This is a genomic window from Nostoc sp. JL33, from assembly GCF_017114985.1.
In the GTDB taxonomy this organism is placed as follows: Bacteria; Cyanobacteriota; Cyanobacteriia; order Cyanobacteriales; family Nostocaceae; genus Nostoc.
Window position 1 is genome coordinate 76,736 of record NZ_JABXKP010000038.1, and the last position, 57,671, is coordinate 134,406.

General features: G+C 43.0%; 51 protein-coding genes, 3 tRNA genes and 1 pseudogene (1 of these 55 cut by a window edge). 30 read left to right on the plus strand and 25 right to left on the minus strand.

Going from position 1 to position 57,671, the window contains the following annotated elements; genetic code table 11:
• Nucleotides 1-135 precede the first annotated feature (135 nt).
• Both HWQ23_RS09250 and HWQ23_RS09255 read right to left on the minus strand, forming a co-directional pair.
• The gene (locus tag HWQ23_RS09250) at nt 136-465 is read right to left on the minus strand and encodes a XisI protein (protein ID WP_292826770.1); all 330 of its coding nucleotides are present in this window, start codon (nt 463-465) and stop codon (nt 136-138) included.
• Nucleotides 453-869, minus strand: coding sequence for a XisH family protein (locus HWQ23_RS09255; RefSeq protein WP_292826773.1), 417 nt, complete (start codon nt 867-869; stop codon nt 453-455). The genes HWQ23_RS09250 and HWQ23_RS09255 overlap by 13 nt, the downstream gene beginning before the upstream one ends.
• 312 nt (nt 870-1,181) lie before the next feature.
• Between HWQ23_RS09255 and HWQ23_RS09260 the strand changes: the two genes are divergently transcribed.
• Both HWQ23_RS09260 and HWQ23_RS09265 read left to right on the plus strand, forming a co-directional pair.
• Entirely contained in the window at nt 1,182-1,811 is a 630-nt protein-coding gene (locus HWQ23_RS09260; protein ID WP_292826776.1) for an SDR family oxidoreductase, read from the plus strand.
• A gap of 72 nt (nt 1,812-1,883) precedes the next feature.
• The gene (locus tag HWQ23_RS09265; RefSeq protein WP_292826779.1) at nt 1,884-2,618 is read left to right on the plus strand and encodes a 2-phosphosulfolactate phosphatase; all 735 of its coding nucleotides are present in this window, start codon (nt 1,884-1,886) and stop codon (nt 2,616-2,618) included.
• Between the two features lie 111 nt (nt 2,619-2,729).
• Here the strand turns inward: HWQ23_RS09265 and HWQ23_RS09270 are convergent, their stop codons facing one another.
• Nucleotides 2,730-3,260 (minus strand): hypothetical protein, encoded by a 531-nt coding sequence (locus HWQ23_RS09270; RefSeq protein WP_292826782.1) that lies wholly within the window; start codon nt 3,258-3,260, stop codon nt 2,730-2,732.
• Between the two features lie 718 nt (nt 3,261-3,978).
• Between HWQ23_RS09270 and HWQ23_RS09275 the strand changes: the two are divergent.
• From HWQ23_RS09275 to HWQ23_RS09305, 7 genes and pseudogenes are all read left to right on the plus strand, one after another.
• Nucleotides 3,979-7,284 (plus strand): annotated as a pseudogene (locus tag HWQ23_RS09275) (phycobilisome rod-core linker polypeptide); the annotation flags it as partial.
• Nucleotides 7,285-7,809: 525 nt separating this feature from the next.
• Nucleotides 7,810-8,295, plus strand: a complete 486-nt coding sequence (gene apcA / locus HWQ23_RS09280) for an allophycocyanin subunit alpha (RefSeq protein WP_292826785.1) — start codon at nt 7,810-7,812, stop codon at nt 8,293-8,295.
• A gap of 66 nt (nt 8,296-8,361) precedes the next feature.
• Nucleotides 8,362-8,850: an allophycocyanin subunit beta gene (apcB, locus tag HWQ23_RS09285; RefSeq protein WP_292801661.1), complete on the plus strand. Its 489-nt coding sequence runs from the start codon at nt 8,362-8,364 to the stop codon at nt 8,848-8,850.
• 223 nt (nt 8,851-9,073) lie between these two features.
• The gene (locus tag HWQ23_RS09290) at nt 9,074-9,280 is read left to right on the plus strand and encodes a phycobilisome linker polypeptide (RefSeq protein WP_292826788.1); all 207 of its coding nucleotides are present in this window, start codon (nt 9,074-9,076) and stop codon (nt 9,278-9,280) included.
• A 447-nt stretch (nt 9,281-9,727) separates the two neighbouring features.
• A complete protein-coding gene (locus tag HWQ23_RS09295) occupies nt 9,728-9,925 on the plus strand; it encodes a hypothetical protein (protein ID WP_292826791.1) in 198 nt (65 codons plus the stop codon).
• Nucleotides 9,926-10,253: 328 nt separating this feature from the next.
• Nucleotides 10,254-10,805: a heme NO-binding domain-containing protein gene (locus HWQ23_RS09300; RefSeq protein WP_292826794.1), complete on the plus strand. Its 552-nt coding sequence runs from the start codon at nt 10,254-10,256 to the stop codon at nt 10,803-10,805.
• Between the two features lie 10 nt (nt 10,806-10,815).
• Nucleotides 10,816-12,261, plus strand: a complete 1,446-nt coding sequence (locus tag HWQ23_RS09305; protein WP_292826797.1) for a sensor histidine kinase — start codon at nt 10,816-10,818, stop codon at nt 12,259-12,261.
• 251 nt (nt 12,262-12,512) lie between these two features.
• Here HWQ23_RS09305 and HWQ23_RS09310 read toward each other — a convergent pair whose 3' ends face one another.
• Complete coding sequence (locus HWQ23_RS09310) at nt 12,513-12,701, minus strand: hypothetical protein (RefSeq protein ID WP_292826800.1); 189 nt, start codon at nt 12,699-12,701, stop codon at nt 12,513-12,515.
• Nucleotides 12,702-12,855: 154 nt separating this feature from the next.
• Here HWQ23_RS09310 and HWQ23_RS09315 point away from each other — a divergent pair, with 154 nt between their 5' ends.
• Nucleotides 12,856-14,058 (plus strand): FtsW/RodA/SpoVE family cell cycle protein, encoded by a 1,203-nt coding sequence (locus tag HWQ23_RS09315; protein ID WP_292826803.1) that lies wholly within the window; start codon nt 12,856-12,858, stop codon nt 14,056-14,058.
• A 35-nt stretch (nt 14,059-14,093) separates the two neighbouring features.
• Nucleotides 14,094-14,939, plus strand: coding sequence for a class I SAM-dependent methyltransferase (locus tag HWQ23_RS09320; protein WP_292826806.1), 846 nt, complete (start codon nt 14,094-14,096; stop codon nt 14,937-14,939).
• Between the two features lie 591 nt (nt 14,940-15,530).
• On the opposite strand, the gene HWQ23_RS09325 is transcribed toward HWQ23_RS09320, so the two are convergent.
• Entirely contained in the window at nt 15,531-16,829 is a 1,299-nt protein-coding gene (locus HWQ23_RS09325) for a hypothetical protein (RefSeq protein WP_292826809.1), read from the minus strand.
• A 308-nt stretch (nt 16,830-17,137) separates the two neighbouring features.
• On the opposite strand from HWQ23_RS09325, the gene HWQ23_RS09330 reads away from it, so the two are divergent.
• Nucleotides 17,138-17,617: a hypothetical protein gene (locus HWQ23_RS09330; RefSeq protein ID WP_292826812.1), complete on the plus strand. Its 480-nt coding sequence runs from the start codon at nt 17,138-17,140 to the stop codon at nt 17,615-17,617.
• A gap of 199 nt (nt 17,618-17,816) precedes the next feature.
• Here HWQ23_RS09330 and HWQ23_RS09335 read toward each other — a convergent pair.
• The 10 genes from HWQ23_RS09335 to murA all read right to left on the minus strand — a co-directional run bounded on the left by HWQ23_RS09335 (nt 17,817) and on the right by murA (nt 27,773).
• Nucleotides 17,817-17,888 (minus strand) — tRNA-Gln (locus tag HWQ23_RS09335).
• A 290-nt stretch (nt 17,889-18,178) separates the two neighbouring features.
• Complete coding sequence (locus HWQ23_RS09340; protein ID WP_292826815.1) at nt 18,179-19,366, minus strand: glycosyltransferase family 4 protein; 1,188 nt, start codon at nt 19,364-19,366, stop codon at nt 18,179-18,181.
• A 261-nt stretch (nt 19,367-19,627) separates the two neighbouring features.
• Entirely contained in the window at nt 19,628-20,893 is a 1,266-nt protein-coding gene (locus HWQ23_RS09345; RefSeq protein ID WP_292826818.1) for a glycosyltransferase family 4 protein, read from the minus strand.
• Nucleotides 20,894-21,222: 329 nt separating this feature from the next.
• On the minus strand, nt 21,223-22,020 hold the full coding sequence (locus HWQ23_RS09350) for a WecB/TagA/CpsF family glycosyltransferase (RefSeq protein WP_292827130.1): 798 nt from the start codon (nt 22,018-22,020) through the stop codon (nt 21,223-21,225).
• Nucleotides 22,021-22,649: 629 nt separating this feature from the next.
• Complete coding sequence (locus HWQ23_RS09355) at nt 22,650-22,865, minus strand: hypothetical protein (protein ID WP_292826821.1); 216 nt, start codon at nt 22,863-22,865, stop codon at nt 22,650-22,652.
• A gap of 33 nt (nt 22,866-22,898) precedes the next feature.
• Nucleotides 22,899-22,982: transfer RNA gene (locus HWQ23_RS09360), tRNA-Leu, on the minus strand.
• A 110-nt stretch (nt 22,983-23,092) separates the two neighbouring features.
• Nucleotides 23,093-24,214, minus strand: a complete 1,122-nt coding sequence (locus tag HWQ23_RS09365; protein WP_292826824.1) for an alpha-hydroxy acid oxidase — start codon at nt 24,212-24,214, stop codon at nt 23,093-23,095.
• Nucleotides 24,215-24,321: 107 nt separating this feature from the next.
• Nucleotides 24,322-25,251 (minus strand): RpnC/YadD family protein, encoded by a 930-nt coding sequence (locus HWQ23_RS09370; RefSeq protein WP_292826826.1) that lies wholly within the window; start codon nt 25,249-25,251, stop codon nt 24,322-24,324.
• 95 nt (nt 25,252-25,346) lie between these two features.
• A complete protein-coding gene (locus HWQ23_RS09375; protein WP_292826828.1) occupies nt 25,347-26,225 on the minus strand; it encodes a M48 family metallopeptidase in 879 nt (292 codons plus the stop codon).
• A 180-nt stretch (nt 26,226-26,405) separates the two neighbouring features.
• Nucleotides 26,406-27,773, minus strand: a complete 1,368-nt coding sequence (gene murA, locus HWQ23_RS09380) for a UDP-N-acetylglucosamine 1-carboxyvinyltransferase (RefSeq protein WP_292827132.1) — start codon at nt 27,771-27,773, stop codon at nt 26,406-26,408.
• A 407-nt stretch (nt 27,774-28,180) separates the two neighbouring features.
• Here murA and HWQ23_RS09385 point away from each other — a divergent pair.
• Both HWQ23_RS09385 and HWQ23_RS09390 read left to right on the plus strand, forming a co-directional pair.
• Nucleotides 28,181-28,261 (plus strand) — tRNA-Leu (locus HWQ23_RS09385).
• Nucleotides 28,262-28,336: 75 nt separating this feature from the next.
• Complete coding sequence (locus HWQ23_RS09390; protein WP_292826831.1) at nt 28,337-29,119, plus strand: TrmH family RNA methyltransferase; 783 nt, start codon at nt 28,337-28,339, stop codon at nt 29,117-29,119.
• A gap of 20 nt (nt 29,120-29,139) precedes the next feature.
• Here the strand turns inward: HWQ23_RS09390 and HWQ23_RS09395 are convergent, their stop codons facing one another.
• A complete protein-coding gene (locus HWQ23_RS09395) occupies nt 29,140-29,502 on the minus strand; it encodes a hypothetical protein (protein ID WP_365740870.1) in 363 nt (120 codons plus the stop codon).
• Nucleotides 29,503-29,750: 248 nt separating this feature from the next.
• Between HWQ23_RS09395 and HWQ23_RS09400 the strand changes: the two genes are divergently transcribed.
• Both HWQ23_RS09400 and HWQ23_RS09405 read left to right on the plus strand, forming a co-directional pair.
• Entirely contained in the window at nt 29,751-30,434 is a 684-nt protein-coding gene (locus HWQ23_RS09400) for a glutathione S-transferase family protein (protein WP_292826833.1), read from the plus strand.
• 82 nt (nt 30,435-30,516) lie between these two features.
• Nucleotides 30,517-31,368, plus strand: a complete 852-nt coding sequence (locus HWQ23_RS09405) for a CmcJ/NvfI family oxidoreductase (RefSeq protein ID WP_292826835.1) — start codon at nt 30,517-30,519, stop codon at nt 31,366-31,368.
• A gap of 129 nt (nt 31,369-31,497) precedes the next feature.
• Here the strand turns inward: HWQ23_RS09405 and HWQ23_RS09410 are convergent, their stop codons facing one another.
• Nucleotides 31,498-31,737, minus strand: coding sequence for a hypothetical protein (locus HWQ23_RS09410; RefSeq protein WP_292826837.1), 240 nt, complete (start codon nt 31,735-31,737; stop codon nt 31,498-31,500).
• A 645-nt stretch (nt 31,738-32,382) separates the two neighbouring features.
• On the opposite strand from HWQ23_RS09410, the gene HWQ23_RS09415 reads away from it, so the two are divergent.
• Nucleotides 32,383-32,697, plus strand: a complete 315-nt coding sequence (locus HWQ23_RS09415; protein WP_292826839.1) for an S-layer protein — start codon at nt 32,383-32,385, stop codon at nt 32,695-32,697.
• A 101-nt stretch (nt 32,698-32,798) separates the two neighbouring features.
• Here the strand turns inward: HWQ23_RS09415 and HWQ23_RS09420 are convergent, their stop codons facing one another.
• A complete protein-coding gene (locus HWQ23_RS09420; protein WP_292826842.1) occupies nt 32,799-33,377 on the minus strand; it encodes a Uma2 family endonuclease in 579 nt (192 codons plus the stop codon).
• Nucleotides 33,378-33,458: 81 nt separating this feature from the next.
• Nucleotides 33,459-34,592: a 3-dehydroquinate synthase gene (aroB, locus tag HWQ23_RS09425; protein WP_292826845.1), complete on the minus strand. Its 1,134-nt coding sequence runs from the start codon at nt 34,590-34,592 to the stop codon at nt 33,459-33,461.
• 230 nt (nt 34,593-34,822) lie between these two features.
• Here aroB and petL point away from each other — a divergent pair, with 230 nt between their 5' ends.
• Entirely contained in the window at nt 34,823-34,918 is a 96-nt protein-coding gene (petL, locus tag HWQ23_RS09430) for a cytochrome b6-f complex subunit PetL (protein WP_109007553.1), read from the plus strand.
• Nucleotides 34,919-34,999: 81 nt separating this feature from the next.
• On the opposite strand, the gene bioB is transcribed toward petL, so the two are convergent.
• Nucleotides 35,000-36,007: a biotin synthase BioB gene (bioB, locus tag HWQ23_RS09435; protein ID WP_292826852.1), complete on the minus strand. Its 1,008-nt coding sequence runs from the start codon at nt 36,005-36,007 to the stop codon at nt 35,000-35,002.
• Nucleotides 36,008-36,104: 97 nt separating this feature from the next.
• On the opposite strand from bioB, the gene HWQ23_RS09440 reads away from it, so the two are divergent.
• The 3 genes from HWQ23_RS09440 (at nt 36,105) to HWQ23_RS09450 (ending at nt 37,611) form a co-directional block, all read left to right on the plus strand.
• A complete protein-coding gene (locus tag HWQ23_RS09440) occupies nt 36,105-36,245 on the plus strand; it encodes a hypothetical protein (protein ID WP_292826855.1) in 141 nt (46 codons plus the stop codon).
• Between the two features lie 59 nt (nt 36,246-36,304).
• Nucleotides 36,305-36,880: a ribosomal protein S5-alanine N-acetyltransferase gene (gene rimJ, locus HWQ23_RS09445; protein WP_292826858.1), complete on the plus strand. Its 576-nt coding sequence runs from the start codon at nt 36,305-36,307 to the stop codon at nt 36,878-36,880.
• A 275-nt stretch (nt 36,881-37,155) separates the two neighbouring features.
• A complete protein-coding gene (locus HWQ23_RS09450) occupies nt 37,156-37,611 on the plus strand; it encodes a hypothetical protein (protein WP_292826861.1) in 456 nt (151 codons plus the stop codon).
• Nucleotides 37,612-37,635: 24 nt separating this feature from the next.
• On the opposite strand, the gene HWQ23_RS09455 is transcribed toward HWQ23_RS09450, so the two are convergent.
• Nucleotides 37,636-38,313 (minus strand): SMI1/KNR4 family protein, encoded by a 678-nt coding sequence (locus HWQ23_RS09455; RefSeq protein ID WP_292826864.1) that lies wholly within the window; start codon nt 38,311-38,313, stop codon nt 37,636-37,638.
• 122 nt (nt 38,314-38,435) lie between these two features.
• On the opposite strand from HWQ23_RS09455, the gene HWQ23_RS09460 reads away from it, so the two are divergent.
• Nucleotides 38,436-39,893, plus strand: a complete 1,458-nt coding sequence (locus tag HWQ23_RS09460) for a protein adenylyltransferase SelO (protein WP_292826867.1) — start codon at nt 38,436-38,438, stop codon at nt 39,891-39,893.
• Nucleotides 39,894-40,101: 208 nt separating this feature from the next.
• Here the strand turns inward: HWQ23_RS09460 and HWQ23_RS09465 are convergent, their stop codons facing one another.
• Nucleotides 40,102-41,826, minus strand: coding sequence for an ABC transporter ATP-binding protein (locus HWQ23_RS09465; RefSeq protein WP_292826870.1), 1,725 nt, complete (start codon nt 41,824-41,826; stop codon nt 40,102-40,104).
• A gap of 154 nt (nt 41,827-41,980) precedes the next feature.
• Here HWQ23_RS09465 and HWQ23_RS09470 point away from each other — a divergent pair, with 154 nt between their 5' ends.
• Nucleotides 41,981-42,217, plus strand: coding sequence for a type II toxin-antitoxin system Phd/YefM family antitoxin (locus tag HWQ23_RS09470; RefSeq protein WP_292826873.1), 237 nt, complete (start codon nt 41,981-41,983; stop codon nt 42,215-42,217).
• A gap of 112 nt (nt 42,218-42,329) precedes the next feature.
• Nucleotides 42,330-42,623, plus strand: a complete 294-nt coding sequence (locus HWQ23_RS09475; RefSeq protein ID WP_292827138.1) for a PIN domain-containing protein — start codon at nt 42,330-42,332, stop codon at nt 42,621-42,623.
• 155 nt (nt 42,624-42,778) lie between these two features.
• Here the strand turns inward: HWQ23_RS09475 and HWQ23_RS09480 are convergent, their stop codons facing one another.
• Both HWQ23_RS09480 and smc read right to left on the minus strand, forming a co-directional pair.
• Nucleotides 42,779-43,774, minus strand: coding sequence for a PRC-barrel domain-containing protein (locus tag HWQ23_RS09480; protein WP_292826876.1), 996 nt, complete (start codon nt 43,772-43,774; stop codon nt 42,779-42,781).
• Nucleotides 43,775-43,974: 200 nt separating this feature from the next.
• Entirely contained in the window at nt 43,975-47,589 is a 3,615-nt protein-coding gene (smc, locus tag HWQ23_RS09485; RefSeq protein ID WP_292826879.1) for a chromosome segregation protein SMC, read from the minus strand.
• 344 nt (nt 47,590-47,933) lie between these two features.
• Here smc and HWQ23_RS09490 point away from each other — a divergent pair, with 344 nt between their 5' ends.
• From HWQ23_RS09490 to HWQ23_RS09510, 5 genes are all read left to right on the plus strand, one after another.
• Complete coding sequence (locus tag HWQ23_RS09490; protein ID WP_292826882.1) at nt 47,934-48,293, plus strand: DUF433 domain-containing protein; 360 nt, start codon at nt 47,934-47,936, stop codon at nt 48,291-48,293.
• Complete coding sequence (locus HWQ23_RS09495) at nt 48,268-48,633, plus strand: DUF5615 family PIN-like protein (RefSeq protein WP_292826885.1); 366 nt, start codon at nt 48,268-48,270, stop codon at nt 48,631-48,633. Before HWQ23_RS09490 ends, HWQ23_RS09495 begins: the two co-directional genes overlap by 26 nt.
• Before the next feature lie 151 nt (nt 48,634-48,784).
• On the plus strand, nt 48,785-49,327 hold the full coding sequence (locus tag HWQ23_RS09500) for a restriction endonuclease subunit R (protein WP_365740884.1): 543 nt from the start codon (nt 48,785-48,787) through the stop codon (nt 49,325-49,327).
• Nucleotides 49,328-49,805: 478 nt separating this feature from the next.
• Nucleotides 49,806-51,524, plus strand: a complete 1,719-nt coding sequence (locus HWQ23_RS09505; protein ID WP_292826888.1) for a diflavin flavoprotein — start codon at nt 49,806-49,808, stop codon at nt 51,522-51,524.
• A 136-nt stretch (nt 51,525-51,660) separates the two neighbouring features.
• Nucleotides 51,661-53,373, plus strand: a complete 1,713-nt coding sequence (locus HWQ23_RS09510; RefSeq protein WP_292826891.1) for a diflavin flavoprotein — start codon at nt 51,661-51,663, stop codon at nt 53,371-53,373.
• A 136-nt stretch (nt 53,374-53,509) separates the two neighbouring features.
• Here the strand turns inward: HWQ23_RS09510 and HWQ23_RS09515 are convergent, their stop codons facing one another.
• Nucleotides 53,510-53,728, minus strand: a complete 219-nt coding sequence (locus HWQ23_RS09515) for a hypothetical protein (RefSeq protein WP_292826894.1) — start codon at nt 53,726-53,728, stop codon at nt 53,510-53,512.
• Nucleotides 53,729-54,089: 361 nt separating this feature from the next.
• On the opposite strand from HWQ23_RS09515, the gene HWQ23_RS09520 reads away from it, so the two are divergent.
• On the plus strand, nt 54,090-57,671 hold the 5' portion of the coding sequence (locus HWQ23_RS09520) for a GAF domain-containing protein (protein ID WP_292826896.1). Its footprint extends 396 nt past the window's final position; the window shows 3,582 of its 3,978 coding nt (coding positions 1-3,582); its start codon is at nt 54,090-54,092; the stop codon falls past the right edge of the window.

Here is a 57,671-nt window from a genome sequence, read left to right on the forward strand (position 1 = left end):
TAGGTATTGTAGAGTTTGGCAACAGCAGCACTAACAGTTTGGGAATCGGACATGATCAGGAATAACGCAGCACTCTTGAGTTTAGCGGATAGTGGATGATTAGGGCAAAGATTAGTATTGCTTATTTCCTGCTACTTATCCAACAGCAAAGTCAGTAAATTGGCGTTTATAAGGAGCGTAAAATCCTAATACAATATCTTCTTTAAGTACCCCAGCCGCGATTAATTCGTTAGCGATGCCGATTTCTGTACCATCTCTTTGTATCCAAATCTTTGTGTCTTTGATATCAACATGAATGATGACTCCATAAATTCTCCGTTGTTCTTTCCAGCCAATATTTAAGACTTGATAATGATGGCGTTCTGCATCAAACAATAATTGAACCTCTGTGCCATTAGCCACGTCGTTAGCGGAATGGTTACTTAAAATATCTTGAATGATTTGAGAGTAATTTATTCCTTCCATAAAACAATGTCCTGACTTAACGAATTAAATATTAAAAGTTTAATTTGATATTCTTTTAAAGAATCTTGAATAAATTGACGGGAGAAAAAGTCTTGGTATGTATCTTGGCTAATAGCTAGATATAAAAGGCGTTCTGGCTCTTCTTTTTTTAATGCTAGCCGATAATTCAGGGTTTGACCTAAAGCGAGATGAAATTCAGTTACTTCCGACGCACCTATAAAAGATTTAACTTCTACGGCTATTTTTTGACCTTGTTTTTGTGCGGCTAATAATCTTTCTGCTCCTAAATCCACAAAAAATTCAATGTCATCAACTTTCAGATGCAGTGGATCATGGGTAATGATCCAACCATCTTTTTCTAAAGCAGTGCGGACAGATTGATGAAATATATCTTTAGATGGCATAGGGAAATGGATAGGTATTGTAGAGTTTGGCAACAGCAGCACTAACAGTTTGGGAATCGGACATGATAAGTAAATCTTGGGGCAATTCTGAGTTTATCGAATCTCGGATGCTAATAAGCAATAAGGAGTAAAATTCAAGCCAATAGAATTAATAGCGTTGTATTACAGATGGTAGATTACGGTTTGTCGGGTAAAGTTGCCCTATTAACTGGTGTAAGCCGACACATGGGAATTGGTGCAGCGATCACTCATTGACTTGCTGCATCTGGAGCAAATATCTTTACGACTTATTATCGACCATACGATAAGCTGATGCCTTGGAGTAGCAATTTTCATGAGGCAGAAGAAATCATTGAGTCACTAAAATTACAAAGAGTCAAAGCCGCAGGGGTTGAGGTTAACTTGGCTGAGTCAGAAATGCCCAAAAAACTTTTTGACCACATTGAGGGCAGTCTGGGACAAGTGGATATTCTAATTAACAATGCCGCTCACGATCAACAAGCAGATATATACTCTTTATCATCCGAATTACTTGATACTCATTACACCGTAAATATTCGAGGTACTACATTGTTGTGTGGCGAATTTGCTAATCGCCATGATGGACGGACAGGAGGACGAATTATCAATCTTACCTCTGGTCAAAGTCTGGCTCCTATGCCCAAAAACTTACCATACGCTATTAGCAAAGGAGCAATAGAAGCGCTGACTCTAAATCTCAGTGCTAGCCTAGCAAGTAAAAATATTACTGTAAATGCCGTAGATCCTGGGGCAACAGATACAGGCTGGATGAGTAATGAAATCCGCTCAAAAATTGAGGAAAAAGCACCGTTTGGTCGTTTAGGTACACCAGCAGATGCCGCACGTATCATATTATTTCTCGCCTCATTGCAAGGACAGTGGATTACAGGGCAAATTATTCGTTCTAGAGGTGGACAGTAACTTCATTTCGCCGTTTTCTATAAGAATGCGATAATCCTCCCATGTCTTTGTTTTAACTCTGTCTTTATTTGTATGATTTACAACCAATCAGAGTTTAATTTACGCTGTGAGTGGGGGCCACAAGGAGTTGCTGAACTTGCTCCCATCAGTGATGTAGTTGTGATAGTTGACGTTCTCTCTTTTTCTACTTGTGTAGAAATTGCCACCAACAACGGCGCGATAATTTTTCCTTACGCATATAAAGATGAATCTGTCATAGATTATGCCAAATCAGTGCGAGCAGAGTTGGCAAGTCATAGACAACATTGGACTACAACAGGATATTCCCTTTCGCCAAAATCGGTAGTTCAGATTCCGGCTGGAACTAGATTAGTTTTACCGTCACCTAATGGTTCTTTTCTGACTTTACATACAGGGAATACACCAACTTTGGCTGGTTGCTTGCGAAACTGCCAAGCTGTGGCGCAGTTTGTTCAAAAGTATGGTGATAAAATCGCTGTGATTCCTGCCGGTGAGAGGTGGAAAGAAGATGGTAGCCTACGTCCTGCATTTGAAGATTTAATTGGTGCTGGGGCAATTCTGAGTTATTTAGATGGCAGTTTATCACCAGAAGCTGAAGTGGCTGTGGCAACATTTCAGGCTTTCCAGGAGGATTTACTGGGGTACTTGAAAAAATGCAGTTCTGGTAAAGAGTTGATTGAAAAAGGTTTTCAGTCAGATGTTGAACTGGCCGCCGCCTACAACGTTAGTGATTGCGTGCCTTTGTTTACTGATAATGCTTATATAAATTACAGGCTACAGGCTTAAGAGACTTCCAAATAAAAAATATCCCAAAACTGACACAAAAATCCTCTCTATTTCTCCTCTCTCTGTGTTCTCTGCGTCTCTGCGGTTAGTTTATTTCTTGGAAATCCCTAATTAAACGTCGCATTGATTGGTTTGACAGTATTTGGCATTATTTATAAACTCTTGCAACTTATGCAAGGGAATTATCTGCAATGATGACCCACCCTGTACCTCAGCAGCGATGTAAGCAAACTTTTGCCCGCGATAAAACTGGTCACGTCCAACTTTAGTGATATATCGGGACTTCTGGAAGTCATTGGCAATATTAAAATTATAAATATTTTGTAATAATTTCACTGCTTTGGCATTTTTTGTGGTGAATTTGAGGCTTGAGTCACCACTAACGGTTATTCCTTCTTTAGCCACTGTCCCATTTTGAGATGTGACATCAGCATAAAAGTATAATTTTCCCTTTGTACCCTCGTAGCCGTGGGCTTCGCTGTTGTATCTCAGAGTTGGTAGTTGAGGTCTGGTCTTTGCCCACTTAACAACGGTGTTGATGTTTTGCTCTGGAAGCGCATTTGCCGGAGTCACAGCTAAAATAATTGCGATCGCAGACAGGGTAGCATTGAATAAATAGTTAAATTTAAAACTTTTGTACATAGTATTTTTACTGGATGAAAATACTGATATTTAGAGATTAAACCGCCACAAATTAAGAATTACTTCCAGCGCGGTGTCAGTTGGAAGTATAAATTTATCAGTAGCAAAAACAACTTAACATCGACTAATGGCTACTGTCCAGTGACTAGGAAGCAGGGAAGTCGAGGAGAAATTAAACAAGTCGTTCAAAGAAGTACAGTTTTATAACGGGGATTTAGCGCTGCATTGCGGGGACAGTGGTCTCCCCCGCCGCAGGATGCGCGATCAGAAGCGCTGTAGAGGAGCAACGCAAGCAAGACAGACCCCGTCCACATACTTGCTTTTTTATTGAACCAGGGAACTTAAACCCACCAAATTTGTTAAATTTATCAAGAGCAAACGCTTTGAGAGCAACTGGATGACGGTATGGAGAAAAAAAGAAATCGGTAGACAGTTCTCAAATGACTACTTGGTTACAAAACTTATATTTTCTCTCAGGCAAACCGGGGTATGCACTTCTAAGATTGGATACATTCAAGATAGAGGTTCTACACACTTCTTAATAAACCAGCCTTGAGAACGCAAAACGTTCTAATCTAAAAGCTAACTGGGTTAATTTACTGGCAGTTTTGCAGGCAGTACTCTCAAAGTCATAAAGCATAGACACACCGATGTGTCAAGCCTCAAAGCTACCCAGATTTAACATATTAACGATTATGATGGGAGTTTTAGAAATCCGATGAGTGTTAAGGCGAGTGGTGGAAGCTCAGTTGCGCGTCCGCAACTATATCAAACCCTAACTGTAGCCACAATTACCCAAGCAGACCAGCAAGACCGCTTTTTGGGAAATGGTGAACTAAATGAACTAGCAAGCTATTTTGCATCTGGTGCAAAGCGTCTAGAAATTTCTCAGACGCTGACGGATAATGCCGAGATTATCGTATCTCGCGCTGCCAACCGGATTTTTGTCGGTGGTTCGCCAATGGCTTTTTTAGAAAAGCCCAGAGAAATAGAAATAGTACCTGTTAGTGCTGGTGCTAATGTTCAGCAAGGGATGCAACTGGGAACTGTAACCTACGTTGAAAGTCGTGGTGGGTTCCTAGAAAATTTACGCTCAATCTTTAACTCATCCCCCAGCGGCCCGACACCTCCGGGTTTCAGACCAATTAACATTGCTCGTTACGGCCCGAGCAACATGGCCAAGAGCTTGCGGGATTTATCCTGGTTCTTGCGCTACGCTACTTATGCGATCGTTGCTGGCGACCCCAACATCATAGCGGTGAATACACGGGGTTTGCGGGAAATAATTGAAAATGCCTGCTCTGGTGAAGCAACGCTAGTAGCTTTGCAGGAAATCAAAGCCGGGTCACTTTCCTTTTTCCGCAACGATGCTGAGGCTACAGAAATTGTGTCTCAGTATATGGATGTTTTGTTAACCGAATTCAAAGCAGCCACACCTTCAAATAAAGTGCGCCAACGCCCCTCTGGCGACCAGCAAGGGTTGCAACTGCCGCAAATTTACTTTAATGCCGCAGAACGACGTCCCAAGTATGTGATGAAGACTGGGTTGTCAGCTAGCGAAAAAAATGAGGTCATCAAAGCTGCATATCGGCAAATCTTTGAGCGTGACATTACCCGTGCTTATAGCTTGTCCATATCTGATCTGGAATCCAAGGTGAAGAATGGCGACATCTCCATGAAGGAGTTTGTCCGTCGTCTAACTAAATCTCCCCTTTACCAAAAACAGTTTTACCAGCCTTTTATTAACAGCCGAGTCATCGAACTGGCTTTCCGTCACATTCTGGGACGGGGGCCAAGTAGCCGCGAAGAAGTACAAAAATACTTCTCGATTATTTCTAACGGTGGTCTAGCAGCCTTGGTAGATGCCTTAGTAGATTCTGCTGAATACGGCGACTATTTTGGCGAAGAAACAGTGCCCTACCTCCGGGGTCTGGGTCAAGAAGCACAAGAATGTCGCAACTGGGGGCCGCAGCAAGACCTGTTTAACTACAGTGCGCCTTTCCGCAAGATACCTCAGTTTCTTACCACATTTGCTGCTTACGATCAACCCCTACCAGACCAGCATCCTTACGGTTCTGGTAATGACCCCTTGGAAATTCAGTTTGGGGCGATTTTCCCGAAAGAAACTCGCAACCCTAGCACCAGTCCGGCTCCTTTTGGCAAGGATACCAAACGCATCTTGATTCACCAAGGAGCAGGGATTAATAACCAAAATAGTAATCCCAAGGCGCGGGGGGAAGCTCCTGGTACTCTTGGGCCCAAGGTGTTCAAGTTAGATCAACTGCCTGGTACTATTGGTAAAAAGGCAGCCAAAGGTTCTAGCGTCAGATTCTCTGAAAGCTCCACGCAAGCATTGATTAAAGCTGCTTACCTGCAAGTTTTCGGTCGTGATCTTTACGAAGGTCAGCGCCCGAAGGTATTGGAAATCAAGCTGGAAAACGGCGATATCTCTGTGCGGGAGTTTATCCGTGCTTTGGCTAAGTCGGATGTATTCCGCAATCTGTACTGGTCATCGCTGTATGTTTGTAAAGCGATCGAGTATATTCACCGCCGCTTGTTGGGTCGTCCGACCTATGGCCGTCAAGAAATCAACAAGTACTTTGACATCGCTGCCAAACAGGGCTTTTACGCGGTGGTTGATGCGATTATTAACAGCGTAGAATACAACGAAGCCTTTGGTGAAGATACAATTCCTTACGAACGGTATCTGACTCCTGGTGGTGTAGCAGGGCGACAATTGCGCGTTGGTAGCATTGGCGAAGATATCGGCATCAAAGTCCAGAAGGAAGTAACGCCGAGCTTTGTGACACTGGGTACAGTCACAGAAAAGCGGTCAGAACCAGATATTCAGTTCCGCATTAACCAAGGTGTCAGCAAGCAACGAGAACAAACCAAAATCTTCAAGCTGGTGTCCAATATCAGTGACAAAGTTGCAGTGCAAACTTTGATTAGTGCTGCATATCGTCAGATTTTTGAGCGGGATATTGCACCCTACATCGCCAAAAACGAATTTACAAAATGGGAAAGCAAGCTGGGGAATGGCGAAATCAGCGTCAAGGAATTTATTGAAGGTTTGGGTTACTCTAACCTCTACCTGAAAGAATTCTACACACCTTACCCCAACACCAAAGTGATTGAGTTGGGAACCAAACACTTCCTGGGACGTGCGCCACTAGACCAAGCAGAAATCCGCAAGTATAACCAGATTTTGGCTACTCAAGGGATTCGTGCCTTTATTGCTGCTTTGGTAAATAGTGTGGAATATAACGAGGTATTTGGTGAAGATACGGTGCCTTACCGTCGCTTCCCGACCCTACCTGCGGCAAACTTCCCGAATACGGAGAAGCTGTACAACCAGCTTACCAAGCAAAACGATGACGTAGTTGTGCCGAGCTTTAAACCAGTGCAACCGCGCGTAGGAGTTAGTAACGATACTCCGCTTTTGGTGCAGGCGATCGCAGATATAGCAGCGCAAGCAAATGGTCTAAACCAGAGCCAGCCCTCATTTGCTGAACTGGGCCGTTCCTACAACGATGGTAGCGGACAATCCGTGGAACTAGCTGTACGTAAACATGCACGCATTTATCGTCTAACGGAAAGCACCAACCAAGCCGAAAGACAACAGGCAATCAACGCTATTTACCGTCAAGTGTTGGATGTATTTAGCGGTGAAGTGCCTGATAATTTCCGCCGTACTGATCTAGACAACAAACTCCAGAATGGTGAAATTTCCGTCCGCGAGTTTGTGCGTGAACTAGCCAGTTCCGAAATCTATCGCCAGCGCTTCTTATCACCTTATCCTCATGCCAAGGTGGTTGAGTTCCTCTTCCGTCACCTGTTGGGGCGTACACCCGCAACTCAGGAAGAAATTCGCCACTATAACCAACTGCTAACCGATCGCGGTTTCTCATCTGCTGTAGAAGCAATAATCGAAAGTCCAGAATATAGCCGCTACTTCGGTGAAGATGTTGTGCCTTACAACCGCTTCCCCTCACTGATGGCAGGTAACAACCTCGGCAGTGTCGGGGTTGATTAGGGAGTAGGGAGTAGGGAATAGGGAACAGGTACAGATTATTTGCTGTTCCCTGTCCCCTGTGCCCCGATCAAGATGTTGTGCCTTACAACCGCTTCCCATCACTGATGGCAGGTAACAACCTCGGCAGTGTCGGGGTTGATTAGGGAGTAGGGAGTAGGGAATAGGGAACAGGTACAAATTATTTGCTGTTCCCTGTCCCCTGTGGCCTTCGTAACCTTTCGTAATACCGCTCTCAGTTTGCAGCTAAAACAGTAAATTCTGAAAAGCAATATTACAAAGTGTTAAGAACAGTCATAAATGCTCAACAGAATACCGGAAAATGTTTTGCGGAAGGTAATTGAGTTTAAAAGCTTGTCTACTTATGTTGACTCAGGCAAACTCGTAATTTATTAGCCGTAGCAGTTATGAAACTGTTGTGTCTAAAACGACGAGAAAATAAACTCAGTAACCCAAATTTAAAGTCGCACCAGTTTAATCAAATCCTGGTTTCATTCGTATTGGAGGAATCCATTAATGAGTATCGTCACGAAAGCTATCGTGAATGCTGATGCAGAAGCCCGCTATCTCAGCCCTGGTGAGTTAGATCGGATCAAATCCTTTGTTGCAAGTGGTGAGCGCCGTGTACGGATTGCTCAAGTTTTGTCAGAAAACCGGGAACGACTGGTTAAGCAAGCTGGCGATCAACTGTTCCAAAAGCGTCCTGATGTTGTGTCTCCTGGTGGGAACGCTTACGGTCAAGAATTGACTGCTACTTGTCTGCGTGACCTAGATTACTACCTCCGTCTCGTTACCTACGGTATCGTTTCTGGTGATGTTACACCTATTGAAGAAATTGGTGTTATCGGTGTCCGTGAAATGTACAAGTCCTTGGGAACTCCTATCGATGGTGTTGCTGAAGGTATTCGTGGGTTGAAGAATGTCTCTGCTACCTTGCTGTCTGGTGAAGACGCTGCGGAAGCAGGTAACTACTTCGACTACCTAGTTGGCGCCCTACTGTAGGGTGAAGCTGTTTACCTACAAAAAACAGAAGTATTGCAATACGGTTGGAAATAAGGAATTAACAACATGGCTCAAGACGCAATTACCGCTGTCATAAACTCCGCAGACGTTCAAGGTAAGTACCTAGACTCTTCTGCTTTAGAGAAGCTAAAAAGCTATTTCTCCACTGGCGAACTGCGGGTACGTGCTGCTAGCACCATCAGCGCCAACGCTGCTGCGATCGTCAAAGAAGCTGTAGCAAAATCTTTGCTATACTCTGACATCACCCGTCCCGGCGGCAACATGTATACTACCCGCCGTTATGCTGCTTGCATCCGTGACTTGGACTACTACCTCCGCTATGCTACCTACGCTATGTTAGCTGGCGATCCTTCCATTTTGGATGAGCGTGTACTAAATGGCTTGAAGGAAACCTACAACTCCTTAGGTGTTCCCGTTGGCGCTACCGTGCAAGCTATCCAAGCAATTAAACAAGTAACCGCTAGTTTGGTTGGTTCTGACGCTGGTAAGGAAATGGGTGTTTACTTAGACTATATCTCTTCTGGCTTAAGCTAAGAGCTAGTTTGCGCTTAAGAATTTAGGTGCGGCTTTATTAAGGTCTGGAAATCAACCGTGAGTGCTAGAACGTTATATTGCTTATCTTGGTAAATTATCAGTGATGAGTGTTGGTGGTCTAGTATTGATGTTTGATTTCCAGCCTTTGAATAATTAAAAGATTTGCACTCAAGATTTTGAGATAAAAAAAGTTTTCACAAAATATACAGGAGATTTTCAGAATATGTCCCGTTTGTTTAAAATTACTGCTCTAGTCCCCAGCCAAACCCGAGTTCGTACCCAACGCGAACTGCAAAATACTTACTTCACTAAGCTAGTTCCCTATGAGAACTGGTTCCGCGAACAGCAACGTATTCAAAAAGCAGGCGGCAAAATTATCAAGGTGGAACTAGCAACTGGTAAGCAAGGTGCTAATACTGGCTTGTCGTAATTCTGTAAATAGAATGTTATTTTAGGGAATTGGTAAGAGGTCGAAAAAGACCTCTTTTTTGTTGAGAATTGATAGTATAAGAAATCTGGTAATTAAGTATTTAATAAATAACACCGTGATTCCTCTCAGCCCAACTCTGACAGATGAGTTGGCTATGCATCCAACCGCATGGATTACGTTCTCCACACTCGTTGCAAATTCGGAAGTATTGCTCATTGCTTAGAAGTTCAGAGATTTTTGTATCAACCTCCTTGGATGGTGCATCAGCTTTAAGCCTCATAGCTAACTCCCAGATTGATGTAGGTGTGTATGAATTTTTCCAGGTTATTTTGCAGACAAGTACGTTTGTACTGCCCTTTTCTTGCTCGACTTTGATTAAGCTAAGGAATTGTTGGCGCTACTCCTTTACCCAAAAAATCCCTGATCTTTTTTGAAGTCCATATTGATGTGGATGATAGTCATGCAGCGAAGCTAGCAGCAGTGATTGAACCTCAGATTACCATGAATGAGGAAGATATCAAGATAAAGCTGGCTATTGCAGAAGCTATGGATGCCCGTCTCCAATTTTTTAACGGTATCCAGCGCCAAGTCTCTAAATATAGCTTCTATCCTGATTCATGGCTACCTTTTGATGAATCGCTGTAGTTAGTCTGTCAACCTTAAATTGATGGGTAAAGAAGTTCGTAGTAAGGACTAAAGTGCTTATTTTTTAAGCCCTAAAGTGCTTACTACAAACTTTTCATTATTAGCTGGGTAAAAGTAATAAGTGAAAATACGGTTGTAATAACGAGTATTTATAGCATTAAAATACAAACAGTTTTCCCTATTTTTTTCTGTTTTTAAAGCTGTAATAAAACATTTTAAGATTTGATTACAGAAAATTTTGTCATTTAAATAAGCCTTTTAAGAAATTAGTTGTCGAGCTTTGGGCAAATTCACAAAGCAAAATTAGGTGCAGCAAGAGGAGGCTTCTATGTACGGATTAGTGAATAAGGCGATTCAAGATATGGTGTGCAGTCGCTTTGGCGAAGATACTTGGAAAAAAATCAAGCACAAAGCAGAGGTGGATGTAGATGTATTCCTCAGTATGGAGGGCTATCCCGATGACATCACCCACAAGCTGGTAAAAGCTGCTAGTGCCATTCTCAGTTTACCTCCCTCACAGATTATGCAAGCTTTTGGAGAATTTTGGGTTCAGTACACAGCCCAAGAAGGCTATGGCGAAATGATGGATATGAGTGGAGATACACTACCTGATTTTTTAGAAAACCTTGATAATCTTCATGCTCGTGTGGGAGTTATCTTTCCTAAACTCCAACCCCCATCATTTGAGTGTACTGATATGGAGGAAAATTCTCTGAGCTTACATTATCGCTCTGATAGAGAAGGGTTAACGCCAATGATTATTGGACTAGTTAAAGGATTGGGAACCAAATTTGATACAGAAGTTGAGATTACCCAAACCCAGAGTCGAGATGAGGGTGCTGAACATGATGAATTTTTAGTGATTTATAAACCAAATTGAATGCAGTAGCATGGCTCCTCCTCACCTTACACTTTCGCCAGAGTTACTGGCGAAAGCTTTTCCCTTCCACTTTGCCTTTAACCGTAATCGGGAAATTGTACAAGCTGGTGATGTTTTCGGGCGCATTTGTCCTGAACCGCTAGTTGGTAAATTGATTGAGCAGCATTTCCAGATTAATCGTCCAAAAATTTTGGTCGATTTTGATGCTATTACTAAACAGTCCCGCGCTCTGTTCATATTAGAGTTTATCCACAATGGAATGCATCTCAAGGGTCAGATGATGTATCAACCAGAGCAGGAGGTAATATTTTTTTTAGGTTCTCCCTGGATTACAGATACAACTAGCCTGGCTCCTCTGGGTATCAAACTCAAAGACTTTGCAATTCACGACCCAATTGTTGATTTCCTGTTTCTACTGCAAGCTCAGAATACTGCTTTGGTTGATGCCAAAAAGTTAACAAGTGAACTGAAACAGCAAAGGGCACAACTACAGAGTGCGCTACAAATGAAGGAGAATTTAGCGGAAGCTGAAGCTCAGTCTAAAAAATTGGAAAAATCCCTCCGGGAGCTACAGCAAACTCAAGCCCAATTAGTCCAGGCTGAGAAAATGTCCAGTCTGGGACAGTTAGTTGCAGGAGTTGCTCACGAAATTAACAATCCTGTTAACTTTATTTACGGAAATTTGAAATATGCAAAGGATTATACGCAGTGTTTGCTGAACCTTGTGCATCTTTACCAGCAATTTTATACCAATCCTGTACCAAAAATTCAAGAATACATTAAGGAAATTGAGTTAGATTTTTTACTAGATGATTTGCCCAAAATCCTAAATTCGATGGAAGTAGGAGCCGAACGAATTTCTGAAATTGTCTTGTCCCTGCGGAATTTCTCTCGTCTTGATGAAGCGGAAAAGAAAAGAGTTGATATTCACCAGGGACTGGATAGTACTTTGCTGATTTTACAGAGTCGCTTCAAGAATAGTCTTGATCATCCTGGGATCAAAGTAGTGAAAAACTATGGAAATTTACCTTTAGTAGATTGCTACCCTGGCCAACTCAATCAAGTATTCATGAATATTATCAGTAATGCAATCGATGCGCTCGATGACTATGATAGTAAACGCCCGATCGCAGAAATTGACGCTAATCCTAATAAAATTACAATTACTACGGAAGTCATCGAAACCAAATGTGTTATCCGAATTGCTGATAATGGTTCAGGAATAACAGAAGCAGTTAAGGAACGACTATTTGATCCATTTTTCACAACTAAGCCTGTAGGTAAGGGTACAGGCTTAGGTTTATCAATTAGCTATCAGATTGTAGTTGAAAAACATGGGGGAACACTCAAATGTGTATCAGAACCTGGACAAGGGACTGAGTTCTGGATTGAAATTCCTCTATCTATGGAAAGGCAAGCAGTTAATTACGTCAAATCATTAAGTTTAATTAAATAAATAGCCTCAGAATCCGGCTTATTTTTTGAGCGATCGCTCTTAGCTCGACTTTATCCGACAAAAACTCTCGCTTTTTGGCAAATACTTTTTCCGCACCATAGATTATCGATGAAACTCAAAAAGTAAAACTACTGTCCCGCACATGTTTCAGCGTTAGATTTTGGGTTTGACAAAAATGGATAAAGTCGCTCTTAACTATCTCATTCAGGAATTACCAATACTTAATTTAAAGTAAGTCATTTATCCAAAAATTATAGTATAAAAAAAACACCTTGTAATTGCTGAGTAGCGATGCCAACTCTACCAGACGCACTGTTAGGTCGGTGGGCATAGCGATGCCAACTCTTCTCCCAAGGGGAGACGCTACGCGAAGGAGACGCTACGCGTAGCTTGCTTCCACGTTCGCGTAGCGTCCCGCAGGGAAGTGGTACGGCGGGCATGGCCAACGCAATTTGCCAGAAATGTTGAACTAGCGGTGTATTGGAGTTGACAACTTTAAGATTTATGGTTGTAAAGCCTACTTATAAGTTATAAGTTATGATTTATGAGTTTTATTTTTAACTCCTAATTCCTAACTTTTTACCTGTACTGATCGTGAATCTACGCCGTCTGATTCCAATTTTTGATATTTCCGTTTCCAACTGGGCATTAGAAGCGCGGTTATTGCGGTGGTTAACATTGATTTGGCTGTTCGCTGGGTTAATCATGCTATTTTCAGCATCCTATCCCGTCGCTGACGCCCGTCAACATGATGGGTTGTACTACTTTAAGCGTCAACTGCTTTGGGTGTTAGTTTCCTTAATCGGATTCAATATTATTGTTAATTTGCCGTTGCAGAAAATTTTGGGACTATCCCATTGGTTTTTGTTGCTGTTTTTGGGGTTAATTTTTGTCACACTGATCCCAGGATTGGGAAAAAAGGCTTTTGATGCAGCGCGTTGGATAGCGATCGGGCCAATTCCGATTCAACCTTCAGAATTAATTAAACCCTTTTTGGTGCTACAAAGTGCGCGGCTTTTTGGTCAGTGGGAACGAATCAGTTGGCGGGTTCGCTTGGCTTGGTTGGGTATTTTCGGTCTGGTACTTTTAGGAATTCTTGCTCAACCTAACTTGAGTACAACAGCACTTTGCGGTATGACTATTTGGCTAATTGCTTTAGCATCTGGCTTACCTTACAAGTACCTGGGAGGAACAGCAATTGGCGGAGTCATGTTGGCAATACTCAGTATTAGTATTAAAGAGTATCAGCGTAAGCGGGTGATGTCATTCCTCAATCCGTGGGCGGATGCTACAGGAGATGGCTACCAGTTGGTGCAAAGTTTACTAGCCGTGGGTTCTGGTAGAACTTGGGGTTCAGGATATGGGCTTTCTCAACAAAAGCTGTTTTATTTACCAATTCAGGATACCGATTTTATTTTTGCCGTGTTCGCTGAAGAGTTTGGCTTTGTTGGCAGTATGGTGTTGTTAGCACTTTTAGCTACATTCGCCACTCTTGGATTAATTGTGGCGCTGAAGGCTAAAAATACAGTACATCGATTAGTAGCGATCGGCGTGACGATTTTGATGGTAGGACAATCATTGCTCCACATCGGTGTTGCTACAGGTTCTTTACCGACTACTGGCTTACCTTTGCCCATGTTTAGTTATGGTGGTAATTCCATGATTGCCAGCTTAATCGCTGCTGGGTTGCTGATTCGGGTAGCACGCGAGAGTAGTGAAGCTGAGGTAGTACCGTTGCGGAAACCCTTGTTGGAAAATGGGCGCAGACGCCGGGGTTTTCAAAAAAATAGGAATTGAGCTAACAAAAGCTTTTTGCAGGAATTAAATAGATTATGAAAGACCTAAAACAAACAATAATCAGCTACTCCAGCAGAGACCTCGAACAGCGCAAAAATTGGTATTCTCCAGCAGCAGAAGCTTACAATAAGGCAAGACCCCACTATCCTAAAGATTTGATTGAGCAAGTTGTGGAAGTTGCTCAACTCTCCACTGACTCAAAAATTCTGGAAGTTGGATGTGGCCCTGGAACTGCAACGGTAGCGTTCGCTCCGTTGGGTTGCTCTATAATCTGCTTAGAACCAAACCCAGATTTTTTCCAGTTAGCTCAACAGAATTGTCAACCGTATTCCCATGTAGAGATTCACAACACATCTTTTGAAGAGTGGAAACTCAAGCCATTTGAATTTGATGCCGTCTTAGCAGCGAGTTCTTTTCATTGGATATCACCAGAAGTTGGATATCCAAAAGCAGCGAATGCCCTAAAAGAGAATGGCTACCTGATTTTGTTGTGGAATAAGGAACTTCAACCTAGCTACGAAGTGTATCAAAGCTTATCGCAAGTCTATCAACTACATACTCCATCTCTTGACCGATATGAAGGCCAAGAAACTCAAGAATATATCTTGAGACAATTAGGAAGTATGGCCATTGATTCGGGAAAATTCAAAGACTTGATATCTGGACAAGTTATATCAGAAGTAACTTATACTGTTGATGAATATTTAACACTTTTGAACACTTACTCGCCATACATAAAATTAGATCCACATAACAAAGAGTCTTTATTTTCGGGGTTGAGGCATCGCATAGAAGATGATTTTGGAGGCAGTCTTCAACTTTCATATATCTCTGCTTTTCACATCGGACAAAAAGTTATCTCAGAGGTAAGGGAGTCTTAAATGGGCTATTGCTAGGTGGGAGAGTAGGTGGAATTGGGTTAATGCTATCGCTGTCATTATTGGCAGTTACCTCAGATGAGATAGGAGTATCACCTGGACGAAAGGCTAGCATTAATAACACTTTTTTCCATGCTATTATTTATAATATTTTATTACTTTGGATGGCTAAGATTATGAAAAAATTAATATCTGCAAAAACATCACAATAGTTCTTTTGGTTTGATTATTCAAATGTATATATTCAATATTGTGTAATAAATTTGTCAATTTATAAAAGTCATTTTCAGTAAAGCTATATATTCAAAACCAAATTGATCAATTGAATATCTGGCACGATCTCAACGAAACTTGAGAAACCGCGTTTATGGGCGAAAAATCTGGGTGCATCCCAGTTTTTATTTTCCAACTAAGTCGAACGCTGCCTACCCCACAAGTATTAGTAATTTATTTGTTGGAAATCCCTTAATTAAAATTAGCGATCGCTATGGTGAGCGACCCTAAAGCACTTCTTCAAAACTCAAATGGGTGGGCAAGATGCCCGCCCATTTTTGTTACCTTCTGATTATTGTAAATTTTGGATAAGCCAATTGCTTATGACTGGTCTAACCGCCGTTGCCATTCAGCGTCAATTTGTGCAGAACGCTCAACTTCCTGGTCGAGTAAGTCAGTTTCGCTAGAATACACTAAATCTTCGTTGCCAATGACTTTTTCTGTTGCAAATTGTTGAGCATAGTCGATTTTTTGTTGCAAAGGTGCATCAGGACTTGCCAATAACCTTGCTCTGGAAATGCGATCGCGGTTGCGATCAACAATTTTGCGATTACGCCACCGAATCCAGAAATAACGCAATAACGGTATGCCTAAGAAACCTGCTCCGTAAGCCAATAGTAGCCAATAAATTCCTTGCACAAAACCGACAAAAGCTGCCAGATCACCTAATCGGGCGACAACTGTTCCATCTCTCAACAAACTTCCCAGTACTAAAGCACCAACAAAATTTAGTACACCCAACCCAGCACTCAGCATAATTTGCCCGGAACTTGCGCCACTAAAACGCCAGGGAAATTCCTCCAAGTGATCTGATATTGCATGACGGCGCTTTTTAACTGCACTCACCTGCAACTCTGGGAAGTAATAAACAATTTGCCCTTCTGGACTTACCTCCGGTTGCCCATTAAATCGCGTCAGAACGGGCAGCATATAATCTTCGTACTCTCTTGTATATCCCTCGCCAATGTCATCCAAATATGGAGCAATTTGTTCCGCTACCACTGCACCACGGTTACTCCGAATCACCGTAGCAATTTCTTGCCAGCGACGTTCTTCTAAGTTGGCGTTAGGATTACCATCGCCAAACAAAAACGAAAACACAGCTTCAAAGAAATTCAGATCGCTTTCTTGCCGCCTTTCACGTCGCCGTTCCTGGTAGTGGGCGTCATAATTTGGGCTAAGATACCAGAATAAATTTGGAAAATAGAAGAACCCCCCACCACCAAAATTACTACCCCGATTGTTGCCGTTACGGTCTGAATTGGTAGAGGTAATAATAATGTAGATGGTAACAGTTATCAGGACGATGGAAACTGTCAAGAAAATTCCAAAAGAAATGCGAATCAGGTAAAACAGAACACTCCAGACCTTTTTCCACCATTCCTGCAATCGTAACCGGAAGTATTTATTACGCAAAATTGCTCGAAAATTTGGTGGAAAAAGGTAAACTATATCACCGGAATCCGCTACCTGCAAATGTCCCCCAGCATCAGATGCCAGGGCTAACAAGCTTTGATTAGCTTCAGCGACATTCAATCCTGCCTGGGTTGCCACATCTCCAACGGTGACACGGTAACCCAGCTGTTCCACAGCTTGCATGATGGTGGGACTGGGAGCCATTGCTCTCCTCTCCTGTTGAAACTTATTCCCGTTTTCTTAAGTATAAAGTTTTATTTTGAGCGGCTTGCCAGGGGCAGAAATAACAATTCAAAATTCAAAATAGTTTCAGACTCTTATTTAAACCGCAACTGTAGCAAGATCCGCGCAAGGTAACTAAGCCAAGTCGGAGCCACTCAGCCTCCGAGCTACGTGTTGACGTTGCGGGTCTTAAAACCTTTAATCTACGATAAACCAACAAATAACCTGACACGCAACATGTTATAATTATTTGCTTCAGCTTGGTTAACCAGCAAATTTTCTGCTCAAATATGGTTCAGTACACTCTCGCTCAAAGCCCAGAAATTCTCCTTACTGTTTCTGGAAAAGATTCAGCCAAAGCCCGTGACAAAGCAATGGATCAGTTGATGGAACTGATGGATGCAGGTAAGCTACCCACGGAACTGGAAGAAGGATTTAGCCCTCAACAATTAATTGAGGTTAAAGAGTCAACTATTGATACTGCTAGCGGTGAGGATACGATCACACAAGCTGTCCAGGTTCTGAGTAACCTGGCCACGCTCAAGCTGAAAGTTCAAGAATCACGATCTGAAGCCTTGGAAATTCGCAAAGCAGTTGATGTTCTGTTCACGGACGATTCGGTGACAGAAGAGGAAATTACTCGACTCAAAGAAGGTTTTAAAGTTCTCAAAAATTTTGCTCAAGCTAATGTGCGTTACCAGGAAGCGCGATCTAAAGCAGAACAGGCTCGGCAGACTCTGGATCAAGCTCTCAAATCGCCTGACAAGTAACATTTACAAAATTAGATGCATTTAGACGCATCTTAAACAATTCGCAATTCGCAATTACGTTTTGTAACCGGGATTTTACATTAGGCGTTCAATTCGTGCTGCCGTCATTAGGCAGGGGAATTAAACCCTTAAACTTTGTTAAAAATGTAATTAATTAAATACTCTAAAAGACAGGCTGTTGTGCCTGTCTTTAGATTTACTGGGGCGCTAGGATTCGAACCCAGGAATGGCGAGACCAAAACCCGCTGCCTTACCACTTGGCGACGCCCCAACGACTTTACTCTAGTTAATATAACACTTAGTCCTGGGTTAATGTCAAGTAGTTTAATAGCTGATTTCAGATAATCGGTTTTTACAGCAGGACATTAATTGGTCAGAACCGTTGTACTTAGACTATTTCATCACTTTGGAGTGAACCCTTGAATCAACGTTTGGCTGTATCCTCGAACTCATGTTAATTTATCCGATAGTGATCAAACGTTAACGGACAAAATTGTGCGATCGCAATTCCTTTGGATCTAAAATCTGCTTTACTTGATGATCAACGCCTTCGGGGACACACTATTTATTTTTATTGATGACTTGTTGGTAAATTGTCATTAACTGCTGATAATTAGCTTCAGGAGCATACTTAGTCTCATAAACCTGGCGAGCATTTTTGCCCATAGTTCTCATAGCTTCAGGATGAGTGGTTGCCCATTCTATTTTGGCTGCTATATCCGTATGATTACCTGCTTCAAAATGTAACCCAGTTACTCCATCCTCGACAATTTCTACCATACTACCTAATTTGGACACCACTACGGGTAGACCGCAGGCAAAAGCTTCAGCGATAGTTAAGGGAAAACCCTCGTACCAAATGGAAGGAAATACTAAAAACCGTGCATTTTGCATTAGTGCCAACACTGTTGGCTTATCCTGAAAGCCTAAAAATTCGATGAAATTTTCGGAACGGGTATTTTTAATCTGTTGCTGTAACTTTTGGCGGCAAGGGCCATCACCGACAATTTTTAGTGGTGTGCATAACTTCTTTTGTACATAGGCATCAATTAAAACAGAAACTCCCTTTTCTTCAGACAATCTACCAACAAAAAGTAAGTAGTCACTATGTTCACCATTTTGGTTTCGAGAATCTGGAGCAAACACAAAATTAGGTTTGATGTACAACTTTTCTGCCGGCAGTCCAGCCTGTAACATTTTGTCTTTTTGAAATTGGGTAAAGACAATATAAGCATCTACCTGTTCTTGCCAAGTACCACGCAACCGATGCCAGCTGTTCATTGCCGCTATAACCGAGCTTTGTAGACGTGAGTCGCGGTAGCAGCCATGTACAACACTAGACCACGGCACTGTTTGTCCAAAGCAATCCACACAAACCTTTGCATTTCTAAAAGGCATTGCTTTGGGACAAGCAAGCCGATAGTTGTGAAGAGTTTGGACAATACTTAGCCCATACTCCCGACAAGCATCATATATGGAAGGAGAGAGTAGAGGAAAAAAGTTATGTACATGGACGACATCAGGGCGGAGTTGGGAAATTTTGATCCGAACTTGTTGTTTTCCTGAATATGAGTAAATTGCATTAATAGCAGTTGTAACTTTATCACAGGTATTTTTAATGTCACGATTACTGACTTCCAGTAAAGATACGTGATGATCATTCGCTTTCAGTAAGGATTGTTCAGCTTTTACTACTCCATCCTCACCGCCTGCAAGTCGATAACGGTTATGTATCAACAGCACTTTCATGCAGTTAACTCTCTGAATAGTGGAACGAAAGAACCAACTAGTAGATCATGCAAAGCAATTACACCCTGATTTACAGTAGTTTTACTGTTCTATAGCCAGTTATTCTACAATCCGTGACACTACAGCCAATTTTCGATGGAATTTAATTAGTTTTTTATGTATGCTACCACTTCTGAGGGAAGCTCCTACCAGTATCGTAAAGGAGCTATTGAGAAGATATATACTATGAGGTTATCACTAATCATCGCTAGAGCCATAGTTCTAACTCAATTTCAAGCAGGATTTATTCTGCGTTGAAATTTCTTCGTAGAGTTGAATCAACTGCTTCCCCTTACTTTCCCAACTGAAAGTCTCCCTCACCCTCTTCTGCCCGGCTTTACCCATTAATAATCTTTGCTCTGGGTTACTAGCTAAATACGTCATAGCCTTAGTAATATCACTTACTACTTGCTCAGGTGTATTCGCCTTAATTTTAAAACCAGTTTCCTCTGTAACCTGAACAGATGGCCCTCCTAAATCTAGGCAAATCACTGGTCGCCCTGCTGCCATTGCCTCTAAACACACAAATCCTCCAGATTCATGCAAGCTGGGATGAACTAACACATGGCAGTTCTGTATTTTACTCCATGTATGTTCGCGAGGTAGATTACCTAAAAACTTGACTTGTTTAGTAATATTCAGATATTGAGTTAATATTTCTAGCTGTTTGCGTTCAAATCCTTCTCCGACAATCCAATACTCAGCATTATGTAGATTTGCTTGGGCAAATGCTGCTAATCCCAAATGAAACCCTTTCCAGTGCAAAAGTCTACCTACGCTAATAAACCGAATTGTAGAATCGTCGAGAATTACGGAATCTGAAAGGTATGCTATTTCATCCTTAGATAAACCTAATGGAGAATAAATTTGGACATTTTTTGTGCCCACTTGGCGTAAGCGTTTAGCTGTATCTTCTGTGGTAGCGCGGGCTAAGACACTTTGTTTTGCAGTCAGGTGAACTAAGGGATCACACTCCCCTATCCAGCGAGCCAAATTTCGCAAAACCTCGTATATCTTCCCACGGAAACTAAAATCTTTCCAAAAACTTTTGGGAAATGATTCCCCGCCACCAACTGGCCCCCAAATGAAAGGAACTGGTAGCAGTGAAATTAAACTAGGGCTTGAATACCTCACATAAGTTACATGATGTAGGATATCAAAGTCAGTCTGCTTGTGAAGTGAGCGACTGATAAAATACGCCCAAATTTGCCAAAGGTAATAATGAACATAAACCCCCCATTTTTTTCCCATTCTCTGATGGCCCCAGTCTATGATCCAGCCTAGAGGATCTAAGTAAACAACGTGCAAGTTGGGCAGGGGGTTACGTGCTAGTTCAGCTTCAAGACCTTGACAGTGACAGTTCGATGTCAGTACCCAGATTTGGTGATACTTGCTTACCTCCCTAACAACATTCCAACCTACTCCTGGTTCAGAACCCTTTCCAGGTTCACAAGCATATGCACAAATGAGAATTTTTAATTGTTTCATGCCCGACATTTCCTTAATGCCGCTAATATAGTTCCAATTAATTTTGGAGTTATCTAACTAAGGTAGGGCATACCGGAAGTTAAAGCTTTTCTTTTTTACTAGAGGCTGCGCCAACGAGACTCTACGCGAAGGGGAAAGAACCACCTCTGGTTTAGATACTGCAAGTGGTCTAAGTTAAGTGGACTCGTTGAACCAAGAATCTCCGTGGCTTTTAGCTAGCAGAGTATCAAACAATGCAAGAATTGAAGAATTGAAGAATTGAAGAAAAGAAAAGAGCAATCAAGTCAGGGGCAAGTCATTTAATTTTAGATTTTGCCCTTTCCTTTTCCTTAATCCCCAGTCTCGTGAAGGAAGACCGCCGCAATCCGACTTGATGATAGTAGTTGCTTCGTAGCCAGCCAGATAAATAGGGGAATAGTCTTGGCATAGCGGCCGCAAAGTCGGCGCGGTTCTTGAATCCATCGATACAGCCATTCAAGCCCTAAGTCTCGAACTATCCGGGGTGCCCGCTTGTGAATTCCTGCATAAACTGGGAAAACTCCACCCAGTCCAATCATTACAGCTTGTATCTTACCCTTATGTTGAGCTATCCAATTTTCTTGCTTAGGACATCCCAGAGACACTAAGACGGCGCTAGCACCGCTAGAATTAATCTTTTGAATCAAAGCATCGTCTTCAGTTTCACTCAAGGGACGAAAAGGTAGAGGTTCCATCGCCGAAATCTTTATCTGCGGAAATTCCTGCTCTAACCTTTTTCGCATCCTAGAAAGAATTTCTGTTTGGGAACCTAGAAAGAAAATACTAAGATTTTGTGTTTGAGTTAGCTGACACAATGCTAGGAAAATATCCATCCCTGCCACACGGTCTTGGTAAAGCGCTCCCATTTTTCGCATCATCCATACCAGAGGCATACCATCAGGAGTAACTATATCTGCATTTCGTAATACGGTGGCAAACTCTGGATGCCAATGAGCTTCAATCAGCATGTGTACATTGGCTACATATACAGTTTTACTCTCACGCCTATTCGCCCACTTCACTATTGTTTGTACCTGGTCGTCAAAGCGCAAAGCAGTAATAGGAAAATCAAGCACTTTTTTAGTAGGTAGAAGCACTCTCGCCACAATCAATAACTCCTGTGTCCAATAAAAAAATCCATAGATTGCCTAGACCAATCCGAATATTGAAGAATTCGCATTGGATTACTCCTGACTTTTTGTAGGCTTGTGCCATCGTTGGAAGTTAACACATGGAGATGCAATTGTCTTGTTAGTATACTTTCGACTTAATCGGTAATAAGCTGAAAAACATCTAAATTGCATAACCTAATTAAACCTAACTCTTGTGGGGTGGGCATCTTGCCCGCCCTAATTATGCAAGTTAAATGTGGAACAGCTTACTATAATTATTAGCTGTTGTGTCCTAGCTTACCGTCTTAACCAAGGGATTTCAGACGCTGCTTGGCAAAATTCATACTTCCTTTATAATTAATTTTTGATTTGTTCATGCAAGCATTACAATTGCGATAAATTCCTATGGATATGTCTTGTACTGGGTAGTATTTACTACAAAACTAATTTGGCATCGAAGTAAAATATCAGACACTAAGCCTGCTGATTTTCATACGTAAGTATACGCTTAAGAGGTTTAATTTAAATTAGTATATTTTAAAGAATGGCTAATAATTTTATCTGATGAATTTCCAAATTTATTACAGATTTAATTTAGTCTATATATATTGAAAAATCCCTAAATTTTATTTTTTCTGAAATAAAAGCCCAAAAAACAAGGGGAAGATAAACTTATCTTCCCCGGCTTTATTGTTTTTGTTGTTGTCTAGTTTGTTGCTTTCCTTGAGTCTTTGGCGTAACATTTGCCTTTGCTTTTTCAATTGCCGCTTCCTCGCAGAACCGCCTCTACCTTTATCATTCCTGCCTTCTTTACGGGGAGATTCCCATCTTTTCAGGCGCATAGGTTTTTAACCTCTCTACTAATTGTTTGGTAGTGGGCAGGAGGAGAATCGAACTCCTATGACCGTAAGGCCGCCACATTTTGAGTGTGGTGCGTCTACCAATTCCGCCACCCGCCCTTATATCCAATCTTAACTATTATACTCTAATTGAGGGATTTTGTAACAAGTCTGAAAATTAATTCTCAAAGTTTTGCTGGAATAAATAATAGCTCTAATAATTCTAAGGCTTAAAGGCATGGCAGCGTCAATAAACTAGGGTCAATATCCTGTAGTTTTGCACAGCCGCTAAGTGCCATTCCCAGATTTAACTCATCTTGTAGCAGTGAGATGACATGAGATACACCGGGTTGCCCTGCTACTGCTAGTCCCCACAAAATGGGTCGTCCAATCAGTACCGCTTTTGCTCCTAATGCCAGAGCTTTGAGAATGTCTGTGCCCCTACGAATGCCTCCATCCAACAGTACTTCTAGTTTACCATCCACTGCTGCTACTATTTCAGCTAGGGCATCTAAAGAAGCGATCGCACCATCGAGTTGTCTGCCACCATGATTAGAAACAACAATTGCTTTGGCTCCATATTCTACAGCCCGAACGGCATCATCTCCCCGTAAAATGCCTTTGATGACTAAAGGTAGTGGAGATAAAGACTGCAACCATTCCAAATCATGCCAAGTTACTGCTGGGTTTAGCTGTTGGGCAAAATAGGTAAATAATCCAGATTCGCCTTTTTCATGGGAAATATCTAGCCCTGAGATGGTGGCGAGATTAGCCAGATGTAAGTCTAGGGGTAAGGCAAATTCGTTACGTCTATCTCTCTCCCGTTGTCCGAGAACAGGTGCATCTACAGTTAGACAAAGTGCTTTGTAGCCTGCTTTATAGGCTTTTTCTACCAAAGCACGAGTTAATCCCCGATCTTTATGCATGTAAAGCTGGAACCATCGCAGAGAATCTGGAAATTTATCACACGCAGTCGCCACTTCTTCAATGCTTTTTGTTGCCATTGTACTTAACACCATGCCCACACCAGCTGAGGCGGCAGCTATGGCTGTGGCAACTTCTCCGTCTGGATGGGCTAGACATTGAAAAGCCATCGGTGCAATTAACAAAGGGAGTTGCAGGGGTTGTCCTAAAATGGAGGTAGTTAGATTGCAATCGCTAACATCGACTAATACACGAGGTCGCAGCTTGACTCGCTCAAAGGCAGCACGATTATCCCGCAATGTGATTTCATCCCAAGCACCACTGCTATAATAATCAACGGTTATTTGAGACAGATGCTCTTTTGCAAGCTTTTCGTACTCAAAGAGGTTAATGGGTTGAAAGCGATCGCCGTTGGGTACAACTGTCATGGTAGAGGTTGTGCGTTAAGCAATGGGATGTTTTTTAATCCGATTGTCCGAGTAATTATCGATTTCTTAGTAAAGCTGGAAAACCTAGTATCTCCGACTAAGTTCTTCTAAAGGAACCTATTTAATAATTCTTCCCTGGATAGTTGCAGTAATAAAGGAGTAAATTCCTCTGGAGATAATGCCAATAAAGCTTCAGTAATTCCTCTTAGTTCTGCATCTAAAGAACCGAAGCGAACTTGCAACAAATTCTCTATAACATTACGACGTTCTACTTGAATTCCTTCTTGAATTCCTTCTTGAATTCCTTCTTGAATTCCTTCTTGAATTCCTTCTTGTTTAACTTCTGCTAATTTTTGCTCGTAAATAGGTGATAAGCGCATAATTAAATCTCTATCCTCCTCGTCTATATTTTGATTGAATTCTAAGGTAGTCTTTAAATTCAATAATAAATCAATTGCTTTGGAACGTAAGGGATTATTTTGGGGAAGTGCTTCTAGTTCGTCTATAGCTTGTTGCTGGACTCTTCCCTTACCTAAAATTCTCAACCATAGTGTTTCTTCTGTACACGGTAATTGGTGAATTACCACAATTGCTGTTCTAAAATAATCCCCTAAAAAATGTACTCCTATTCCCCAATTTTTTTCATCTATGTTAGTTCTGAAACCATCCAATATAGATTCAGAAGCCGTAGGTGACAAAATCCATAAACGTGGTAATTCTGATTCTGCAAGCCGAGTTTTATCACCTTTCGCTTGGCGTTTTACTTCGGCAAAGATATCAAACAACTTATTTATGCAACTGCGGATCTCCGCAATTGTAGCTGCATTTCTAAATGGTTCAACTAATGCAGGTTCAGCCGCAAATTTTCCTAACAGCCCTAATTCTATTGTATTTGTCGATTGGGGTGGAGGTACAAAATAAACATCAATCTCTCGGATTTGAGCCGGAACTTTCCGACTTGTTTCCACTTCTCCCAATGGTTGTAACAATTCTTTGAGATAATCTTTGGCAAACTGGTCGTAAGGAAACCTGGTCATTAGCTGATTTTTTGGCTGTATCAGCATTTTACATCACAGTCAATCGCCCCTAGCTTGCCTAAAGAACTTTAGCAAGTGCTATTTCACCAGTACTTTTACCAGTTTCGCCATCCACCTTTGGGTGCAACTTCATTACTTGTAGACTTTAGCCCATGACTTTGGATTAAAGATTGATATTCTGTACTGCTTGCCCAACGGTCAATTTCTCGCGCCCGTAGCACTGGCACTGGATGGGTTAATTGGGCTGTGCGGGCGGCTTTGACCATTTCGCCTAGTTCGGTCTTGCTAATATCGTCGTAAGCGCGGGCTTGGGCAACAAAGGCATCAAGATTCAGTTGTGGCGCTAAGGTGGGGGAACCACCCGCCAGCTTCATCAATACTGACATGACAACTTTGGGGTCTTGGGTTGCTAGTAATGCGGCGCGATCGCAGGTAAACTCAGCACAGCGTACCCATTCCAAAAGCTGTGCCTGTATCGCTTGAGCAACGAAGGTTCCGACATTGGGCACAATCGCCGCAGCTAATATTAATAAATTTATAGGCGTCAAATAAACGCTATGGTCACACTTGAGATGCCCCAACTCGTGGGCAATTACTGCCTGTATTTCCTCTGGTGTGAGGATATCAATCAGAGATGTGTGTAGCACAACAAACGGCTGCTTACCTCGCACAGCAAAAGTATAGGCATTGGGAGCCGGATGTTGGCGGACGTACAACTGGGGAGGCTCTATATCCAGGATATTACAGGCATCTAACAACAGCTTGTATAAATCGGGCAGTTGCTTTTCACCCACCAGAACGCTGGAGGCAATATTTTCCACATAGAAAACCTGCTCTGCCATTGGCCCTAGCCAATTTCGCACCAACATATCTATGCCTGGTATTTGCTTGAGCGTTTTGGTAGCTTCCAGGTCTAATGGATGACGAAATGAGTCAGCTTTTAAACCAATTAGCGGGGTTTTAAAGAAGGACATAGTGCAGCAAGCTATAAAAAAACACAACTATGGAATCTGGCTGGTTAGATAAACAGCCTCCCACAGTTAGTATAACGATTTAAATAGAGTGGGCAGGGGGAAATGGGGGAGAAAATTTTACCTTGTCTCCCTTGCCTCCCTTGCCTCCCTTGTCCTTGCGTCAGTCTCAACCTTTCAATTTCAAGTTGACAGGCTACTGATGGTGGAAGCGATTTCTGCATCTGCTGATGTTTCGCCCACGCGGAGGATTTTAGCCCCCAATTGCTGCAACTTCACATCGAGTCGATCATAGCCGCGATCGAGGTGCTGTAATCCCTGAATCGTGGTTTGTCCTTCTGCCGCCAGTCCTGCTATGACTAGCGCTGCCGATGCTCGTAAGTCTGTGCCTAATACTGGTGCGCCAGATAATTTCGGTACTCCCCGAACGAAAGCAGCGTTGCCTTTGACACGAATGTCTGCCCCCAAGCGATTCAACTCTGAGGCATGACGCAAGCGATTTTCAAAGACAGATTCGTTAATCACGCTGTCGCCTTCCGCCAATGCCAGCAAAGCCATAAACGGCGCTTGCATATCTGTGGGAAAACCTGGATGGTATTGAGTTTCAATATCCGTTGCCTTGAGGGTTTCTGCTGGCAGAATGCGTAAGTGTTCAGGCTTGTCCTCAATTATCGTTACCCCAATATCCCGCAGCTTGGCAATCACTGGTATAAGATGTTCTGGAGCCACTGGCGAGAGGGTAAGTTCTGAGCGGGTAATTGCTGCTGCCAGCAAAAACGTCCCGGCCTCAATGCGATCGGGAATAATGCTGTAGTCAACAGAATGTAACTTGGGGACTCCTTCAATAATAATCCTGCTAGTCCCCGCGCCCTTAATCTTCGCTCCCATCGCGTTACAGAAGTTAGCCAAATCAACTACTTCCGGTTCTCTGGCAGCATTTTCGATGATCGTTTCGCCCTCTGCCAGGGTAGCCGCCATCATCAAGTTTTCTGTCGCTCCGACACTAGCGATGTCTAAGTAAATCTTCGCACCTTTTAATCTCCGGTTGCTGCCAGGGACATAGGCATTACAAATGCCATGCTCAATCTGCACCTCAGCTCCCATTGCTTGCAGTCCCCGGACGTGCAAATCAACTGGTCTTGCCCCAATCGCACAACCGCCTGGTAAGGGCATCTGTGCTACTCCCAATCTGGCGAGAATCGCACCAATGGCGAAAAAACTCGCCCTCAACTGGGTAACTAGTTCGTAGGGAGCTTTTGATGTTTTAATTTCGCTGGCGTTGATGTCTAAAATGTCACCTTGGCGTGTTAAGCTTACACCCAAAGCCAATAACACCTGACCCATCCGCTCTACGTCCGCTAATAAGGGGACATTGCGGATGCGACAATCGCCCGGACACAGCAAGGCTCCAGCCATGATTACCAATGCTGCATTTTTTGCCCCGCTAATTTTCACATGACCTCGCAAAGGATGCCCACCCCAAATTTGCAAGACTGAGGAGTCTGCTTTGGGAGCAAATTTGGCATCTGGTAAGCTGGTAGAAGGATTAATAAGCCTACCTCCAAAAGTAATACGTATTTTATATGTTTGAAGTTGGTTTTGATTCTACAGTAAAGATTCAATTTGTCCACGTTTTCGGGCAACATCTTGCATAAAAAAATTGTTTGTGGGTGAAAAATACGGGCTGGAAAGAAGCAATAGCAAGCTTTTTGAGCTTTTGAAAAATTTAACAAAAAGTCACGAATAAGTAGTGTTTTTAAGCAAGATTAAATACTCAGTAAAATAACTTAAGTGTTCTCTAAAAATCAATGCTGTACTGTTGAGTTAATATTTTGATTCGACCTATCGTCTGAAAAACTCGTTTGCAGTTTCAGACTTTTAACGAGGCGTGATGTTTTAACTTGACAAAGGTCAAAAATTACGCAATAATAGGAAATTGTCAATAAAGATAATTGCCAGCGGAACTGGCGGAATGGCAGACGCGCTAGATTCAGGTTCTAGTGCCGCAAGGCTTCCGGGTTCAAGTCCCGGGTTCCGCATATGAATTTTGGATTTTAGATTGCCGATTTTAGATTAATCCAAAATCCAAAATCTAAAATCTAAAATCCAAAATCGTGTTGACCAGTTTACAAAATTCCTTAGTCAAACAAATCCGCAAACTCCACTCCACGAAGGAACGGCACAAGCAGGAGTTATTTTTGCTGGAAGGGACGCACCTGCTAGAGGAAGCTTGTGCGGTGAATTACCCACTAGAAACAGTCTGTTGTACCCCAGAATGGCAAGCAGCCCATCCTTCGCTGTGGGAGGAAGCTTGTAGCCGATGCGATCGCGCCGAAATTGTCAGTAGAGAAGTATTGGATGCGATCGCTACTACAGTCCAACCGGATGGTGTGGTGGCAACGGCAAAACGAAGTGTTGGCCAAACTCAAATACCATTTACTGGTTTAGTGCTAGCTTTAGAAACAGTGCAAGATCCCGGCAACCTGGGGACGATGATCCGCACTGCTGCTGCGGCTGGAGCATCGGGTTTGTGGGTAAGTGGAGATAGTGTAGATTTAGACAGTCCCAAAGTTCTCCGGGCTTCAGCAGGACAATGGTTTCGCCTAGCAACAGCCGTAACCGAAGATTTAAAAGCGACAGTCCAACAAAGTCAGCAGGCAGGAATGCAGGTAGTAGCAACCTTACCCAGTGCGACTTTAACTTATTGGGAGGTGGACTGGCGAAAACCCAGTTTAATTTTACTGGGAAATGAAGGTGCTGGATTGTCGGCAGATTTAGCAGCGATCGCAGATCAGCAAGTTAGAATTCCTTTGAGTCCTGGGGTAGAATCTTTGAATGTAGCGATCGCAGCCGCTTTAATGTTGTACGAAGCTCGGCGGCAAATCATTTGTCAGTAATGAATTTTAACTTTTTACCTTTATTTCGTTTTTGTTCTTTCTTCGAGATATTTTTCAATATCAGCAACTGCGTCCTCAAGAGCCGCTAAATCAATATTTGTCAAGTCTTGATCTAGTTCGACTTCACTGGGACTACTAGTATGCACTTGGGGGATCTCTTCTTCCTCAGTCGAACTTTCTTGTAAGATATCCTCCAACTCTTCGAGGGATTCTTGAAACACTTGATCAGCGACGCGGCGCTGTTGTGGCTGAATTGGCTCCATAATATTGATTTGAAAATCCTGATTTACTGACTTAATTTGGATTGCAGTTCCGACAAATTTAAATTTTGCAGTTGTAACATCATAGTTGTGTGCTGTATCAACTTTAGCAGTGGTTATCAAGAATATCGATACTTGGCTTTGATCACCCTTGCCAAGCTGTCTCCAATCGCTAGGACTTGTATTTTTGCAAAGACTATGAAATACTCCTGAGATATTCTACGGTAATTTGACCGATAAACAGTAGTATATTCAATAGTATGTGATGCCGCTCTGGCATCCAAATTAGGCGATGTCTAGCAACAAGCCCGGAGTAACAAAAACGTCTTTGGGGCTGCACGCCTACGCAATATTTACAAGGAAAGTATTCTATGAGCAGCGTACAACTTTACTTTGCTAAAGCCTCCACCTTCTCCCAAAGAACCCGTGTGGTTTTACTGGAAAAAGGAATTGACTTTAGCGCCACTGAAATTGACTTACAAAACAAACCAGATGGCTACACACAGATTTCGCGCTACGGCAAAGTCCCTGCGATCAAACATGGGGATATCGAAATTTATGAGTCTGCCATCATCAACGAATATCTTGATGAAGTCTTTCCAGAACCAGCTTTATTACCTCGCGATCCAGGTGCTAAAGCGATCGCTCGAATCTGGATTGACTATGCCAACACTCGGTTTGTACCCGCCTTTAACAAATTCCTCCGTGGTAAAGATGCTCAAGAACAGGGACAGGGACAAAGAGAGTTTTTGGAATCTCTGTTGTACATTGAGCAAGAAGGGCTAGGGAAGCTATCTGGTGATGGCCCTTACTGGTTAGGAGATCAGCTGAGTTTGGTTGATATCAGCTTCTATCCTTGGTTTGAACGCTTGCCCCTTTTGGAACACTTCCGCAATTTCACCTTACCAACAGAAACCCCTCGCTTGCAGAAATGGTGGAATACTGTGCGCGATCGCGAGTCAATTCAGGCTGTGGAAAATCCTGCAAGCTTCTATATAGAAAGATTTGCCAAAATTCTTGGTGCGCCCACTGCCGTTGCTTCTGCTCAAAAATAGGGAGTAGGGAATGGGGAGTAGGGAATAAAACCCTATGTATACATTAGTAAAACTTTGTTGAATTCACTGGGAGATTTAACCCATGAGCTTAGACAGTCAATTGTTCAAGGAACTACCGCACGTTGAGGGAGAACTTAATTACCTCGCTCCCACAGCAGAGAAACCTGTTAACTACACCTACGATCCACCGCCAGGCATTCCACAGCGAAGCGGGAAGTATGAGGTACGCACACTCCCTATCTATAATGCTCGGACGATCTCACAAGAGGTGTCCTTGGATCAACAGGGATTCGCCTTGACCGAACACCACAGCACTGTTAAAGACTTTTATGATCAAGATGAGGTGCGCCGCGTTTACTACCCTGAGACCGAGCAATTCCTCAAGGATTTGACAGGTGCCCAAAGGGTGATAGTGTTCGATCACAATCTCCGTAATGCCGAACGAGCGAAGCAGGGTGAGCAAGGGATAAAGACGCCAGTAAGGGGCGTACACAACGACTTCACCGCCAAGTCTGGCTATAGTCGCGCCCGTACCGTGTTGGAAACAATCGGTACTGAAGACCCCGATGAGCTTCTACAGCACAGATTCAGTGTAGTCAACCTCTGGCGACCGATCGCAGGGCCAGTTCAGGAGTCTCCATTAGCCGTGTGTGACGCCCAAAGTATCGCACCGACAGACCTCGTGGCTACCGATCTTGTGTATCGCGATCGCATCGGCGAAACTTATGCAGTCACGTATAACCCGAAACATCAGTGGTTTTACTTTCCGCAAATGCAACGAACCGAAGCGCTACTCATCAAGTGTTTTGACTCAGCACAGTCAGGTTTGGCACGGTTCGCCGCCCACACCGCATTTGATGACCCCACAAGCCAGCCGGATGCCCCGCCACGCGAGAGTATCGAGTTGCGGACGTTGGTTTTCTACGCCGCATAAGTAATAAGCAGGGGGGAATAATGCAATGCCCAATTCCCCCTTTACTGCAATTCAAATCTTGGTTGAAAGAAACGGGGATATCATTTTGGTTGCTAATACTTGCTATTGCCAAGACCGCCATAACTAGTTTTAGCGTTCTTGAGGGGCACACCACTGAGCTATTGGTTCAATTCGTGCTTGTTGCATCAATTCCAAAAGCTGCGATTGATTACAACCATAGGTAGATGCTAATAATTCCTCGCCTTGTTTTTTTGCCTCGTCGGCAGATACACCAAAGGTGATGATTTCTTCGTCTTGGTTAGCTGTAATCCTCTCAACTGGAATGATACAGATATATTGCGCTTCATTATGTCTTATTTGTTGCACCATTATTTACCTGCCATTTCACTGTTAATTGTGTCTATTTTCAAGTCTAGATAAATCACAAGTGAAAGTGAAACAGAGTCAGTATTTAAGTAGTTTGTGATTTGAAGAACATTAACTTTTATACGTGGTTAAGAGAACGTTAAGAATTCTCTCAAAATTGCCAAATTTTCGAGTGCAAATACTTACGTATGGGAAAATCAAGTTAAACATCAACAAATATCTTTTTGTAAATTTTTGTTTTTTAGATTTCAGTAATGCGTTGAGACACATGCATTGGCACTCACTGCATGGATTAATTTAAATCTGTGTTGGTAATCTCTGGGAGTCAGTAAATAAAAGCTGATACCCCCAAAGATCAGCTTTTTTTACTCAATGCAAGCTGAAGGCATTTAGTCAGTTCAAGTTTCATAAAAATTGGAGGTTATAAAATGGCAATTCGGAATAACTTAGTCACCAATTTCTGGGAAAGAGTACAAAAAGATTCAGTTAGTTGGGGATCGTTAGCTCTTTGGATCAGTGCATTAGTTGTTATGTTAGTAATGCTTACAATGTTTTCTAACGCTTAATCTCAGCAAGGTTATTATAGTTCCTGGGCAACAGCCTGGGAACTAACATAGGGTAGAGTTTCATCCCTAGAAAACTCAAATTATGAACTACAAAATTCTGGCAACAGTCGTAGTGCTAGCTACTACTAGCTTTGTTACTCCTGTTAAATCTCAAGAAACTACTACCGACACTCCAGCAAAATCGAATCAAGTTTTGAATGCTTGTATCCAAAATCAAGCAGAAACTTTACCAAATCCCTTTAGTGATGTGCCATCAGAGCATTGGGCTTTTAAAGCAGTTATGACTATGCACTACTGCGGCGCATTCCGTAAAGCTACGCCACCAGCTTTATTTCAAAAACTGCGACCAACAAATAGCCAGGAGCGATCGCAGAAAGAACCGCAGTTTCAAAAATAGGGCGTTGGTGACTAAAGATATAAAAGTTTGAGTAGCAACCGCCGATTGAAATTTCGATGGACGTTGAGATGAAAAGAATTGTGGTAAATGTAAAAAGTTTACTATTCGGTGTCTAATGGTATTTTTGCCTTTTGAAACACCTGCTCAACAGTAAATTCCAACCCCTCAAATAAAGAATCTTTGAGTAATTCTTCTCCCATATAAGTTTGTGGTGCTGCATCTGGATAAAAAACAGTAATGCTTCTCGCTTTACTATCTACCACCCACACCCGCAGTACCTTAGCATCTAAATAGTGTTTGGCTTTAGCTGCCATTTGTCCAAAGGTTTGTCCTGGGGAAATAATCTCAATCACCAAATCAGGAGGAACAGGACAAGCTTCGTTTTCATCCCAGTTGGCAGGTAAACGTTCATAAGAAATGTACAAAATATCTGGAATTGGCATCCAATCTCGCCCCCGACGGGTTAATGCAACAGCCCATTCCGGGCAAACTTCTCCTTTCCCCTCACACGATTGCTCAATCAAATTGAGAAGGACGCGGGTAAGTTTTGCGTGAAAAAATTTTGGTGACATTTTAGGAATTGCTTGACCATCAACAAGTTCATAAGTTATATCTCCCTCACCTGGAGAAAGATTTAAGAACTCTTGCAAGGTTAATTGATTTTTAGCTTGGAGTATCATGGCTCAATAATTCATAATTCGTAATTTGAAGGACAGAGTAACTAATTTTTATTCTGGCTCCTGAATTCTTTTTTAGATTGTTCAGATCCCTCGCAAAACTTGCCGAATAATATCTGATGGCACCTCATCGGTAACTGTTACTACACCAATCTCTGTTGGTAAAACGAACCGCACTTTCCCCGCTTTGACTTTCTTATCTAACTGCAACGCGTCAATAATTGCTTCAATATCTACCCCAGATGGTAACTGAGTCGGTAAACCTGCTTTTTGAATTAAAGCATTTTGACGTTCCGCGTCTTCCTTTTCCCACATTCCCAATTCCACAGCAATTTGACCGGCTGCTACCATGCCAATGGCCACCGCTTCACCGTGATTTACTAGACGATAACCAGTCAAACTTTCGACTGCATGACCGATGGTATGTCCATAGTTGAGAATCGCCCGCAATCCGCCTTCTTTCTCATCTTTGCTAACAACATCAGCTTTAGCTTGACAAGAGCGCATCAATATGGTATGTATCAACTCAGGTTTTACATAGCGGAGTTGGTCGAGACGTTTACTTGCTTCCAATTGGGCAAACAATTCGGCATCCCAAATTACACCATATTTAATAACTTCTGCCATTCCGGCGCGAAACTCACGCATAGGTAGAGTTTTCAATACTTCTGGGTCAATCAAAACCAAACGCGGTTGATGGAATGCCCCAATCAGGTTTTTGCCGTGGGGATGATTCACGCCAGTTTTGCCACCAATTGCCGAATCCACCATCGCCAAGAGAGTTGTAGGCACTTGGACAACATTAATGCCGCGCAGCCAAGTTGCGGCTGCAAAGCCAGTCATATCGCCAATTACACCTCCGCCCAAAGCCACCATAGTAGAAGAACGTTCTAGGCGGTTTTCTAAGGCGATATCGTAAAGTTTTTGGATGGAATTGAGGGTTTTGTAGCGTTCCCCTGGTGGTAGGGTGCAGCTAGCAACTTCAAATCCAGCAGATTTTAGGGATGCGATCGCTCTTTCCCCAAAATGCTTAAAAATAGTAGGATTAGAAACCAACAATACCTTCTTGCCTAGCTTGAGACTGGCCATCTGCTGACCCAGTTGATCTAAGCTCGAAGATGCGTTAGCGTAGCTCAACGTTCGCGTAGCGTCTCGCAGAGAAGTTATCGCAATCTCATAAGACTGCTCTGGTAAATTTACATTAATTACAGAAGTCATTGCCCAACCCCAAACTAGCGCCCGTGGGCTGTATTGTATCGCAATCTGGGGAGTGGGGAGTGGGGAGTGGGGAGTGGGGGGATGAGGGAGCAGGGGGAGAAATAAATTCAAAATTCAAAATTAAAGAACTTCTGCCTTCTGCCTCCTCTTTCCCAATGCCCCATGCCCAATGCCCAATACCCAACAACTAATGATTCAATAGATTTAGGAAGTATTGTGGAGAAAAATAAATGTTTGCGATTGCAGCTTACATCGGCTTTTTAGCTTTGTTCTTTGGTTTGGCTGTCGGTCTGCTGTTCGGTCTGCGGACTGCCAAGATAATTTAGCCAAAACTCTTGTGGGGCGGGCATCTTGCCTGCCCTCAGTTTACTCAGGACGGGCGAGATGCCCATCCCACAAGAAGATATTTATCCCACAACAGCCGGACTTGCTACCTTCTGTTGTCTTTGGGAAGGCGATCGCATTCCCAAACCAAGTAAGTTCAGCATTTCTCGATCGCTATCATAATCTGGACAGGGAGTTGTCACTGTCAACATCTTGTTGTCGTCGCTGGAAAAGATAGAATTTGCTCCTGCCATAAAGCAGAAAGCTTGTTCTACTTGGGAAAGTCTAGCCCTACCGGCACTAAGACGCACATCGGAAGCTGGCATTAAAATCCTAGCTGTGGCAATCATCCGCACAATATCCCAAATGGGGACATCAGGCTGATTTTCTAAGGGTGTCCCCGGTACTTGTGAAAGAATATTAATTGGCACAGACTCTGGATGCGGATGTAAGTTTGCCAGAGTTTGTAACATCCCAACCCGGTGATCGACAGTTTCGCCCAAACCCAGGATACCGCCGGAACATACGGTAACATTTGTCTGACGGACATTCTCAATTGTGTTCAAGCGATCGCTATATGTCCTCGTGGTAATAATTGTGTTGTAATATTCCTGCGAGGTATCTAAGTTATGGTTGTAGGCGTAAAGTCCCGCTTCTTCCAATTTCCGGGCCTGATTTGCTGTCAACATCCCCAGAGTGCAGCACACTTCTAAACCCATTGCGGTTACATCCTTGACCATTTCCAGGACTTCCTCAAATTGTGAGTTATCCCGCACTTCCCGCCAAGCAGCACCCATGCAAATGCGACTAACACCAGTTTCTTTAGCTTTCTGGGCGATGCTAACTACCGTTTCCTTTTCTAGGAGTGCTTCCGCCTTTACCTCTGTTTTATAACGGGAAGATTGGGCACAGTAACTACAATCTTCTGGACAACCTCCCGTTTTAATAGATATGAGCTTACAAACTTGTATTTTTGTTGAGTCATGATATTGGCGATGCACGCTAGCAGCTTGATAAATAAGCTCTAGCAATGGCATGTTGTATATCGCCCGAATCTCTAATTCCTGCCAATCGTAGCGTATTCCCACCACATCACTATCCTTCTTGTAGACTGGGTTAAATCTTGAGCTGTCTTTTGGTTGAATCTCCTGCGGTACAGCGTTTGGGCAAAGCGATTTTATCGAAATTATGCCGCGTACTGTGCTTTATCACCCATTGGCTCTCAATCCTTGCGCTCTAGATATTAGACATCAGCTTATCAAGATTTTGGTGGAATGGCTGATTAAGAGCAAAAATACTCACTTCACTGCTGCTAAAGCGGAGGTATGAGAGAATTTACAAAATTAGCGAGAATGTTTTGGGAAGAGATCCTGTAGATTAAGTAATTTATGATATCAAAACTGCCACTAATTACAAGCGATCGCCTATTATTACGAGCAGCGATCCATGAAGATATACCACAAATTATCAAATATTTCACTGATAACAAAACTTATCTCACCCCATTCTATCCTGTTTGGGCTGATGGTTTTTTCACTGAAGAATATTGGCAGTACCAGATAGAGAATAGTTTTCTGGAATTTATCAATGGGCAATCATTAAAACTATTTATTTTTACTAAAAAAAATCCCACTGTAATTATTGGAACTGTCAATTATAGTAATTTTGTCCGAGGTGCCGCTCATTTTTGCTATGTGGGATATAGCCTTGCTGAAAATAAACAAGGTAAAGGATATATGACAGAAGGGCTAAAAGCCACAACTCAATATCTCTTTCAAGAGTTAAATTTTCACCGGGTTATGGCTAATTACATGCCTCACAATCGGCGCAGTGGCAATGTACTCAAAAGACTCGGCTTTGTCGTTGAAGGATATGCTAGAGACTATTTGTTAATTAATGGGCAATGGGAAGATCATATTCTCACAAGTCTTACCAATCCTAATTGGCAAGCACCTAAATTTTAAAAATGGCTGGGTATAATTGTCAAAAATATTTATTTTATTTCCTAACTATCCCTGCTTCGGAATTTCCTTTTTTAGTAATGGTATAATATCTTAGTTTGAATTAATTTGAGATATCAGTTGTGAATATCCACGAATTCATAGCAAATTCATAATAAATACACAACAACTCCACAAGCAAATGCAATAGTAATATTTGTTCACTACTCGGCTCAGTTATCAAGGTTCGCTTTAGCCGATGTGTCCAATTTTATTAAATGTTTGAGGAGTTTTTCAAAATGTCCATTAATTCTATAAAGCGTTTATCTGTCTTTTCTACTATCTTCGCTTTTGCTACCATCTTACACGGAGTTGTCTTGGCAACACCACTTCCAAATTCCGCCACTACACCAGTCTTAAAAACTCAGACTAGTCCTACATCACGCCAGACAAGCAAACTCACAAAGCAACAGCGCCTAGAAATCCAACTGGCTCGCCAGCAAAGAGATAAGGATATTGAGGCTCTATTAAACCAGTCCCAAACTACTAAATTTAAGGCAGCACTGCAATCTCGTCAGAGAATCAGAACAGTATTAACATCTTTGGATCTGAATCAAGCTCAACAGAAACAGGTTCAATCAATTTTGCAAACTTATAGCCTGCAAGTGAAAAAAATTCTATCTTCACAGGCATCACAAACAACATCAAACTCAGCAGCAGTTACTCCACGAACATTACAACCAGTTACAAAATAAAAACTCAGTTTTATTGAATTAAGGTTAAGTTTCGGAAGACTGGCGGATTTGATCCAAACTTCGGTTGAGCCAGTCTTCATACCAATCATAAAAGCTCAAAGGCTGCCCCTGATCGCTATCTTGATGAAAATCATCAGGATTAATGTCATGGAAAGCATCACAAAAACTCAAACAAGCAGGATATATCCCATTATCATTAGTACGGTCATCTATCCAGATTCTTCCTGACTGCTCCCCAGTAATGACTAACATCGCATAAATTCCACAACCATAATTTGTAATGGTGACAGTACCCTGGATAAACTGATCATCAAAGTAAGCATCACTGTTAGCAACACAACCCGGATTATTCTTGACAATCAAATCTAAATCATTCCATGCTTCTGTTAAAGGAAATGGTTTAGATAGAATTTCGTAGTTCTCTTGGTATAGTTTTTCTGGAATTATATCTTCATACTCAATTCCCAACAGACCAGATAAGCCGTATCCTGGCCCCGCACCACCATTACCAATTTCTAAGAGAAAGTTTCGATATTCACTTGGTAGTCTAATATTGTACCTGGATTCAAACACTTGAATATCTTTGTTACTTAAGCAAGGTTTAAGTTGATATTCGTGTGATTCTGAACCAAAAACCTGAAATGTAGCGTCTAAAAGAGCTAATTGACTCAACTTTTTCTTTAATTGCAAAATTTTATTCATTATCCGCTCTAGATTTTAATGGTGGCGCTACCATATTTTAGATATGGGTCGCTTTTTGCGTCTATGCTGATGCTGAAGCCAGAGGTAGTATTAAGAGAAGAATGAATTAAGCTTTGCTCGTAATGACTCTGGCTGAAACTCCAAACTACAAAAATTCTAGCAATCCTTTTCTCACCCTCAACTACGAAAGCGCCTTAGAATCTCTAGGCGGTGACTACTACGATGAGGTTGCAGCAGCAGAATTTCCCCAACACCTCCTGCGTTGGCGTAACGATGAACTATTACCCCGTTTCGGTCTAGACCCCCAAGTAGTCAAAGACGAAGATTTTATCACAGCCTTTGGTAAATTTCAGGGGCGCAAACCCTTGTTAGCACTGCGTTACCACGGCTATCAATTTGGTGAATATAACGGGCAGTTGGGTGATGGTAGAGGCTTTCTCTACGGGCAAGTACGCGCCAATGATGGCGAATTGTACGATTTTGGCACGAAAGGTTCCGGGAGAACGCCCTACTCCCGTGGTGGCGATGGTATGCTCACGCTCAAAGGTGGAATGCGGGAAGTTCTGGCTGCGGAAGCACTGCACTACTTGGGTGTACGTACTTCGCGCTGTCTGAGCATGATTGAAACAGGTTTACCACTCTGGCGGGGCGATGAACCTTCGCCTACCCGTTCGTCTGTGATGGTGAGAATGAGCAATTCTCATATTCGGTTTGGCACGTTTGAGCGACTGCACTATTTCCAGCGTCCAGATTTAACTAAGAAGCTGTTAGACCACGTAATTGAGCAGTATTATCGACACTTAAGTGCTGAAGAAGATAAATATGCTCTATTTTACGCCGAATTAGTTAAACGGGTTGCAGAACTAGTCGCGCAGTGGATGGCGGCTGGCTTTTGTCATGGAGTTCTGAATACTGACAATATGTCGATTACCGGAGAGAGTTTTGATTATGGCCCTTACGCATTTATCCCTACTTATGAACCATACTTTATAGCTGCCTATTTTGACTATTCAGGACGCTACTGTTATGGTAATCAACCAAGCATTTGCCAGTTGAATTTACAAATACTCCAGGAACCTTTAAAGGCGATTATTGATAAAGGCGAAATGGAAGCTGGATTAGCAATGTTTGATCAGTATTATCAAGCTGAATACAGTTCTTTGATGTTGAAAAAGTTAGGTTTTGAGGATTTACCACATCCAGAAGCTCAAGAACTGTTGAATCTAACGGTTGAATTTTTGAGAAATAGCCAAGTTGGTTATCACCAGTTTTTTTATGAGATGGCTCGTACTTTTTCATCAAAATGGCGAGATGAACCAGCTTTTGTAATGAATGGTTCTGATATTGTACCAGTACCGGGCGCGTCAGCAATTTTTGATGATTGGTGCATACTGTATCATAAAATTTTGAATGATTTGGAGCGCGATCGCATCGATGTAATTGCCCAAACTCTAGCTGTTCATAATCCGAAAACGGCATTATTAAGACCTCTGATTGAGTCTATTTGGGAAGCAATTGCTCAGGAAGATAATTGGCAACCTTTTTATGACTTAATCAAGGCAATTCAGTCTAGGAAGTAGTCAAAGTTAAATAGTTGTGTTTACAGACATCCCGCGCGGAACTGAAGTTCCAGCCTGATAGCTTAAGTCCACTAAGCGCGGACTAGAATCATCTACTCAGTCCGCTTTAGAGGAATGCAAGCTATTAGCCTTGGAATTCTATTCCGAGGCGGGATAGCAACGAAGCGGGGATTGTCAGATGTGGGTAATAAGCTAATGAGCATTTTGCCTAACTAAACTGCTGGGCATAAGACCGCGCATAGCGACGCTCTAGGGCTAATAATTCTTCATGGGTTCCCGATTCGACAATTTGTCCTTGTTCGAGAACTAAAATACGATCGCACCTCCTAACTGTCGATAAACGGTGAGCAATAATAAACACCGTCCGTTTTTCCATCAATCTTTCCAGCGCTTCCTGTACCAGTGCTTCTGACTCGGAATCTAAGGCTGATGTCGCCTCATCCAGAATCAAGATTTGGGGATTGAGCAAAACAGCACGAGCGATCGCAATTCTTTGTCTTTGTCCACCAGATAAGTTTACCCCACGTTCGCCCACCCAAGTCTGATAACCCTCTGGTAGTTGGCTAATAAATTGATGGGCATTAGCAATTTTTGCCGCCTCTTTAACTGCTTCCATCTCAAAAACATCTTGTCCAAAAGCGATATTTTGGGCAATTGTCCCGGAAAACATGATCGTTTCTTGAGGAACAATCCCAATTTGTCGCCGCAGACTATGCAACTTGACATCCCGGATATCAACACCGTCAATGAAGATTTGCCCAACTTCGGGATCGTAAAAACGCGGTAGGAGATTCACAAATGTGGTTTTACCGGCACCAGAAGCACCCACAAGAGCGATCGCTTCACCTGGCGATACTAATAAACTGATATCTTTTAATACAGGTTTACCTGGTTTATAACCAAAGGAAATATGACGATATTCTACTTTGCCTTGGACTGGGGGTAGAGCGATCGCATTTGTCTTTTCAATCACCGTCGGCTGAATTGCCATCAATTCAAAAACGCGGTCAACAGATGCTTCACCCTGCTTAAATTCGTTGTAGGTGTTAGTAGTATGACCAATGGGATCAATTAACAGCGCCGCCGCCGCCAGATAACTGAAAAAATTCGCCACTGTCAAGTTATTTTGGGAAATTTGCCACGTTCCCACAATCAGTAACGATAATCCACTTAAGGCTTCCAGAAACCCGATAATCGGAATCTGAATCGCTTTCAGGCGTTCGGCTGAGTATTTTGCTTTGAGACTGCGTTCTGCTTCATGTCCAAAGCGGGCGATTTCGTAATTTTCGGCAGCAAAAGCCTGTACCAAACGAATACCGTTGAAAACTTCTGAGAGGATGGCTGATAAACCCGACACGCGATTTTGACTTTTTAAGGAATATTTGCGTAACCGTTCCCCAAACCAGCCGATTAAAATACCCATCAGAGGTGCAACTATCACTGTTGCTAGTGTCAGTTGCCAATTCAGGTAAATCATGTAAATCGGAATTGCTACCAACTGCAAAATGCAGGGGATAAAGTCGTGAAATCCTTTATTTACCACTTCGCCAATCCGGTCAACATCTTCGGTGAGGCGGTAAGATAAATCACCTGCTTTTGCCGTTTCAAAATAGCTGAGATTTAGCTTTTGAAGATGGGCGTAGACTTGCTGACGAAGATGAAAAGCAACCCTCAAAGCAGCTTTCGCCATGTACATATCTTGTATAGACTGAAACAAGCCTCTGACAAGAAAGACTAAGGCACAGCTACCAGTTATTTGAGCGATCGCTACTACATTACCTTGTCCAAAGGGAGTTGCCAATTTACCGGCGAGATTGATCAACACTAATGTCGCCATTACGTATCCCAAGATACCAGTAAGTCCCTTGGCGATCGTTTGCCACTGGAGTCGGATATAAGGCAGTAGTTGCCAGTAATTAGAACGGGTTTTCAATATCTAACGTCCACAACGATATTCTCCTTTGTTTGACGCTAGCAGCTTTTGGGGAGTTTCTGAATAGTATGACTAATTACTCCCTGATCACCAACGCCGTCACAGATAAAATAGATGTGCGTCAAGTCCCCATCCGCTAACCGCAGAACCCACCATGACACAAATCACTCTTTCCGACCTCCCCGAAACCATCCAAACCCTACTCAACCAAGCCCAAAAAACAGGCGAACCCCTGACTATTACCCAAAACGGTATCCCCTTCGCCATCATTTCCCCCATCAAGAAAAAATCCCTCCTGGAAACCCTTTCCACTCTTGAACCACTGGACGAAGACTTTGCCGACGTAGACAAAGGATTATTACCCTTAGATGATATTGAGTTTTCAAAATGAGTTATTTATACTTGTTAGATACAAACATCATTTCCGAACTAATTAAAACCCCAGAGGAGTAATATTTTCAAAAATTCAAGATGTCGGAGAAGACAAAATTTGTACAGGTATTATCGTAGCTTGTGAATCAAGATTTGGAGCTAGAAAAAAGAACTCCCAAAAGCTCATAGAAAAACTTGAAATAATCTTGGATAGTATTGAAATACTACCCCTAACTCATCCTGTAGAGCAATATTACGCAGAAATCCGCACTGATTTAGAACAACAAGGTAAACCGATTGGAGGTAATGACTTATTAATTGCTGCCCATTCTTTAACCCTTGGTCTAACTCTCGTTACCGCCAATACTCGTGAATTTTCCCGCATTCCTAATTTAAAAGTAGAAAACTGGCTCGAACCTCGCTAAAATCAGAAATATCTAAAAAATTAGCCCTCTCCTTGTAACTAAGGAAAAGGCTGAATTAATCTTAAAATACTTCCTAATTTTCCGGTTGAATTACGTTAGCCTAGCGGTAGCGAGTCCGCGTTGGCGTAGCCTCTCGCAGAGAGCGTCATTACGAATTAATATCCGCCTTCTTCTTCGTATTCTGGCTGTCTTTCCTTGACTTTCTTGGGAATATTCACGGGCTTCGGCGCATCTTCCCAAGCATCGCCCTCTACGTCGTCATAATCATCGTATTCGTCAACGTATGGCTTACTATAGGGCTGGGCTTCATATTTTAGCGGCTGAGGTTGTTGATACCTGTCGCTGCCTGTTGCCTCGCTCCAGTTATCTTCTTCCTCGTCTTCTTCGTATTGAATAGATTCATACTGCCGCGCCTTCATTACCTGACGCTGTGGCCTTTCCTCTTCCACATAGTCTTCATTCCATTCCTCTTCCCGCGCTACGGGTTCGGGGGCGCGAACTCTCTGCTTGGGTGGCTGCAATGGCATTCCAGCCGGCAGTTGATTGCCAGGCGGAGCTTGGCGCGGTGGAGTATAGCCGTATTCTTCTTCTTCATCTCGCTCCCACGGTGCTTTGCCGATACCCAGGCGCTCTAGTAAACCAACTGTCAACTGGTTTACTCGTTCTTCGGCTCCCTCAAACACAATCAACCGATTGGGGCCAGTGCTGACAATTTCATCTACTGAGAACTCGTAAGTACTCAGAAATTGATCGGGAATTTGGGGGAATCCTAAAGAAGCAATGACTATGGAGTTAAGCTTCCCGGTTTCGGCGTTGAACTTGAAGCCCCGAACTTTGCCTAATACTTCACCTGTTTCTGTAATTACTTCCCAGCTAATCAGATTACTGAGAGATTCAACTTCGATATCTTCAATTACATCTTCGTTATCAACCAGGATGACATCACCAATCTGGTTGATGTTGTTGAGGTACATATAGCGCGGTATGCCCGAAATGGAGATCAGGCTGTCTCGCAAACCAAGAGCCACAACCTCTCGTTGATCAATATCAACCCAGATTTGACTGACGATGCCTAGCCGCTTGCCATTGTCGCCGGTAATCACCTGAGTATTTAATATGTCGGAACGCCTAATTATCTGTTCAGAGGTCATTCTATACCGAGTCCTGATCTCGAATCCGGTTTAACGCATCGGTGCGACTTATTCTTGGAACCCTTCTCTAAACCTCTCCCCCACAGGGACAGAGGCTTTGATTTTCGCTCCCCAAACTTTTTAGGGAAGGGGTTGGCGGTTAGGTTTGAGAGAAAGTCGCACATTACGTGGTTTATCTATACACTATTATTAACAAAAACTCAAGCAGATGTATTGGATGATTGTAACTTAATCCCCAAAACTTGAGTGTAAGCTCCTCGTGCTTGAGTAACGCCAATTGTGCGTTCGGCTGATTCTATCATCGGACGGCGCAAACTCACAACTATAAATTGCGCTTGTTGTGACTGTTGTTTAATCATTCTAGCTAATCGTTCTACGTTTGCTCCATCTAAGAACATATCTACTTCGTCAAAGGCGTAAAATGGCGATGGGCGGTAGCGTTGCAGGGCAAAGATAAAGCTCAAAGCGGTGAGTGATTTTTCTCCCCCAGACATGGAAGCTAGACGCTGTACAGGTTTGCCTTTGGGGTGCGCGACTAAATTCAGTCCACTGCTAAAGGGATCTTCGGGATTTTCGAGTTGTAAATAGCCGTCGCCGTCTGAAAGAATCGCAAAAATCGATTGAAAGTTTTCGTTAACAGCATCGAAAGCTTCTTTAAAGGCAAGTTGCCGCAATGTGGTAAAATTTTCAATCCGCAAAAGTAATTCGGTGCGTTCCCCTTCTAGTGTCTGTAATTTTTGCGTGAGTTCCTGGAGGCGGTTTTGGGTGCGTTCGTATTCTTCCAAGGCCAGCATATTCACAGGTTCCATTGCCTGTAAGCGTTTGGTAAGCGATCGCAATTCTTTCTGCAACTCCTCCAAATCTACCTGATCTGGAACTTCCGGCAAGGGATTTGGTAATTCTGCTCCCACATCCCGCAACTGACTTTGCAATGCAACTAGTTCCTCTCGCCGCTTCTGTTGGGTTTCTTGGAGTTTTTCGATTTCCCATTGCAATTGTTGTTGGCGCAAAAGATGCGATCGCACTTCTAGTTCTGTAGCGTCGCGTTTTTGTTTCTCTTCTCCTAAATTTTGTTCCAGAAGACTGAGGTTGGCGCGGGTTTGGGTGATTTGGTTGTCTATCGTTGTGATTTGGGTGGAGACGCGATTCATCGCGTCTCTACAAGAGATTTGTTGGGTTTCGTATTCGGTGATTCGCGTTTCTGCTTCTTGGATTTTTTCTTGCAAACGTTGTTGCTGATTTTCTAAATTTTTTAATCTTTGTTCAGCTTCCCGTAATGCTGTCTCCCGTTGTCGCAATTGTTGCTCTTGAATTTTAATTTCCGCCTGAATTTGTTGCCATTCGCTAGGAGTTTGGGAAGCTTCCAACAAGAATAAATCATGTCGCAATTGTTGCAACTGATTTTCTTGTCCAGGTAATTCCCGCTCTAAGATTTCTAATCGGGATTGAGCTGTGGCTAACTTTACGCTGTTTTGGGCGAGTTGCGATCGCGTCCCCTCTAATTGCGCTGTTAAACTTTTAATATCTTTCTGCAACTGTTCCCTTTGCAACTGCTGTTCGCGCCGCGCCTGACGCGATTCTGTGAGTTCTTGGGTGAGTTTTTTGGTTCTGGTTGACAAAGTAGCGATCGCTTCAGTACAACGCTCTAAAACCCGCTCAATGTCTACCAAGCGACTTTTTAAAGCGATCGCTTCATCAGATTCCGCCGCTTCCGCATTCCCAAACCGTAACGCTGAACGTTGGGTGTTACTACCACCAGTCATTGCACCGCTAGTTTCTAGAAGTTCCCCGTCTAAGGTGACGATGCGATACAGCCCTAAGTTTTTCCGCGCCGCCTCAAGGTTGGCAAATACCACCGTGTTACCGAAAACATAGCTAAATACATCTTTATAACGGCGATCGCAATCGACTAAGTTAACAGCATAGTTAATGAAACCGTTAGCAAAACGTAACGTTGCATCTTGAGTAAATTTGGGAGCGTGAATTTTATTCAGTGGTAAAAAAGTTGCCCTCCCTGCACGCTTCTGCTTGAGCAATTCAATCCCTGCTGCGGCGATGCTGTCATCTTCTACCACAATATGTCCCAAACGTCCACCGGCAGCCATTTCTAAAGCTAGCTGATGGCGCGGTTCAACCTTTCCCAACTGCACAACTAAGCCACAAAGTCCAGGCATTGCCGATTGTAAAATGACTTTACTCGCTTGGGTTCCTTGGACTTCTTGCTGTGCTTGCGCTTGCGCCTCTATTTTATCCAACTGGCGTTGTTTTTCCCGTTGTTCTAGCAAAAGGCGCTTTTGGGTTTCCTGTTGGATTTGCAATTCTTGTTCTGTGGCTGAGAGATTTTGGGCTAAATTTTGGATGGGTTCGCTAGAGGTGTTAAATTCCGTTTCAATTTGATTACACTCAGTTTGTTTTTCTGCTAAAAGGGGTTCGTCGCGTTCAATTAACTGAGTTTGCTCTTGGATAAGCTGCTGTAACTGGCGATCGCGTTCCCGGAGTTGTGCTTGTTCTGTGCGTTGTGGTTCCAGAGTTTGCAGCAGAGTTTCAATTTGACGGTTGAATGCAGTTTGTTGCTGCACCCACGCTTCCGAAGCCGAGGCGATTTCTGCGGCGGCTTCGCGGGAGGTTTCTAGAGCTTGCTGGGCTTCATCTCTTTGCTGCTGTAGAGACGTTACATGTAACGTCTCTACAATTTGTTGTTGTGCGGCTTCTTCTAAGGAATGACGGTGTTTTTGAATCTCTTGCTGAGTTTGAGTTAGACGTTTGGCAGTTTCTTGAGAAGCTGTTTCTAATTCTGTTAGCTGACGCTGGAGTTGTTTACGTTCTGCTTCTTGGGTGGCGAGGGTAGATTGTACTGCCAAAAGTTCATCTTCTCCCAATGCTTTTACATGGGCATTGAGTTGTTCGAGTTCAGCCGTTTTTTGGACGATTTCAGAATTTAGGTTTGTGAGTTGGGTAGTGAGTTCAGTAAAATTGCGATCGCCACTTTGAATTTCGTGAACTAACTTTTCTTGTTGTGTTTGTAGCGATCGCCATGATAAAACAGCTTCCCAGGATTGTTTAGCTACAAATTCCGTGCGAAGCTTTTGATATTTCTCAGCTTTAGCACGATCTTGGGAAAGGCGATCGCGCTGTGCAGTTAATTCCGTCTCGATAATCCGACAGCTATCTTCTTTTTCCTTCACCTCATCTAAAGTTGATTTGGCTTGGATAATCTTGCGATCGAACGCCGCCACCCCTGCCAATTCATCAATAATTTCCCGACGTTCCCGCGTATTCATCGAGATAATGCTGGTGACATCCCCTTGCAGTACCACGTTGTAGCCTTCAGGATAAACCCGCAGGTTACTTAGTTGCCCATGCAATTCTGTCAACGTGCAAGCTTCACCATTGATATAGTAATTCGATGTGTAAGTCCCTTGGTGAGTAACTCGCAGCCTTCTAGTAACACTCCATTCAGCTGGGGAGTGGGGAGTAGGGAGTGGGGAGTGGGAATTCTCCTGATCTTCCTCACTTTGCGCCTTTGCGTCTTTGTGTGAGATTTCATCTGACAAATCAAACGTTACCGTGACGCTAGCCTCAATAGAAGCGCGTCCTTTAGCCGTTTGGGTGTTATTTACTAAATCTGGGAGGCGATCGGCTCGCATTCCCTTAGAACTGGAGAGTCCCAGGCAAAATAGCAGCGCATCTAAGATATTAGATTTACCCGAACCATTTGGCCCAGATATGACAGTACACCCCGGTAGCAAAGGGACTGAGGTAGTGCCACCGAAGGATTTGAAGTTCGTAAGTTCCACGCGCTTGATATGCACCATAGGCGCTGGTTCACTGGGCTAATGAAAAACAAGTGTATCAACTAATTAAAAATTGGCAAGAGGGTAGGGGGGAGAATTAACGATTATCGAACCGCAGAGGCGCAGAGAACGCAGAGGGGGGAAGGAGAATTCTGTTTCAGAGAAAAGCACAATACTGCTAGATATAGCACGAGCATGAGATTTAACAGCAACTAGATCAACTGATTCCAGTCTTATTTTAGATAACTAACTGGAAAACTTATTCAACAATTTGGCGATCGCTATCAATTTATTACTATTGATTGCAAGAATATTTTACAAGTATGTAAGATGATTTTAGCGGTAGATCAATAATCAGCTAAATTATGCAACTAGAAGATTACTTCGACTTTCAGCGTCCTGATGATATTCGACTCAAAGGTACAAGAGTAGGAATTGAAACTATACTCTATGATTTTATCCACCGCGCTCGAACTCCAGAAGAAATTGCCAACACTTATACATCACTAACACTAGAACAAGTTTACGCGACTATTCTTTATTACTTGCACAATAAAGAAGCTGTAAGCGCCTATATAGCTGATTGGTTGGAGTGGAGTCACAGAATGCAGGAAGAACAGCGACGCAATCCGCCGCCAGTTGTAATCAAATTGAGGAAAATGATAGCTGAAAGAGATGCAATAAAAAAAACACAGGATAATGACTCTCAAATATCTGCTGGATGAAAATGTTGCCCCTCTTTATCAGGTTCAACTCAAACCACAAAAACGCGATTTAGTTGTTTGGGTAGTTGGTGATCCTGGTACTCCTCCTAAAAGTACATTAGACCCAGAAATATTATGCTGGTGTGAGGAACACAACTTTCTTTTGGTAACAAATAACCGCAAATCTATGCCTGTACATTTAGCTGAACATATCGCGCAAGACCGTAATATACCAGGTATTTTTATTTTGAATGATAAATTAACAATTGGTCAGACTGTTAATGAATTAATTTTAATTGCTCAAGCATCTTTTAATGATGAATATCAAAACCAAATTCTTCACTTACCACTGCTTCAATAGCGATAATACTTATAATCTTGTATAGTTATTCTTATAAAGGTTATAAAGGAGTAAATTGATGCCTACTACTTTAAACCCAAGCAATCTCAGACTTAAAGATGTTCAAAGCCTTCTGAAATTGACAGAACAGTTAAATGACTCATTTACATGATTGCTATCATTAGAAAATATCACAGAATTTGAGCAACAAGAATTACAGGTTATCCGTAATATATTCCGTGAATACTACTCAGAGGGTAAAATCTCCGAAGGACAAATAAAATTTCTATTTCTCGCACCATTAATGAAATTAGCTGGTTTTTATCATTCTAGTATTAAGATTACCTTAGAAGAAAATATTGCTAACATTTCCGTTGAAGATGAAGATACGAATATCAAAGGACGGATGGATATTTTAGGTGTTAGTAAGACTCAAGAAAGAATAGTAACTACGCTTTGGATACTAGTGATTGAATCTAAAAATAGTAGTTTTAATGCTTTGGAAGGCTTGCCACAATTGCTTACCTATACATACAAAAGTCTAGAAAATCAAACATCAGTTTGGGGTGTGACTACCAACGGAATGGATTACCAGTTTGTTTATCTACAGCAAGGAAATCCTCCAATTTATCAATTATTGCCAAAACTAGATATAACTCGCTCTGAATCTTCAATCGAATTGTTGCAAGTATTCAAATCAATATGTCAGTTGTAGTTCAACTATCTCCGAATTGAGTACTTGAAGCATTCGCCCTTGGCGTTGGCAAAGCGATCGCTATCAGTTTATTACCATTTATTGCAAGAGTATTTTACCTTAATCTTCAGTATTACTACGCAGAATTAAAAATTATATTGAATTTTATTATAATTATTTGTACTAAATTTAATTTTTAATTTAAAACTAGTACGAACTCCAAAGAAATTCAAGTTTTTATTGTCAAATAATATGATTAACATGATATTTTTGAATGAGGATAAAAAAAAGATATATAGCAAAATTAATTACTCAGTAAATTCTGAAGAATAAATTAATATTTAGTAGATATTTCGAGTCATAATTTTTGCTAAAAAACAGCCATAATTGATACAAGTTAAATTTTGCAAAAAATGATATTCATTACAACTTAAAAAAAAAATAATAGGGACAATGGGGGCAGAAGAAAAACCTGTTAATTTGCGCTCGGAGACGAATAATGGTAGCGATCGCAGAGAACGTTCAGCATCGGTTAACTATACAAACTGTAGAAATTGCCCCTAACACAACAGCGATTCGCTCTCTTGATTGGGATCGCGATCGCTTCGATATCGAATTCGGACTGCAAAACGGCACAACCTACAATTCATATCTAATTAGGGGCGAACAAACAGTTTTGATTGATACTTCTCACCAGAAGTTTCGCGATCTGTATTTAGAGACTCTAAAAGGTCTTGTCAACCCCAAAACAATTGATTACATAATTGTCAGCCACACAGAGCCAGACCATAGCGGCTTGGTGGAAGATGTCCTGCAATTAGCTCCTAGAGCAACCGTTTTAGCCTCAAAAGTTGCGCTTCAGTTTTTGGAAGGCTTAGTACACGATCCATTTTCTAAGCGAGTTGTAAAAACCGGCGATCGCATAGATATAGGTAAAGGACACGAAATGGAATTCGTGAGTGCGCCTAACCTGCACTGGCCGGATACAATCTTTAGCTTTGACCGCAAAACCCAAATTCTCTACACCTGTGATGCTTTTGGGATGCATTTTTGTGACGATCGCACCTTCGACGAAAATTTAGAAGCGATCGAAGCTGACTTTAGATTTTACTACGACTGCTTGATGGGCCCTAACGCTCGTTCGCTGCTGAATGCGATGAAGCGGATGGGTGATCTTGGGAAGATTAATATTATCGCCAACGGTCACGGCCCATTATTATACCACCATTTAGATGTTCTAACCGGGTGCTACGAAAATTGGAGCCAAAAACAAGCTAAAGCAGAAACAACAGTTGGCTTGTTTTTTGTCTCAGAATATGGGTATGGTGAACGCCTTGGTCACGCAATTGCCGAAGGTATACTGAAAACTGGCATTGGGGTAGAAGTACTGGATCTGAGTACTGCTGAGAGCCAAGAAATTCAAGAACTAGCCGGGAGAGCAGCTGGGATCATTATTGGTATGCCCCCGACTACTTCCGCCGCCGCCCAAGCTAGTATCAGTTCGGTGCTAGCTGTCGCCAAGAACAAGCAATTTATTGGGCTGTTTGAATGTTACGGTGGGGATGATGAACCCATTGATACACTCCGCAGACAATTTCTTGACTCTGGCATCAAAGAAGCTTTCCCACCGATTCGGATTAAAGAGGCTCCCACCGCATCTACATTCCAGTTGTGTGAAGAAGCGGGTAAAGATATCGGACAATTGCTGGTGCGCGATCGCAACATCAAGCAAATCAAGTCCCTTGATGTCAACATGGAAAAGGCATTAGGTCGGATTAGCAGTGGACTATATATAGTCACCACTAAAAAAGATAATCTCTCAAGTGCAATGCTGGCATCCTGGGTAACGCAAGCGAGTTTGCAACCCTTAGGATTGACAATTGCCGTTGCGAAAGACCGCGCCATTGATTCCTTAATGCAAGTAGGCGATCGCTTCGTCCTCAACGTTTTGGAAGAAGGCAATTATCAAGAACTCAAAAAGCACTTCCTGAAGCGCTTGCATCCTGGTGCTGACCGCTTTGCTGGGGTGAAAACTCAAACCGCGAAAAACGGTTCCCCAATTCTAACTGATGCTCTGGCATACATAGAATGTGAAATACAGAGCAGCATGGAATGCAGCGATCACTGGATTTTATACTGCACCGTCCAAGAAGGTCGTGTCTCCAAAAACGATGGATTGACAGCCGTTCGCCATCGCAAAGTAGGTAATTACTACTAAGGAATGGGCATGGGGCATGGGGCATAGGGCATGGGGTTATTTTCCCTGTCTCCCTCATCTCCCTCAATGCCCAATGCCCAATTCCCAATTCCCAATGCCCAATGCCCAATGCCCAATTCCCCAATTTTAAACAGCTATGACCAATTCCAAGCCACGCGACGTACAAGTTCTACCAATTGCTACAAATACTAAGGCGATCAGAGCACGTAGTTGGTCACGTCTGCGGTTTGAAATTGAATACGCACTTGAAAGAGGTACTACCTCCAATTGCTATTTAATTGAAGCTGATAAAACCGCGCTTATTGATCCACCGCCAGAAAGCTTTACCGAAATTTATTTAGAGGCATTGCGGCAGACTTTAGATTTGCAACATTTGGATTATATAATCCTGGGTCATTTTAGTCCGAATCGAGTTGCAACCCTGAAAGCAATTTTAGAACTAGCACCACAGGTAACTTTTGTCTGTTCTCTTCCCGGTGCGAACAATTTGCGTGCTGCTTTCCTAGATCATGATTTGAAAGTTTTGGTGATGCGGGGGAAAGAAACTCTGGATTTAGGCAAGGGTCATGTTTTGAAATTCTTGCCTACTCCCAGTCCACGTTGGCCGGAAGGACTTTGTACCTACGATCAGCAAACCCAAATTCTCTACACAGATAAGTTATTTGCAACTCATCTCTGTGGTGATGAAGTGTTTGATGATAACTGGGAAGCGCTTAAAGAAGACCAGCGTTATTACTTTAACTGCCTGATGGCTCCCCAAATTCCTCATGTGCAAGCAGCTTTGGAGAAAATATCAGATTTGCAGGTGAGAATGTATGCTGTGGGTCACGGGCCCTTGGTACGCACCGGCTTAATCGAACTCACCAAAGCTTATGCAGAGTGGAGCCGTTCTCACAACGATCGCGAGATTTCTGTTGCCCTACTTTATGCTTCAGCTTACGGGAATACAGCGACTTTAGCACAAGCGATCGCTCTGGGATTAACTAAAGGTGGAGTTGCAGTCAAATCGATTAACTGCGAATTTGCTACCCCTGATGAAGTTCGCATCAACCTAGCACAGTCTGAGGGTTTTATCATTGGTTCTCCTACCATCGGTGGTCATGCACCAACTCCCATTCATACTGCTTTAGGTATTGTGCTATCAAGCGGTGACAACAGCAAACTCGCTGGGGTTTTTGGTTCTTATGGCTGGAGTGGCGAAGCATTTGACTTAATCGAAGGTAAACTCCGCGATGCTGGATATCGCTTTGGCTTTGACACGCTGAAGGTGAAGTTTAAACCTGATGATGTCACTCTCAAATTTTGTGAAGAACTCGGTACAGACTTTGCCCAAGCACTGAAAAAGGCTAAAAAGGTACGCGTACCACAACAAGCCGCTACTCCAGTGGAACAGGCTGTCGGTCGGATCGTTGGTTCCGTCTGCGTAGTGACAGCGAAACTTGGAGAAGTGTCTACCGGAATGTTAGGCGCTTGGGTTTCTCAAGCCACCTTCAACCCACCTGGACTAACTGTTGCGATCGCCAAAGACCGAGCGATCGAATCTTTGATGTATCCAGGCGGTAAGTTTGCCTTAAATATTCTACCTGAAGGCAATCATCAAGATTACATGAAGCATTTCCGTAAATCTTTCGCGCCTGGGGAAGACCGATTTGCCAACTTTAGTACAGCAGTTGCGGATAACGGCTGTGCCGTCCTTACCGACGCTTTGGCATATCTGGAATGCTCAGTCAAGGAACGTATGGAATGTGGCGATCACTGGGTTGTGTATGCAACTGTGGATGAAGGTAAATTACTCAAGCCTGATGCTGTTACTGCCATCAACCATCGCAAAACTGGCACTCATTATTAATATAGTGAGAAATCCGGGTTAAGCAGCGGACTTATACCAATTCACGAAAATCCTGATACACATAGATTTTTCGTAGGGGTTTAGCATTGCTAAACCCTTACCCACGTATTTGTATCATTATTACAGTGAAATGGTATTAGTACAGTTTTGCATAAAAACGTAGCGTTTCTAATGTAGGGGAACGCATTGGCATTGCAGAGCATTGCATTGGCATTGCAGGGTATTGCATTGGCATTGCAGGGTATTGCATTGGCATTGCAGAGTATTGCATTGGCATTGCAGAGTATTGCATTGGCATTGCAGAGTATTGCATTGCCATTGCAGAGTATTGCATTGCCATTGCAGAGTATTTCATTGCAATACTGCGTAGGTTTTGAGTCGATCCCCCCAACCCCCCTTTTTAAGGGGGGCTAAAAATGCCTTATTTTTCCCCCTTTTTAAGGGGGACTAAGGGGGATCTCAAATAACTATGCACCAAAACCGGAGCAGTATTGTATTTCATTGGCATTGCAGGGTATTGCCAAATTTAATTATGGGATGGGCAAGATGCCCATCCCAGTTTTTTTTGTCAATACCTAAATCTTGATTTTCTGGGCAGATTATTGTAATCTTCCCAAAACCCCAAGGCTCTCAACGTTTAATAATTTTGCGGTTTAAGCAATTTGTGTATTACTAAAGGGAACAATAGAGAATAAATGCTTTTACATTAATCATTAATGTTTAACCGCGCAACGGCTCTCACCTTATCAGAACTGAAGTTTGCGATCGCCCGTGATCCCCTGATAGTTAAACCGGATACGACGGTGATGGACGCGATCGCCCAAATGATCAGCGTGCGGGCTAAATATAATACCACTAAAACTGCGGATGGGCAACTGGAGCAACTCTATCTAGAGGCACAATCAAACTGCCTGTTGGTAGTGGAAGACGGACGTTTGCTAGGTATTTTCACAGAGGGGGACGTGGTGCGCCTGATTGCCCAGCAGCGTTCTCTGGAGAATCTAGCGATTCGGGGGGTGATGGTACATCCTGTGATCACGCTGCATGAGTCTGCTTTTAGCGATTTATTTTTTGCGATTAATCTGCTCCAGCAGCATCAGATTCGCTATTTACCCATCCTGGATGAGCAAGATCGCCTGGCGGGGCTGGTGACTGATGAAAGCCTACGGCAAATCTCCCGCCCGATAGATATTTTGGGGTTACGGCTGGTGTCTGAGGTGATGACGAGTCAGGTGATTTGCGCCACGCCGGATAGTTCCATGCTAGCGATCGCTCAACTGATGGTAAAATACGGGGTTAGTTCGGTGATGATTGTGCAAACTAGCAGCCAAGCTGAACCCCTGCAAATTCCGGTGGGGATTGTTACCGAGCGAGATATTGTCCAGTTTCAGGGATTGGGTTTGAACCTAGAAACCTCTCTGGCAACCGCCCAATTGCAGCGTCAAATCGCAAACAATGCACTACATCGCTTGAATCAGGAGTTGGAAGGGAGGGTAAAACAACGGACTCAAGAACTCCAAGCGCGAGAGGCTCAACTGCGCGATCTCTTCGACAACGCCACCGATTTGATCCAAAGCGTTTCGCCCGACGGTCGGATTTTATTTGTGAATCGGGCATGGAAAGAAACCTTGGGATACAACGATGCCGACCTGGAGCATTTGTCCATTTTCCAAATTATCCATCCCGATGACCTTGGGCATTTCCAGACAGCGATCCAAAGCCTATTTACTGGCGCACTCAGTTTAGATATCGAAATCAGATTCCTGACCAAAGATGGCAGAGAAATCAGCGTCGAGGGGAATATCAATTGTCAGTTTCAAGATGAACAGCCGATCGCCACGCGGGGAATCTTTCGGGACATTACCCAGCGCAAACAATCTGAAGCGCAACTCCATAAACTATCGCAGCGCCTCACCTTGTCCTTCAAATCTGGGGGGATCGGCTGTTGGGACTGGGACATTGTAGAAAACACCATCCTTTGGGATGAGCGGATGTACGAACTGTATGGGTTCACCAAACCATCTGATTCCGATGTCGTCTACGACATTTGGGCAAACAGGCTACATCACGATGACCGCACCCCCGCCGAAGCATTGATCCAGCAAGCCGTTTTAGGACAGGCAGAATACGATACCGAGTTTCGGGTCGTGCATCCCGATGGAAGTATTCACTTTATTAAAGCCTATGGGGTGGTGGTGCGAGATGCTCAGGGCAATCCCCAGAGCATGATTGGGGTCAACTTTAATATTAGCGATGTCTACGACGAGCTTCGCTTACGCAAACAAGCCGAGAAAACCATTCGCCAACAGGTCGAACGAGAACAACTGCTGCGAGAAATCACCCAGAAGATTCGTCAATCCCTAGACCTCCAGACCATTTTCGACATCGCTTGTCAGGAAATCCGCTCAGTGATTCAGGCCGATCGGGTGGCTATTTTCAAATTTTATCCCGAATCCAACTTTGATGAGGGCGAATTTGTGGCTGAATCAGCCGTAGAAGGGTTTTCCTCAGTGGTGGCGATTCGAGTACACGACCACTGCTTTGGCGAAAACTATTCATCCCTCTATGCCTTGGGTAGGTCTTATGTTGTCGATGATATTTATAACGGTGGGATGACAAGCTGCCACACTGACATCCTGGCTCAGTTTCAGGTGCGTGCCAATCTGATTATGCCCTTCCTCTGCGGTAATAAGTTGTGGGGCTTGCTGTGCATCCATCAATGTGCAACAGCCCGCCACTGGCAGCAGTCTGAAATTGACTTTACCCAACAACTTGCCAACCAGTTAGCGATCGCCATTCAACAAGCGAATCTCTACGAGCAAATCCAGTCGGAACTGTTGGTGCGGCAGCAAGCCGAAGGGAGAATTGCCCTGGAATTGCGACGACAACACGCATTGGGGGCAATTATCCAAAAAATTCGCCAGTCGCTAGATATCAATGAGATCCTGGCAACGGTGACTCAGCAGGTGAAAGACGTGATGCACAGCGATCGCGTCATCGTCTTCCGGGTCTTTGCTGACGGCAGAAGTCAAATTGTGGAAGAAGCCTTATCTGGTGAGTTCCCCTCCCTGAAAGACCGCCACTGGGATAACGAAATGTGGTCTCCAGAAATCCTCGATTGCTACTGGCAGGGCAAACCCCGGATTGTCCCCGATGTGATGAATGATATTTGGACGGATTGCCTAGTGGAATACTCCATCGTTGGTCAAATCCAGTCCAAAATTGTCGCACCGATTTTACAAGACGTGCGAGGCAGCGAAACCCATCGCTGGGTTGCCCCGTGGGAAACTAACAAGCTCTGGGGGGTTTTGGTTGTCCATGCCTGCCAAGAAAAACGAGTCTGGAAAGACTCTGAAGCGCAACTCCTGCAACAAATTGCCAACCAATTGGCGATCGCGATTCAGCAAGCGAGTCTTTTTGAGCAATTACAGCAAGAACTCGCAAAAGGACAGCAGGCAGAGGCAAAGTTAACCGAGAGCAATCAAGAACTCGCCCGCGCCACCCGCCTCAAGGACGAATTTCTGGCGAACATGAGCCACGAACTTCGCACCCCCCTCAACGCCATTTTGGGCATGACCGAAGGGCTACAAGAGGAAGTCTTTGGCATCGTCAACGAGCGACAACTCAAAGCCTTGCAAACCATTGAGGGTAGCGGCTCTCATTTGCTGGAGTTGATCAACGACATCCTCGATGTGGCAACAATTGAAGCCGGACAGATTAAACTGGACTGCACCTCAGCTTCAGTGGCTGATCTGTGTCAATCCAGTCTGGCGTTTATCAAACAGCAGGCATTCCAAAAACGGATTAAGGTTGAAATCAAACTTCAGCTGAATCTACCTGACCTGCTCGTGGATCAACGCCGTATTCGGCAAGTGTTAATTAACCTGCTTAACAATGCGGTCAAATTTACCTCAGAGGGGGGACGCATTATCCTAGAAGTTGCTCAACTTTCCCCCGACATCGCCACTACCGATTCCTTTGGGCAACACTTTTTGCGAATTGCCGTGAACGATACAGGCATCGGCATCTCGCCAGAGAATATCAAACAACTATTTCAGCCCTTCGTCCAAATCGATAGCGCCCTGAACCGTCAATATCCGGGTACAGGCTTGGGATTGGCATTGGTGAAGCGAATTGTCGAACTCCACGGCGGTAGGGTGGGGCTAACCAGTCAACTGGATGTGGGCAGTTGCTTCACGATTGAGTTACCGTGTACTCCCGGTTCTCCCTTCTCGCCGGAATTGACGGCAGATAATCAACCCTCTGCTACTCTCAAACTGGATTTCCCTCCTGCCAAT

What these genes read in the sequence shown, in the direction of transcription:
- HWQ23_RS09250 (WP_292826770.1), bottom strand. Translation starts at nt 465, where the DNA reads ATGGAAGGAATAAATTACTCTCAAATCATTCAAGATATTTTAAGTAAC.
- HWQ23_RS09255 (WP_292826773.1), bottom strand. Translation starts at nt 869, where the DNA reads ATGCCATCTAAAGATATATTTCATCAATCTGTCCGCACTGCTTTAGAA.
- HWQ23_RS09260 (WP_292826776.1), top strand. Translation starts at nt 1,182, where the DNA reads ATGCCTTGGAGTAGCAATTTTCATGAGGCAGAAGAAATCATTGAGTCA.
- HWQ23_RS09265 (WP_292826779.1), top strand. Translation starts at nt 1,884, where the DNA reads ATGATTTACAACCAATCAGAGTTTAATTTACGCTGTGAGTGGGGGCCA.
- HWQ23_RS09270 (WP_292826782.1), bottom strand. Translation starts at nt 3,260, where the DNA reads ATGTACAAAAGTTTTAAATTTAACTATTTATTCAATGCTACCCTGTCT.
- apcA (WP_292826785.1), top strand. Translation starts at nt 7,810, where the DNA reads ATGAGTATCGTCACGAAAGCTATCGTGAATGCTGATGCAGAAGCCCGC.
- apcB (WP_292801661.1), top strand. Translation starts at nt 8,362, where the DNA reads ATGGCTCAAGACGCAATTACCGCTGTCATAAACTCCGCAGACGTTCAA.
- HWQ23_RS09290 (WP_292826788.1), top strand. Translation starts at nt 9,074, where the DNA reads ATGTCCCGTTTGTTTAAAATTACTGCTCTAGTCCCCAGCCAAACCCGA.
- HWQ23_RS09300 (WP_292826794.1), top strand. Translation starts at nt 10,254, where the DNA reads ATGTACGGATTAGTGAATAAGGCGATTCAAGATATGGTGTGCAGTCGC.
- HWQ23_RS09305 (WP_292826797.1), top strand. Translation starts at nt 10,816, where the DNA reads ATGGCTCCTCCTCACCTTACACTTTCGCCAGAGTTACTGGCGAAAGCT.
- HWQ23_RS09310 (WP_292826800.1), bottom strand. Translation starts at nt 12,701, where the DNA reads ATGCCCGCCGTACCACTTCCCTGCGGGACGCTACGCGAACGTGGAAGC.
- HWQ23_RS09320 (WP_292826806.1), top strand. Translation starts at nt 14,094, where the DNA reads ATGAAAGACCTAAAACAAACAATAATCAGCTACTCCAGCAGAGACCTC.
- HWQ23_RS09325 (WP_292826809.1), bottom strand. Translation starts at nt 16,829, where the DNA reads ATGGCTCCCAGTCCCACCATCATGCAAGCTGTGGAACAGCTGGGTTAC.
- HWQ23_RS09330 (WP_292826812.1), top strand. Translation starts at nt 17,138, where the DNA reads ATGGTTCAGTACACTCTCGCTCAAAGCCCAGAAATTCTCCTTACTGTT.
- HWQ23_RS09340 (WP_292826815.1), bottom strand. Translation starts at nt 19,366, where the DNA reads ATGAAAGTGCTGTTGATACATAACCGTTATCGACTTGCAGGCGGTGAG.
- HWQ23_RS09345 (WP_292826818.1), bottom strand. Translation starts at nt 20,893, where the DNA reads ATGAAACAATTAAAAATTCTCATTTGTGCATATGCTTGTGAACCTGGA.
- HWQ23_RS09355 (WP_292826821.1), bottom strand. Translation starts at nt 22,865, where the DNA reads ATGCGCCTGAAAAGATGGGAATCTCCCCGTAAAGAAGGCAGGAATGAT.
- HWQ23_RS09365 (WP_292826824.1), bottom strand. Translation starts at nt 24,214, where the DNA reads ATGACAGTTGTACCCAACGGCGATCGCTTTCAACCCATTAACCTCTTT.
- HWQ23_RS09370 (WP_292826826.1), bottom strand. Translation starts at nt 25,251, where the DNA reads ATGACCAGGTTTCCTTACGACCAGTTTGCCAAAGATTATCTCAAAGAA.
- HWQ23_RS09375 (WP_292826828.1), bottom strand. Translation starts at nt 26,225, where the DNA reads ATGTCCTTCTTTAAAACCCCGCTAATTGGTTTAAAAGCTGACTCATTT.
- HWQ23_RS09400 (WP_292826833.1), top strand. Translation starts at nt 29,751, where the DNA reads ATGAGCAGCGTACAACTTTACTTTGCTAAAGCCTCCACCTTCTCCCAA.
- HWQ23_RS09405 (WP_292826835.1), top strand. Translation starts at nt 30,517, where the DNA reads ATGAGCTTAGACAGTCAATTGTTCAAGGAACTACCGCACGTTGAGGGA.
- HWQ23_RS09410 (WP_292826837.1), bottom strand. Translation starts at nt 31,737, where the DNA reads ATGGTGCAACAAATAAGACATAATGAAGCGCAATATATCTGTATCATT.
- HWQ23_RS09415 (WP_292826839.1), top strand. Translation starts at nt 32,383, where the DNA reads ATGAACTACAAAATTCTGGCAACAGTCGTAGTGCTAGCTACTACTAGC.
- HWQ23_RS09420 (WP_292826842.1), bottom strand. Translation starts at nt 33,377, where the DNA reads ATGATACTCCAAGCTAAAAATCAATTAACCTTGCAAGAGTTCTTAAAT.
- aroB (WP_292826845.1), bottom strand. Translation starts at nt 34,592, where the DNA reads ATGACTTCTGTAATTAATGTAAATTTACCAGAGCAGTCTTATGAGATT.
- petL (WP_109007553.1), top strand. Translation starts at nt 34,823, where the DNA reads ATGTTTGCGATTGCAGCTTACATCGGCTTTTTAGCTTTGTTCTTTGGT.
- HWQ23_RS09440 (WP_292826855.1), top strand. Translation starts at nt 36,105, where the DNA reads ATGCCGCGTACTGTGCTTTATCACCCATTGGCTCTCAATCCTTGCGCT.
- rimJ (WP_292826858.1), top strand. Translation starts at nt 36,305, where the DNA reads ATGATATCAAAACTGCCACTAATTACAAGCGATCGCCTATTATTACGA.
- HWQ23_RS09450 (WP_292826861.1), top strand. Translation starts at nt 37,156, where the DNA reads ATGTCCATTAATTCTATAAAGCGTTTATCTGTCTTTTCTACTATCTTC.
- HWQ23_RS09455 (WP_292826864.1), bottom strand. Translation starts at nt 38,313, where the DNA reads ATGAATAAAATTTTGCAATTAAAGAAAAAGTTGAGTCAATTAGCTCTT.
- HWQ23_RS09460 (WP_292826867.1), top strand. Translation starts at nt 38,436, where the DNA reads ATGACTCTGGCTGAAACTCCAAACTACAAAAATTCTAGCAATCCTTTT.
- HWQ23_RS09470 (WP_292826873.1), top strand. Translation starts at nt 41,981, where the DNA reads ATGACACAAATCACTCTTTCCGACCTCCCCGAAACCATCCAAACCCTA.
- HWQ23_RS09480 (WP_292826876.1), bottom strand. Translation starts at nt 43,774, where the DNA reads ATGACCTCTGAACAGATAATTAGGCGTTCCGACATATTAAATACTCAG.
- smc (WP_292826879.1), bottom strand. Translation starts at nt 47,589, where the DNA reads ATGGTGCATATCAAGCGCGTGGAACTTACGAACTTCAAATCCTTCGGT.
- HWQ23_RS09490 (WP_292826882.1), top strand. Translation starts at nt 47,934, where the DNA reads ATGCAACTAGAAGATTACTTCGACTTTCAGCGTCCTGATGATATTCGA.
- HWQ23_RS09495 (WP_292826885.1), top strand. Translation starts at nt 48,268, where the DNA reads ATGACTCTCAAATATCTGCTGGATGAAAATGTTGCCCCTCTTTATCAG.
- HWQ23_RS09505 (WP_292826888.1), top strand. Translation starts at nt 49,806, where the DNA reads ATGGTAGCGATCGCAGAGAACGTTCAGCATCGGTTAACTATACAAACT.
- HWQ23_RS09510 (WP_292826891.1), top strand. Translation starts at nt 51,661, where the DNA reads ATGACCAATTCCAAGCCACGCGACGTACAAGTTCTACCAATTGCTACA.
- HWQ23_RS09515 (WP_292826894.1), bottom strand. Translation starts at nt 53,728, where the DNA reads ATGAAATACTCTGCAATGGCAATGCAATACTCTGCAATGGCAATGCAA.